The sequence below is a fragment of the Gammaproteobacteria bacterium genome, assembly GCA_033344735.1.
GTDB lineage: Bacteria > Pseudomonadota > Gammaproteobacteria > UBA4575 > UBA4575 > UBA1858.
The window spans coordinates 2,018,160-2,075,830 of sequence record JAWPMW010000001.1; the positions used below are offsets into that span (position 1 = coordinate 2,018,160).

Here is a 57,671-nt window from a genome sequence, read left to right on the forward strand (position 1 = left end):
CTGAAGCACGTACAAAAAGCCATTATTCGAGAACGTAGTCTAATGACAGCACCACAGATTGATCATCTAAACCAAATATTGCGCGATAATCTGCAGCTAAAAACGGTTTATGATTATCAACTGCGCCTGACAGAAGTGTGGACGCGTAAATACAAAAGTAATGAGGGAATGCTAAAAGCCCTAGCTGAATGGTGTCAGGAAGCAGAGGAAACAGGGATTCGGGTATTAGTAGAGTTTGCTCGGTCTTTGCGAAGTTATTCGCTACAACCTATTTACAACCACGCCTAGCTTTAATAGCTAGGTGTATTGATAGCCTTTTATTTAATTTTAGCTTCTTTGTAGATTACGTGCTTGCGAACCACGGGATCGTATTTTTTGATTTCCAGTTTATCAGGCATGGTGCGCTTGTTTTTAGTGGTGGTGTAGTAGTGACCAGTATCTGCTGTAGAAACTAATTTGATTTTTTCTCGCATGTCTATATCTCAGTGGTTTAAGCAGATTCACCGCGAGCGCGTATGTCTGCAAGTACAGCATCAATGCCTTTTTTGTCAATAATTCGCATACCCTTAGTAGATAAACGCAATTTGACCCAACGGCCTTCGCTTTCTACCCAGAATCGATGGGTGTGTAAATTTGGAAGGAATCTTCGGCGCGTTTTATTATGTGCGTGCGAAACGTTGTTTCCTGCAACAGGTCGCTTACCGGTAACTTGGCATACTCTAGACATTGTAAAATTTCTTGTGTTTGTATATTACGTATGGGCGGCGTACCTTAACAGAAAGGTATATGGTAGACAATATATATAGGCGACTGAATCGCCGCTCGCTGACGAGATAATTAAAAAGGAAACCCAGCTCGACTATGGACACAGTATTTATACGTGATTTAAGCATGGATGCCGTTATCGGCGTATTCGGGTGGGAGCGGCAAGTCCACCAGAAAATTACCATTAATTTAGAAATGGCAACCGATATTTCGAAAGCTGCAGAGACAGATGATCTAGAATATACCCTTGATTATAAAGCGATTTCTCAACGGATTCGGGTGCTAGTGGATGAGAATCAACCAAAGTTGGTTGAGACCCTGATTGAGCTTATAGCGACAACGATAATGACTGAGTTCAACATTCCATGGTTACGAATTACCATCGCTAAGCCTGGGGCAGTTAGGGGTTCAGCGGCAGTGGGAGTAACGATAGAACGAGGAGAACGAGCCTAGGGATGGTCAAGGTATACATTGGTATTGGCAGCAATATCGACAAGCAAATTCACATTCCCCAAGTACTCGAAGAACTTGCTGAAGAGTTTGGTGAACTTGAAGTTTCTCCTATCTATCAAACTGTTTCAGAAGGATTTGACGGAGATGATTTTCATAATCTAGTGGTTGGCCTGGAGACAGATATTTCCCCACAAGAGATGCGCCACTACTTACGAGAATTAGAGGCCAATCATGGGCGTGTGAGAGATAGTAAAAATCAATTTGTTTCGAGAACAATCGATTTGGATCAGTTGTTATATGGTAAATCACAAATTAATAAAGACGGCGTTCACGTACCTAGTTCAGATATCACTAAATATGCTTTTGTTCTCAAGCCATTAGTCGATATCGCTGGCGATATGCGTCATCCAATACTGAAAACATCATTTGCTAGATTATGGGAAGATTTTAATAAACAGGAAGTCGAGTTAAGACTAGTTAAATAGGCTTATATTGAATGCTTGAATCTTAATTAGATTCAGCAGCTAAATTTACTTGTCATTAAAGATATGTTTCAAATCCAGTAGTAAAGAAGTCATTAAGAATGATTCATTAGGGAATTCAAATTTGTCATTTTTAATCGGGTACTTTTTACTTAAAAGTGAGCGTATGCTGGGATCAATTTTATCTAACTCAAGAAAGTACATAGACCAATCAATAAATTCTGGCTGAACAATACTTTCATAGCTAAGTAATTCAACTTGATCATGCCTAGGGTCTTTTACGATTTTGCAAAACAATTCATTAACAAACTGCGATGGCCCTTCTAATAACTGTAGAAACCTGTTATAAGAAAGAACTAAGATCCCATGTATACCTAACCTTCTATTGTTGTTTGAGGCGGCATTAGAAAGTTTAGATAATGGCCCTGACGCAAGAGTTTGTTTTTTAGCGATACTCCTATAAATTAGACGGCATGGGGTCATTGTTAATATGTACTATAATTCATATTTACAAACATAGTACCACTATCTTAATAGTTGTGTGGTTAGGTTAGTTGCTTAGAGTTCTACCACCATCTACGGCAATTATCTGCCCTGTTATGTAGTCAGCCGAAGTTGCTAAAAACCAAACGGTGTCAGCAACATCTTTTGGACTACCCTCCCTTTTCAATGCGGTTCGCTCAATAATTTCTTTATGCATAGGCTCATAATCTTTTATTTCTGGCCACATAATTGCTCCAGGTGAAACTCCGTTAACCCTCACATCAGGGGCCAATTCACGCGCTAGTGATTTGGTCAACATTCCTAAACCGGCCTTGGCAATACAGTAGACGGTGTAACCTTTTAGTGGGCGGTCAGAATGAATATCAACAATATTGATGATGCAACCCTTTTGCTTGGTCAACGATGGTGCTAAAGCTTTACTTAGAAATAGCGGTGCTTGAAGGTTTACACCGATTAAATCGTTCCATGTGTCTAAGCTGATATCATTTATGGGTGTGGGATAAAATGTAGATGCATTATTTACTAGTATATCTAATCTCCCCCATATTTTTATTATCTTCTTAGAAAATGAGTCCAACTGCGAAACATCAAGTAGATTAAATTGAATCGTGGCTACGCTATCCTTGCGTACTGAATTGAGTTCATCAGCGATGGCCTTAGCAGCATTTTGTGAGCCATTGTAATGTAGTATCACACGCAGACCTTCAGCATGGAGTTTCCTTACTACTTCAACACCAATGCGCTTTGCAGAACCTGTGACTAAAGCAACGTGACTAGATGAGTATTCCATAAATAATCCCAACGATTTAAATTTTGTTTAATGTACCATATCGTCATGAGTAGTTTATTGCCGACATTCCCATGGGTTGTGCATTATGCAGGTTGAAATGCCAATTCCTTCTGATTCAGAAAAACAACGCAGTCGACGTTGCCAACAAATTATTGTGGATGAAATAAAACACAATCAACAGCCCATTAGCTTCCAGCGCTACATGCAGCTTTGTTTGTATACAGAGGAAGTGGGCTACTACGAGAGTAATAGCGATATATTTGGTTCAAAAGGTGATTTTACCACTAGTCCAGAGAACGGTAATTTCTTTGCTGTAGCATTTGCAGCACATATAAATAAAATCAAACAACAATTAAACACATTTTCTGTGATTGAGGTAGGTGCTGGAAGTGGTAAATTTGCGGCAGATTTAATCCAAGCAATGAAGCAGAATGATTGTTTGCCACAGTGTTATTACATTGTTGAAAAAAGTGCTGCATTGAGACGTCGACAGAAACAATATTTGGCAAGTGCACAATCTGATTGCAATATCGTTTGGATTGAGAATTTAGACGAGCCGATAGAGTGTGGTGTAGTGATTGCAAATGAGGTACTTGATGCGCTACCGGTAACTCTGGTTTCTGTGTTAAAAAATAGTGTCTCAGAGCGATGCGTGGCTCTGGATGAAAAAGGCGATTTACGGTTTGTTGATATTCCGGCAATAGAGTATTTATCAAATCTAATTGGCGAACGATTACCTTCATCAGTGTTAAATAAATCTGGCAGTCCATATCAATGCGATATAAATCTACTATTAGATGATTTCATTCAGCAAATTACCTCATTTGTGAAACAAGGGATATTTTTTTATATCGACTATGGCTATGCTCGACACGAGTATTATCATGAACAGCGCTCAATGGGCACACTGATTTGTCATTATCAGCATGTAGCAAATGAACAGCCGTTGCTATGGCCAGGCCTCCAAGATATTTCGTGTAATGTTGATTTTACTGCGTTAGCGGAGGCGGGGACACATTGTGATTTGCAAGTTAATAGTTATAGTACACAAGCACATTTTTTGTTAGCAAGTGATGCCCTGGAAAAATATTTGACTGAGGATAAATATGTGAACGTTATTGAGCGTAAGGCAGAAATTAAACGCTTAATGATGCCTGCTGAAATGGGGGAGCGATTTCAAGCGATGGTGCTCACTAAAAATATCGATTTTAAATCTAATCAATTCACAACTAAAAACATGCTTCACCGCTTATAAATTTTTATAAAATGGATTTAATACAAATAATTGCATTAGGATTTATCCAGGGGCTAACTGAGTTTTTGCCAGTCTCTAGCTCAGCGCATTTGGTGCTAATATCAATTGTGATGGGATGGAAAGATCAAGGCCTATTGATGGATGTTGCTGCACACGCAGGTAGCCTGGTTGCAGTAATGTTTTATTTTCGCAAAGAGTTGCAAGCAATGGTTCGCGCCATATTGAAACCCAGAGCTGCAGAGAACCAAGAAACATTGAGGCTAATTTCAGCAATAATAATTGCCACTATTCCTATTGTTGTTGCAGGTTTGTTGTTGGCTGATTTTATTGAGCAATATCTACGTAGTGCATACGTTATTGCTATTACTACAATACTCTTTGCACTCGCGTTGGCATATGCGGATAGAATCGGTAAAGAATTGCACGATGAATATAAGCTTTGCTGGAAGGGCATTATATTTATAGGCTGTGCTCAAGTATTTGCTTTGATACCGGGCACTTCTCGATCAGGGGTTACCATGACAGCGGGGTTAATTATGGGCCTGTCTAAGGTGGCTGCAGCACGATTTTCTTTTCTACTCTCGATTCCTACAATATTAGCTGCAATTTCATATAAATCTATGAAACTAATGTCTTCCACAGTAGAGGTTGATCTAACTGCAACATTTTGGGTGTTCTTGATATCGGGCATTGTTGCTTATATATGCATAGAAGCATTTGTTAGGCTGGTGAATATTATAGGCATGATGCCTTTTGTGATTTATCGAATTATACTGGGCATATTATTGTTCGCATTCATATAGCTAATGCATTAATTGCATCTTCGATAACTTGTTTGCGCGATTCCACCAAAGCATTCCCGAATGCTTTTCCATCTAATTGTTCTTGCTGCTTTGGTTGTAGCTTAACAGCATTTAATATTGGAACAATATTAGATAAAAAATCTAAATCTGGCGCAGATGGGTAATCAAATAAACCCAACATGGCTTGCATGCACTGAAGGATATGAATACAACGTTGTTGTCGACGAAAAGCATCCAAGCTTTGTAAAAGCCCGTAAATACTTCCACTATTTTTTGATAATGCATTGCGGCAATCGTTGAAGTAGTAAGTTGTTAAATTAGAAAATTCTTGTAATGAAATCGGACAGGCAAAATTGTTATGTATGTTATTAATTGTTTGCACACTAAACTCTTCGTCATGCTTGCTTGCCAACATGATTAATCCTACATACTTAAATTCATAATCACTAATATCACGTAATTTTGGTAAAGTTAGTAATGCATCGCGGGTTTGCAAAGCAACTGCGAGAGGAGCTGCAATTTTTTCTAATGCGCCTATCTGAAATAGAATGAGAAAATATATTTCCGGATGAATGGTTTCTAAAGCACGTTTAGTTTCCTGCCATATGCGTTCTTTAGAGAGCTGTTGTAATTCATTGCTATGACTAATCGCTGACATTAAATCTAATGTCTTGGCATCAATGGTAAACCCGAGCTGCCAGAATCGAGCAGCAAACCGGGCTACTCTAAGTACACGTAATGGATCTTCTATAAAAGCAGGAGAGACGTGACGCAAAATACGATTTTTAATATCTTCTTGTCCTCCATAAGGGTCAATTAGATTGCCATACTCGTCTTCTGCAATGGCATTTATGGTTAGATCGCGTCGTAGTAAATCTTTTTCTAATGGAATATCAGGGGAACTAAATACTTTAAAGCCTTTATGCCCTGTTCCAGATTTCCGTTCAGTGCGTGCTAATGCATATTCTTCTGAAGATTCAGGGTGCAAAAATACAGGGAAATCTTTGCCAACCTGGCGGAAACCCAGACCGATCATCTCTTCAGGTGTCGAACCTACCACTACCCAGTCTCGTTCATGTACTGGTAGACTCAACAAGCGGTCGCGTACTGCGCCTCCAACCAAATATTTTTGCATTATTTATCTGCCAACTACATTGTGTGCCATAAAAGTATTCTAACTCGAATTATAGTCTTAGGTAGCCTGTTGCAATTAACTGCTTGCTCAACACTCGGTTATCTTGCTCATACAAGCCATGGTCATATGAAGCTTATGAGCGATAGGCAACCAATAGCCCGTTTGTTAGAAGACGATTCTCTGGATCAAACACAGGCTGAACAATTTAAAACTATCTTAGCTGTACGCGAATTTGCTATTCGCCAATTACATCTCCCTGACAATGAAAGTTATACCACTTATGTCAATCTTAAACGTGATTATGTAACTTGGGTAGTATTTGCAGCACCACAACTTTCATTGCAAGCAGAGTCATGGTGTTTTTGGATTGTTGGTTGTGTGCCTTATCGGGGTTATTTTGATGAACGCAAAGCCAAACAATTTGCAGAACAACTTCGAAAAAAATCTCTAGATGTTTATATTGCACCTGTGCCTGCCTATTCAACATTGGGGTGGTTTAGCGATCCAGTATTAAGCAGCATGCTGAATAGAGGAGAAGTTGCAACTGCCGAGTATATTTTTCATGAGTTAGCACATCAGCAACTGTATATAAAAAATCATACTAGCTTTAACGAGGCCTTTGCCACTACTGTCGGTCGCTTGGGCGTAGAGACATGGTTACAGTCAGAAAATAAAACAGTGCAATTAAAACAATACCAACAAATTCAACAAAACAAACAAGAAATTTATGAGATCGTTGAACAGTTGAAGTTGCAGCTTAGTGACATCTATGAGTCGTCATTGACTGATGAGAAAGAAAAGGTACACCTTAAACAATCTGCTTTTGCTGAGTATAAGAAAATGATTGTTAGCAAAACTAAGAAATGGAAGCATCAGCAAAAATATCAGCAGTGGCTTATGGATAATATGAATAATGCAAAATTAAATTCATTTTCGACATATCAATCTTTGGTGCCTGCATTTATATCTCTTTTTGAACGTTGCAATAGAAACTTTGCTGATTTTTATGTAGCAGTTCAAAGCACTCAAGCCTTAAGTGATATGCAGCGAATTGAATTCTTACACAAAGCGAAGTGTCATTCGGAAATTTAGTTTTTGCTCAGATAAGTAGGAGCAATAGCCTGCAAAGGAGTGGTACATGAGGCGCATTGATTGCAAACGCTATCTAGCTTTAAAGAATTAAAGTTATCTTTTGAGAAAGGCTTGCCTGGTACATACTCAAATACGGTTGCTTGAAATTTCGATAAGAATTTTGGTAGACCAAGAACAGTACGTTTATATCCGCAAATATTGGCGGTATATTGCACTAGTTCTTTAAGGCTATAAATATTTGGCCCGCATAATTCGAAGGATTGATTGTAGGTTTTTTTGTCATTTATGGACTTAATCATTTGCTTAGCCACGTCACCTACGTAAACAGGGGCAAAACGAGCATTTGCACAGGCGAGTGGAAATATCCCTGGGACAATTTTAAGTAAATTGGCAAATCGGTTTAAAAAATTGTCACCTTCGCCAAAAATAACTGAGGGCTTAAAAATGGTATAGATCACCTCTTCACCTGCGAAGGTTTTAAGGTAGTTTTCAGCCTTGCCTTTACTGCGCAAATAATGGCTAGGAGCATCTGCATCTGCATTTAATGCACTCATTTGTAGCAATCGAGGTATATTGGCCTGTTCGCATGCATTCAATGCTAGACGCGTGATACCCACATGGACTTGATGGAACTCTTTGCCATCATTACCTTTTTCATTAAGAATCCCGACCAAATTAATGAGTGCTTCGCAACCTTTTAGGTGCGCTGCCAGTGTGTTAACTTGATAGTCATTAATTTGAATTATGGAAAGTGATGGTAATACCTTGAGATGCCGACACATATCTATATTGCGTGTAAGCACTTTTACTGAGTATCCTGAGGCGATTAATTGGGCGCAAATTTCGCTGCCCACAAACCCGCTTCCGCCGATGATGCCGATTAAACCTTTAATTGCCATAATGTGAGAGTATAACTTGGTATTTGATGTCTCGTCTGTGAATAACTGCTGACTGTACAGGTTAAGACTAGGCTTGTTTTCATTGTAAATATGCGTTAAATATACAATTAAATCTCATCAGAGTCCGTATAAATCCAACATCTTAAGTTAGGGAGCGTCCATAAGTGAGTGACAATATCACGCACATCACAGATTCATCATTTGAACAAGAAGTATTACAGAGCGATGTACCGGTGCTTGTCGATTATTGGGCAGAGTGGTGTGGACCGTGCAAAATGATAGCGCCAATACTTAATGAAATAGCGGCAGATTACGAAGGTAAACTCAAAATTACTAAGCTGAATATCGATGATAACCCAGCGACACCACCAAAATTTGGTATTCGTGGAATACCAACACTGATGATATTTAAGGGTGGTGATGTGCAGTCAACTAAGGTGGGTGCACTATCAAAATCACAGTTGACTGCGTTTATAGATCAGAGTATTTAAAACGCGGACTGAAGGGCGATATTTGTAGTAGTTTTACTAGACGCCCTTAAAAATTAGTGCTAACTTGGGGCTATTACGCTACCTGGTAGCGCCTTGCCAAGACCGATTCCTAATTTTTACATAACAAAATAATAGCATTTCTATTACTAAAGAACCGGCTACGTTCGGCAAGTAAACAAATATCTAAATCTCAAATGACGTAATCGTTAGTTTGAGTTCAATCAAAAAGTTCTTTTTTAATACCCCCAACTAATATTTCACTTAAACCAAAAATCTAATATATGAACCTCACCGAACTTAAAGTTAAATCCGCCGCAGAGCTCGTCGAGCTAGCAGGAACAATGGGCATCGACAATATTGCCCGCATGCGCAAGCAAGACATTATTTTCACAATCTTAAAAGCACATGCAAAAAGTGGTGAAGATATTTTTGGTGATGGAGTATTGGAAATTTTACAAGATGGATTTGGCTTTTTACGATCTGCAGATTGTTCATATCTAGCAGGGCCGGATGATATTTATGTCTCACCTAGCCAAATTAGGCGATTTGGTTTGCGTACCGGCGATACTGTTGCTGGAAAAATTCGGCCACCTAAGGACAGTGAGCGTTATTTCGCCATGCTTAAGGTCGACAAGATCAATTTTGATACACCTGAAAACGCTAAAACCAAAGTTTTATTTGAAAATCTAACACCATTACATCCAGATGAACTTCTTAACTTAGAAAGAGGTAACGGTAGTACTGAGGATATTACGGCGAGAATAATTGATGTTTGTTCGCCAATTGGTAAAGGCCAGCGTGGCTTAGTGGTTTCACCACCTAAGGCTGGTAAAACTATCATGCTGCAGAATATTGCTCAGAGTATTACGGCTAATCATCCCGAGTGTTACTTAATTGTATTGTTGATTGATGAGCGTCCTGAAGAAGTTACTGAAATGCAACGCATGGTTCAAGGTGAGGTAGTATCTAGTACCTTTGATGAACCGGCTAGCCGTCATGTACAAGTAGCTGAGATGGTCATCGAGAAAGCTAAACGCCTTGTAGAACATAAACGTGATGTAGTGATTTTATTGGATTCAATTACGAGACTTGCCCGCGCATACAACACTGTTGCACCATCTTCTGGAAAAGTTTTATCGGGCGGTGTTGAAGCAAATGCCTTGAATAGACCTAAACGATTCTTTGGTGCAGCACGAAATATTGAGGAAGGTGGTAGCTTAACCATCTTGGCAACAGCGTTAATTGATACTGGTTCTAAGATGGATGAGGTTATTTACGAAGAATTTAAGGGCACCGGCAATATGGAAATCCATTTAGATCGTCGTGTAGCAGAAAAACGTATTTACCCTTCACTGAATATCAATCGCTCGGGTACACGTCGTGAAGAATTATTGATTGAGCCTGAGGTACTTCAAAAGATGTGGATCTTGCGCAAGTTCTTACATTCAATGGATGAGATAGAAGCAATGGAATTCATGCTTGGGCGAATGCAGTCAAGTAAGAATAATATTGAGTTCTTTGATGCAATGAAACGCTAGTTTGAAAATCAATTAATAAAGATAAGTAGAAATTTAAATTTCAGCGCTAATTGTAAACCTATAATTAACGCTATTTAATCGCTTTAAAACCTATATCGTCTCGATAGTAGACATCTTTCCAGTTAATGGACTTTACGTCTTGATAAGCATTCTGTTGTGCAGATTTAATATCATCACCTAAAGAAGTAACGCATAATACACGTCCGCCCGAAGTTGTAATGCTGCTGCCTTTTAATGTGGTTCCAGCATGAAAAACTTTTGTGTGTTGTGTATTCACATTTTCAATGCCACTGATTGATTCACCTTTCTCGTAACTAAAGGGATAGCCGCCGGCGGCCATTACCACGCCAAGGGCTGTTTGAGGATTCCACCTTAAATTAGTTTCCTTTAATTGATTGCGTGCAGCATCCCAGCATAGTTCAAATAAATCGCTTTGTAAGCGCATCAAAATTGGTTGTGTCTCTGGGTCACCAAACCGGCAATTAAACTCAAGAACTTTGGGTTCGCCTTGCGCAGTTATCATTAAGCCGGCATATAAGAATCCTTGATACGGATGACCTTCATCAATAAAGCCTTGAACTGTTGGGCGAATAACGTCAGAAATAATTTTGCTATGGAGTTCCTCAGTTACTAATGGTGCTGGAGAGTATGCGCCCATTCCACCAGTATTTGGGCCTAGGTCACCATTGTCACGTGCTTTATGGTCTTGAGAGCTGGCAAGCGGAATCACAGTGTCATGGTCTACAAGGCAAATAAAGCTAACTTCCTCGCCTTCAATGAATTCTTCTATGACAATTTTTTTACCAGCTTCTCCATGTGCGTTACCTGTCAACATTGATTCTACTGTGGTAACTGCTTCATTATTATCTTGAGCTATGACAACACCTTTTCCTGCGGCCAGACCATCTGCTTTAATAACAATCGGAAAGGATTGATTTGATAAGTAAGTTATAGCTTGGGACACATCGGTAAATTCTTTATAGTTCGCTGTAGGGATATTGCAGTGATGCATAAACTGTTTAGCAAAGCTTTTTGAGCCCTCTAGTTGGGCGTTGAACTGTTTTGGTCCAAAGATAGTTAAGCCAGCTGATTTAAATTGATCGACAATTCCGGCAACCAGAGGTGCTTCTGGCCCAACCACAGTCAAATCAATATTGCTATCTTTAGCAAATGTAAGTAGTGAATTAATATCGTCACTAGAAATATTTATATTTTCAATTCCATCTTCTAAAGCAGTGCCAGCATTTCCAGGTGCGACATAGACTTTATGAGTATTTGGTGATTGAGCAAACTTCCAAGCAAGTGCATGTTCTCTTCCGCCACTGCCAACGACTAAAATATTCTTCATATAATTCTCTTGCCTAACTAAAACGTGGTAATACGAATAATAATGCTAAAGGCAAAGTGATAATTGCTAACACATTGCCCACTAATACTATAGCAGAAACTTTTGTTGGTTCTTGCTGATAGCGTTTTGCGAATAAAAAGTTCATTACTGCGGGTGGTAAGGCGCCAAATAAAATCAGCGCACCAAGTTGTGTTTTCTCTAAAGGTGCTAGCATTGATATTAATAACGCTAAGGCAACTCCAACTGCAGGGGTGAGTACACCTACAATTACACCAAGTTTCCAAAAATCCAAATTAGCTTTAGTCAGTTGTACGCCAAGAGAGAACAACATTAATGGGACTGCGATACTGCCTAACATGTGAATAGGTAGAATAATAAAACTTGCAACTTGTACATTTTGAGCTTGTAAAATTAGTGCAAGTGCTGCGGCAAGAATTGCAGGAGAACTGAGACTGCGAAGCCACTTTGCATTTTGGTCAAGCATGTAAGAACCAATGCCAAAATGTGTGATATTACCGATTAAAAATAAAATTAGACCGGCAGCTAAACCTTCGGGGCCTAATGCCAGGCTCATTAAGGGTAAACCTATATTGCCAGCATTATGAAACATCATTGGCGGGGCGAGTGTGCGGTATTGAATTTTAAATGTGTTGGCTAAAGGTAGTGCTATGGCTGCTGTGAGCAGTACTAAAACAAAACCGCTTAGACCAAGGATGGCAAATTCTTTGATTTGAAATTGCTGCTGAAGGAGCGATGAAAACACTAATGCAGGTATGAATACGTGAAGATTTATTTCATTAATGGAGTCTAGCTCAGGTTGCCTGCGAAATCCTACGTATACCCCAATGCTGACAATAGCAATCAGTGGAAACATAATCTGCCCAATTTGAATTGCGATGGACATGTGATTTGCTACAAAATTATTGGGGAAGCGTGCTTAGAAAAAGCCTTTTAATGCCGGAAGTGGCGAATGCCGGTAAATGCCATTGCCATACCATGTTCATCTGCTGCGGCAATAATTTCTGCATCATTACGCGAACCGCCAGGTTGAATAACAGCCGTGATACCGGCTTGGTTGGCGGCATCTAAACCATCTCTGAAAGGGAAGAAAGCATCTGAAGCCATGACAGAGCCCTCAACAACTAAATTTTCATCACTAGCTTTAATGCCTGCGATTTTAGCTGAATAGACACGACTCATTTGTCCTGCACCAATTCCAATGGATCTTTCATCACGCACATAAACAATCGCATTTGATTTTACATACTTAACAATTTTCCAGGCAAACAATAAGTCACAAATTTCTTGTTCGCTAGGTTGACGTTTAGTGACAACCTTCAAGTCGGCTGCCTGAACAATTGCATTGTCTTGGTCTTGTACCAACATCCCACCGCTGACTTTGCGTAAATCAAACCCGCTGTTGACTGAATTTGTATTTGAGCAATCAAGCACACGTGTATTTGGTTTAGTGCTGAGAATGTCAATGACATCTGATTCAATCCCAGGTGCGATGATGACTTCTACAAATTGCTGATCAAGGATCTGTTTAGCGGTGTTTGCATCTAATGCACGATTGAAAGCAATAATACCCCCAAAGGCTGATGTTGGATCTGTTTGATAGGCTTTCTGATAAGCATCAGTAATAGATTCTGCAACTGCAACACCGCAGGGGTTTGCATGCTTTACAATCACGCATGCAGGAGCAGTAAATTGCTTTACACATTGCAACGCGGCATCGGTATCAGCAATATTGTTAAATGATAATTCTTTTCCTTGAATAAATTTAGCAGCAGCGACAGAACCTTCTCTTGGATTTGGTTCTGCATAGAAACTTGCACTCTGATGAGGATTTTCACCGTAGCGCATAGCTTGTTTTTTATTAAACGTTAAGTGCAAAGTCTCAGGAAACAAGTTTTCATTTTGTTGACCAAGATAATTGGCAATCATGCCATCATATTCAGCGGTGTGGCTAAATGCTTTTCGAGCAAGATTGAAACGTGTTTCATGCGTAAGACATCCGTCATTAGCTCTAAGGTCAGTTAGTAACCGAGAGTAGTCTGAAGGATCTACGACGACTCCAACACGGGCATGATTTTTTGCAGCAGCGCGCAGCATTGCTGGACCACCTATATCAATATTTTCGATAGCGAGATCTAAGGTGCAATCTGGTTTGGCAATAGTTTGAGCAAAAGGATAGAGATTCACGACCACTAAGTCGATCGCATCAATGCCATGTTCTTGCATAACAGCATCATCGACATCTGCACGCCCAAGAATCCCGCCATGCACTTTTGGGTGAAGGGTCTTGACCCGCCCGCCCATGATTTCAGGAAACTGTGTGTGCTCGCTGACATCAGTCACAGGGATACCGGCTGCACTTAGTTGTGCAGCGGTACCACCAGTGGAAAGGATGTGTATGCCTGCTTGGTGCAACTCAGAGGCAAACTGTTCTAGACCAGACTTATCAGAAACGCTTATTAGAGCACGTTGAACACGCCGGCTAGTGTCTGACGGCATATGATTAGCGGACGTCGTAGTGCTTAAGCTTCTTGCGTAGTGTTCCGCGGTTAAGTCCAAGACATTTAGCTGCCTTAGTTTGATTGCCACCACAATAATTCATCACTGATTCTAATAAAGGCTTTTCTACTTCTTCTATCACCATGCGATATAAGTCATCAGGCGCATGCCCATCTAACTTACTGAAATAACTACGCAATGAATCTGCAACAGATTCTCTAAGTGTTTGTGTTGGAGTTACTGGGTGTAACTCTGAAACATTAAGGTTTGTAACTGGGTTATTCATGCAACGTTCTCCATTTTTAATTCTGCGTCTTGCAAATAACTGCGTACCATATTGAACTGAACATCCGCCTCGGCTACAGAGAACACTTTCTGTTTGAACTGTTTTGAGCCAAGCATTTTATCTAAGTACCAGCCAATATGTTTACGCGCAATTCGCACTCCTTGTTGTTTTCCATACAAGGAATACAATTCTTCTAAGTGATTCAATACAATAGTACGCATCTCCGCTTGGGGCGGATTTTCTAGTTTTTCATTGAATTTTAGGTAGTGGTCAATTTGGCGAAAAAGCCACGGCTGACCCTGTGCCGCGCGTCCGATCATAATCGCATCTGCGTTAGTAATTGCCAAGACCTTTTTTGCTTTTTCTGCAGAATTTATGTCTCCGTTAGCAATCACAGGGATATTAATCGATTTTTTTATGTTGCAAATTGTTTTGTATTCTGCTTGTCCTAAGAAGCGACAAGCACGAGTCCGACCGTGAATTGTCAACATTTGTATTCCGCAATCTTCAGCTATCCTAGCTATTTGGACACCATTACGGTTATTCACATCCGTCCCGGTGCGAATCTTCAGAGTAACAGGCACATCAACGGCGTTGACTACCTCGGTAAGAATTCTTTTCACTAAATTTTCGTCAGCAAGTAATGCTGAGCCAGCATGTACTTTACATACTTTCTTAGCAGGGCAGCCCATATTAATGTCAATAATGTCAGCGCCATGCTCCACGTTGAATACAGCTGCTTGGGCAAGCTGATATGGGTCTGAACCTACGATCTGTACAGCGCGTGGAGAGGGTTCTTTCATATGCACACGTCTTAACTTCGACTTAGAGGTATTCCAGAGCTTGCTATCGGCGCTAATCATTTCAGTCACTGAATAGGCTGCACCTTGTTGACGGCATAACTTGCGGAATACCACATCGGTTACGCCTGCCATTGGCGCTAACAATAAATTATTAGAAATTGTGTAGGGTCCGATTTGCATGATTGAAAATTATAAACTGTGTTAACTTACAAAAAATCAAAGTCATAACTCACAACTTCTTCTCCAACATCGTGGACTTCTAATTTTATTGAAAGAGGGATATTTTTTTCCATCAGTTGGCTTGGTGTCCATTTGTCTTTCAGGTAATGATTTGCAGCAAACTGTCTGGCGGCAATCACTTCACCTGCTATATTTAAAAATCTCAATTGAATCAATGGATAAGGCTGGGCAAATTCAGCTCTATTTATAATAGTGACGGTTACCATCAGTGCTTGTTGTTCAGAAGGGTGAGTATAAATGCTTCGATTTAGTACTTCTATCTTGTAGAGATTGCGAGGTATTTCAATAGTACAGGTAATCCATTGACATAGTTGTTGCTGATATTGCTGGGGTATTAGAGAAAGTTTGGACGTTGCAATAATTTGAATAGCCAGAGTCGCCAACAACAAAAAGATGCTGATTGATGTTAATAACTTTATTGTAGGGATGTTGGCTTCTTCATTTTCCAGATTAGTAATATCGTCAGCGATTATTTTTGGAACAGTTGTTTCTGGGTACACTTTTTCTGGCGTTGTTTGTTTGGTGGTATCAAATAGTGGTGGCAAAGGGACTTTTGCAGTCTCTGGTAAATGCGGGTGAGTCCCATGAAGTTCTCTATCTAGGAATTCTAGGTCAATTGCCGAGGCTTCATCTTCACCTAACTCAACATCAACTGTTTCATACATATTGTCGTTTGGTTGATCAAACAAATATAGGCGTGCGTCAAAAACATGTTCGCACATACCGCAGCGCACCATCCCCGCAGCAATTTCTAATTGCTGGTCAGAAATACTAAATGCGGCACGACAGCTGGGACAACGAGTAAACATAGAGGCAGTTTACCAGTTCATAGTGATAATCGTGTAAAGGAAATACAGGCCCATTCTTGTTGCTGATAAACCTGATTGCATCTAAAGAATTGGGAGTAATGCTGGCAAATTAAATCAGTTTGAGTATGCAAAATACCAGATATAACTAAAATACCATCCGCTTTTAGGTGTTGAAAAAAAACTTCACGCAGTTCTATTAATGGTGCAGCTAGGATGTTTGCAATTATAATGTCACAAGTAACACCAGCCAAACAATCTATAGTGCCGAGGGTAAATTCACCTTCATCGAGTTGATTACGTTTAATATTGTCTTGCGTGGCTTTGACAGCCTGTGGATCAATATCAACTGCATGCACATGTGATGCGCCTAAACGTGAAGCAGCTAAGGCAAGAATCCCACTGCCACAACCGAAATCAATCACAGCCATATCTGCTAACTCCACATTACTTAACCAACTTAAACATAAACTTGTTGTCGCATGACGCCCGGTGCCAAAGGCAAGTCCGGGGTCTAATTGTAAGCTAATACCATCAGGCGCAGGATTATCTTCCCAAGATGGATAAATCCATAATGGTCCAAATTGCATGGCACTAAATTGCTGCTGAAACTTAGCTTGCCAATCATGGTCTTCAATTTGGGCGAAAAATATTTGCTGGCGTACTGAGGGATCGTTTTCTAGCGCCTTAGTTGCAAGTTGTATCGCTTGCTCAGAAGTAAAGTGCGCTTGTAAGAAAAGGTGAGACCAAAGAGGATGGTCGCCAACACTAGGCTCTAGAATAGGTTCATCTGCAGCATCTTCATAAGAAACGCTAACAGCACCACAGGCAAATAGTAACGTTTCAATTTGCTCAGAGGCATGAGCATTAATTTGTACGCGTAATTGAAGCATGCGTAATTGGATCTAATTTCGGCTTTCGAGTAGTCGTTCCAAATAGTGTATGTCGACTTGCCCCTTGCCAAACTCAGGATCAGCCATGAGTCTAAGTTGTAGTGGAATATTAGTTTTTATTCCATCAATAATCATTTCTTGTAAAGCGCCCTGCATACGCTTAATGGCGGTAGCACGATCTTCACCATGGGTAATTAATTTCCCGATCATAGAATCGTAATTAGGTGGTACTGAGTAGCCGCTATAAATATGTGAATCAACGCGAACACCAAAACCTCCCGCGCTATGGTAGCGGGTGATTTCCCCAGGGCTAGGGATGAAAGTATCTGAGTCTTCTGCATTTAAGCGACATTCCATTGCGTGACCAGTAATCTTCACATCGTCTTGAGTTATTGCTAACGCTTCTCCAGAAGCGATTAGCAGCTGCTGTTTAACAATATCAATACCAGTAATGTATTCAGTTACTGGATGCTCAACTTGAACTCGCGTATTCATTTCAATGAAATAGAATTCGCCGTTTTCATATAAAAATTCAAATGTACCGGCACCTCGATAGCCAATTAACTTACATGCGTCAGTGCAACGTGTTCCAATAAAATTGCGTTCTTCATCAGTTAAGCCAGGTGCAGGGGCTTCTTCAATGACTTTTTGATGTCGGCGTTGCATTGAGCAGTCACGTTCGGCCAAATAAATAGCATTACCATGCGTGTCTGAAAGAACCTGTATTTCTATGTGGCGTGGCGTTTCTAAAAACTTTTCCATATACAAAGTGCCATTGTTAAATGCGGCCGTTGCTTCAGCTCTAGTTAATGAAACTGAATCTGCTAACTCGTCATCACCACGCACAACCCGCATGCCACGACCACCGCCTCCACCAGCAGCTTTGACAATAACGGGATAACCAATTTCATTTGCTAATCTAGAATTGCTAGTGAAATCATCTGTTAGAGGCTCTAGAGAGCCAGGCACACACGGCACACCAGCTTCTTGCATTGCATTCTTGGCAGAAATTTTATCACCCATGCGGCGAATGGTTTCAGCAGTTGGACCTATAAACACAAAACCACTGGATTCCACACGCTCTGCAAAATCATCATTTTCTGACAAAAAGCCGTAGCCTGGGTGAATGGCAGAAGCGTCAGTTAGTTCTGCCGCGCTAATAATGGCCGGAATATTTAAGTAACTTTCTGTTGAGGGTGCAGGGCCTATGCAGACAGATTCATCAGCAAGTTTTACGTGTTTTAAATCACGGTCCACAGTGGAATGCACGGCAACTGTTTTGATGCCAAGCTCACGGCATGCGCGCAATATGCGTAGAGCAATTTCGCCACGGTTAGCTATAACAACTTTTTCTAACATGATTCAATAATTCTTAATTAGGTGATGTTTTGCTTTTAACAAAACAACTAGTTATTCAATGAAAAACGGGTTGCGGACAAGAAAGGCAACTGATTTATTCAATCACAAAAAGTGGTTGCCCAAATTCAACTGGCTGACCGTTTTCGGCTAATACGGCTTTTACAGTACCAGACTTGTCACTCTCAATTTGGTTAAGCATTTTCATCGCTTCAATAATACAAAGCACGTCGCCTTCTTTAACTTGTTTGCCAACTTCGGTAAAAGGAGTCGCACCTGGTGAGGACGCTTCGTAAAAGGTGCCCACCATAGGCGATGTGACTTGATGACCGCTAACAATAGCAGGCTCTGCACTAGTGCTTTCTGCTGGAGCAGCTGGCATAGGTGCAGGAGCAGGCGTGGCTGCATATTGCATTGGCATAACTGGTCCGTTAGGGTTGTCACGACTGATGCGTACTGACTCTTCGCCTTCTTTGATTTCTATTTCTGCAATGCCAGATTCTTCTAGCAACTCAATTAGTTTTTTTACTTTTCGTATATCCATGCGCTTAATTCTTTTATTTGGTTAACTGGTTGTGTGCGGCACTGATGGCAAGCTGGTACCCGTAAATACCCATGCCAGAAATAATTCCAAGGGCAACATCAGATAAATAAGAAATTTGTCGAAACTCTTCACGAGCAAATACATTTGAAATATGTATCTCTATGAATGGAATTCCGACTCCCAAAAATGCGTCTCGTAGGGCAATGCTGGTATGAGTAAACGCACCTGGATTGATAACAATGAATTCAATATTTTCTAGTTTGGCGGCATGTAGCTTATTAATAATCTCGTGCTCCGCATTTGATTGCATATGCACTAATTCATGACCTAGCGATTTTGCATGTAGAGATGCATCATCCACTACTTGTTCTAAGGTGTCATAACCATAGACTTCGGGTTCTCTAGAACCGAGAAGGTTTAAATTAGGACCATTAAGAAGAAGGATTTTGCTCATCAGCAGAGTGAATTCGTTGTTGAGTTATATATTTGATCTTGAAGTATTGTGCCGCAAAAAGTGCGGACTGTCTAATGGTGGCAAGATAGACGAATTTAGCAGCAAAATTCAAGAGGTTTGCAGCAAGATTAGGTTTTGAGTGGCAGGGGTGTTGGCTATGAGCAGGGAAACAGCGTGTACCTAGCTATAAATAGATCGCTTAAAAGATAGTGTTCAAATGCTTGGCTAGCTGTTCCGCGGTGACGCTACCTGTTAATCGACTGCTTCTTAAGTCATTTCCTTGAGCATCCCAAAAATACAAGACAGGTGGTGCTGACATATCTAAATAGCGTGCCAGTTTTTTATCAGCTTCATCCTGAACAGTAATGTCAGCTTGCAAAAAAACGACATTTTCTAAGGCGGCGACTACAGCTGGGTCGGGAAATACTCTCTTTTCCATAACCTTGCAGTAGGCGCACCAGTCGGCATAAAAATCTAGCATTACAGGCTTCCCTGCTGCCTTAGCCGAAGCTAATTCTTGATTTAAATCTTCTATTGTTTTGATACGTTTATGTGCAATGTGTTGCTGGTTTGCAGCTTGTTGCCCTATTGAGATAATGCCTGTAAGTGGCTTCAAGGTGTCTTTGCCACCACCGGCAAGGCCTATTAAGAACATAGCTCCATAGATTAATAAGATTAATCCGAGGCCTTTCCATAATTTGCTCCAACCGTTGCAATCGTCAGATAGTGACTTTAAAGCACCTAAGTAAACGGCAACTATGATTAATAGAGCTCCCCACATCAGCATAATGATTGAAGGAGATATGTAGGTTGGGCTAAGTCGTTCTAAGAAGCTAATGGCCAATGCAATCATAATTACGCCACCGGTGGCTTTAACTTTATCCATCCAAGTGCCCGCTTTGGGTAACAATGCTCCACCGCCTGAACCCATGATGAGTAGGGGCAAACCCATGCCGGTACCAAATACCCATAAGTATAAGAATCCAGCCAAAGGATTTTGTGATTGCGCAGCAAACGCGAGTACCGCCAATAGTACAGGACCACCACAAGGGCCGACAATTAATGCAGATAGCACGCCCATTAAACCAACACCGAATAATGAGCCGCCTTTTTGCTGATTACTTTTTTCGTTTAACTTGCTTTGCAGTGCACTAGGTACTTGGATTTCATAAAAGCCAAACATAGATAATGCTAAGCCAATAAATAAAAGTGCTGATGGAATTAATATCCAAGGTGTTTGTAAACTGCCTTGAATACCTAACGCTTCACCAACCAGAGCCATAATTGCGCCAAGAATACCAAAGGTAATGGCAATGCCTTGAGTGTAGCTAAGAGATAAGCTAAATGCTCGGAAGGTAGTTATTTTTTCGCCTTGCCCCATGATCAATGAACTTAAGATTGGAATCATTGGGTACATGCAAGCGGTGAATGCCACCAAAATACCGAAACCTAAACTAAGTAAAATTGCTATCAAAGGGTTAGCATCTTTAAGATCAGCCAAGATGCTATCTTCTTCATTTGCAGGTGCTGTGTTTTGGTTGATGCTAGAATTTACCGCACTAACAGGTTTGGCGATACTTGTGTTGGAGCCATTAGAATTTCCAGGTAGTGAGACGGTAACAGTCTTTTTAACAGGCGGGTAACATAAGCCAGCATGAGCGCAGCCCTGGTATCCAACAATTAGCTCAACAGAATTAGTGCTAGCTGATATGGGCACAGCAACATCTAAACTGTTCTCGTATATTGCAACGTCACCAAAAAATTCGTCGTGGTAGTTTTTTCCAGTAGGTAAGTCTAATTCGCCAATTGCGAGTTTGGCATCATCACTGCTGACACTAATGCGCTTTCTATATAGGTAATAGCCTTCAGCAATATTCCAGAATAATTTTATTTCATTGGTTGAATTACTCGTTGCGGTCAGCTGGAATGCTTCATCGACGGTGAGGAATTCTTCATCTTCGCTACTACCGCCAAACGGGCTGCCCGCGGCAAATGACAGGCTTGTTGTGCAAACCAGTAACAATGCTACTAGAAAGCTTATCCAAATAGATTGGTGAATTAACTGGTTTGCTTGGTGACCCATGATAAATACTCTTGTGTGCTTTCTTTGATAGGTAAAGCGATTAATTCCGGGGTTTCGTAAGGATGCTGTTGAAGGATAAACTCACTTAACTGTATATACCGGGTTTTTATTGTTTTCATTACTAATAGACACTCTTGGTCTTCACACAGTTCATCTTTCCAGCGATAAATTGATGTCACACCAGATACTATGTTGCAACAAGCAGCTAGTTGTTCTTCGACTACCTGACGGGCGAGCAATTTTGCCTTATCGATGTCAGTGATTGTGGTCATAACTAACAGCATTTCTTGATTATTTATTGTAGGCATGTATTTTTTCAATAAATGTTTAAACTGGCATTGTAAAGTTGGCAAGACGTCACAATATAAAGGTAATGGTTATAAAAACTAGCACATTTTAATGCGAGGCTTTCCGGTCATTGCGGCATTTTTTATCGGTGTTCCACTGATTGAAATCTACCTATTTATACAGTTAGGCGGCATTATTGGCGCGCTACCAACGGTAATATTGGTAATCGTGACCGCATTGCTTGGAGTTTCTTTGCTACGTGCACAGGGTTTCAGCACCATGGCTAAATTCCAGCAAGAAGTGTCCACTGGTCAACTGCCTGCTACAACTATGTTAGAGGGAGTAGCATTAATTTTTGGTGGAGCATTGCTTCTAACCCCAGGATTTTTGACTGATGCTATTGGCTTTCTATGCCTTATCCCATTCACTCGTAGGACTATTATTTCTTGGTTAATCAAGAACATGACAGTCACTTCTAGTGCTGCTTTTTATGAAAGTCGCCAGTCATCAAAGCCACGTGACACTGATGTTATCGAAGGCGAAATTAGTAAAAGCGATGAAAATTCTTGGAAGCAGAAATAACTAGTCATTTGTGACTTGACAATGGCAAGCTGAACCGTATTATTAGCACTCATTCAAATAGAGTGCTAACAAAATAGTAACCCTATGAATTTAAAAAGAATTTTAAGTTAATTAATTGTCAGGAGAAAGTCGGCATGAATTTACGTCCTTTACACGACCGTGTAGTAGTTAAACGAATGGAAGAAGAACGCACCAGTCCTGGTGGCATTGTCATTCCTGATTCTGCAACAGAAAAGCCTATTAAAGGTGAAATAGTTGCTGTGGGAAATGGCAAAGCGAACGATAGCGGCAAAGTGCAAGCACTTGACGTTAAAAAGGGCGATACCGTTTTGTTCGGAAAATATTCTGGAACTGAAGTTAAGGTAGACGGCGAAGACTTACTAGTGATGCGTGAAGACGACATTATGGCTGTCATTGAAGGCTAGTAACATGGCTAGTCAACACTACAAGAATTAAATAAATTTTAAGCGAAGGTAAAAGTTATGAGTGCAAAAGAAGTCATTTTTGGAGATGAAGCCAGAACCCGTATGGTCAATGGTGTGAACATCTTAGCTAACGCAGTTAAAGCAACACTAGGACCAAAAGGCCGCAACGTTGTTTTAGATAAATCATTTGGCGCACCCACGGTGACTAAAGATGGTGTATCAGTTGCAAAAGAAATTGAGCTAGAAGACAAGCTTGAAAATATGGGTGCACAGATGGTGAAAGAGGTTGCCTCACAAACATCTGATGTGGCGGGTGACGGAACAACTACAGCAACAGTACTTGCGCAATCAATTGTGCGTGAAGGCATGAAAGCCGTTGCTGCCGGAATGAACCCTATGGATCTTAAGCGAGGTATTGATAAAGCAGTAACTACTGCAGTTGATGCATTAAAGACAGCATCGGTACCCTGTTCAGATAACAAGTCAATTGCACAGGTTGGTAGTATTTCAGCTAACTCTGATACTTCAATCGGTGACATCATTGCTGAGTCTATGGACAAAGTAGGAAAGGAAGGTGTAATAACAGTTGAAGAAGGTAATGCACTAGAAAACGAGTTAGACGTTGTTGAAGGTATGCAGTTTGACCGTGGGTATCTTTCGCCTTACTTTGTGAATAACCAAGACAACATGACATGTGATATGGATGACCCGTTTATCTTGTTACATGATAAGAAAGTATCAAACATCCGTGATCTTCTTCCTTTATTGGAGGGTGTTGCAAAAGCGGGCCGTCCTTTAATGATTATTGCAGAAGATGTTGAAGGTGAAGCACTAGCAACATTAGTAGTTAACACTATCCGCGGTATTGTTAAAGTTGCTGCTGTTAAAGCACCAGGTTTTGGTGATCGTCGTAAAGCAATGTTAGAAGACATAGCGATTCTTACTGGCGGTACAGTGATTGCTGAAGAAGTTGGTTTATCTCTAGAAAAAGCAACATTAGAAGACTTAGGTACAGCTAAGCGTATTCAGATCTCTAAAGAGAACACCACTATTGTTGATGGTGCTGGTCAAGCAGACGCAATTAAAGCGCGTGTTGATCATCTTCGAACACAAATTGAAGAATCTGCATCTGATTATGATAGAGAAAAACTTCAAGAGCGCATGGCTAAATTAGCTGGGGGTGTTGCAGTGATCAAAGTGGGCGCAGCTACAGAAGTTGAAATGAAAGAAAAGAAAGCACGTGTAGAAGATGCATTACACGCAACTCGTGCAGCAGTAGAAGAAGGTGTTGTGCCTGGTGGCGGTGTTGCACTTATTCGTGCACGCAAAGCATTAGCAGATTTGGCTGGTGATAATGATGATCAGACTGCAGGCATCAACATTGCGCGTCGTGCAATGGAAGAGCCACTACGTCAAATTACAACTAACGCAGGTGACGAAGCTTCAGTTGTTCTGGCCAAGGTTGACGAAGGCGATGGTAACTTCGGTTACAATGCAGCATCAGGAGAATACGGCGACATGATTGATATGGGTATTCTTGATCCAACTAAAGTAACCCGTTCTGCATTACAGAACGCTGGTTCAATCGCTGGATTAATGATTACTACTCAAGCGATGGTTGCTGAAATTCCTCAGGAAGAGGCTGGCGGCCATGCGCATGCACCTGATATGGGTGGCATGGGTGGAATGGGCGGCATGATGTAAATCATCAAGCTTCCTAGCTTTAAATTAAAAGCCTCGCAACGCGGGGCTTTTTTATGTCTTAAATATTTTCCTCCTATCCGTGTTTGTACATGTAACAAAAATGAACATAGAATTGACTAATGAGAATAGACACAGCTACACATTGTATCGTCGGGGTTGAATTCATCGAGTCACCCAATTTTGATGAGCGACCAGCAAATACAGAGATAGACTTGCTGGTGATACACAATATTAGCTTGCCGCCAAATGAGTTCGGGGGCGGCTATGTGAAAGACTTATTCCAAAATAGACTTGATTCAAGCATTCACTCTTATTTTGAAGAAATTAAAGGCATGGAAGTGTCGAGTCATTTACTTATTGAGCGTTCAGGGAAATTAATTCAATTCGTGCCTTTTAATAAGCGTGCGTGGCATGCAGGTCAGTCTTGTTTTAATGGTAAAGAAAGGTGTAATGATTTTTCAATTGGTATTGAGTTAGAAGGTGCTGATGATATTGAGTACACGGATGCGCAGTACGATGTGTTGCGCGTGGTTATTTTAAGTTTGCAAATGACTTATCCAACATTGAATGAGAGTAAAATTGTTGGGCATTGTGAAATTGCCCCTGGACGAAAAACTGATCCTGGGCCGGCGTTTGACTGGGAACGGATTAACTAAACTTTATTCAGCTTCAACAGACCATTGTTCGTTATACTCGATAATATCAATTAACAAGCGAATGTTGGGATGCGCATAAGGTTGTTGTTTTTCTTCTTCGGTGTAATCGCCGTATAAAGCTAATCCTGATTGAGCTTCTGCAGTACCGATAACATTGTTACTGGCGATGTTGTAAAGAATTTTCACGGAAGCTTGTTTGCCGGGAATGTTGTCTAGTGTGATAATTTCATCGCCGTTTTGTTTTGTTAGTTTTAAGTGTTTAAAGTGATCTGTTGGCTGTAAGTCATTAAAGCCTTCACCGAAATTTTTATTGCTCATTTTATTTCTCGTTGATTGTTATCCATTGATCATTTGTAAACCCTTCGCATGGGCGGAAGTGAGTTTTATAATTCATTTTATCGCAATCATTTATCCAGTAACCTAAATAAAGATAATCTAAGCCTCGTTTTTTTAATAATTCAATCTGCTTAAGTATCGAAAATGTACCAAGACTATGACTTGAATAGTTAGTATCAAAAAATGTGTATACCGCCGACCAGCCCTGTTCTAGAGGGTCGCATATTGAAACACAGATGATTTCTTGAGTAGGCAATCGAAATTCAACAGCGAAAGTGTCGGACCAGGGGCTAAATAAAAAATTTTCAAACGTATCTAATGCGTCATGCATACTAATTGTTTCAGGGTGTCGACTATTTATATAGTGTTCATAGAGCGATATATATTGAGCGTAATCAGGGTTAATGACCACATCTGTAATAAGGTTAGAGTTCTTTTTGGAGACGCGTCTCTGGCTACGGCTTTCTATAAAGCGTTCAATAGGGATGCGCAAAGAGACACACTGACTACAACTTAAACAATTCGGCCGATGCACTCTATCACCAGCACGTCGAAAGCCCATTTCAATTAACTGGCTATAGATGTCACTAGATAATGCTAAATTGGGCTCAGTTGTATAGTGGTGCGCAGTATTAGTAGGAATATATGGGCAACTATAAGGTACGCTTTGATATAATCTTAGCTTGAACATGCATCTAGTGTATCAAAGCAATAATAAAATAATCATTCTGTCATAGATAAAATTCAAATCTATTATGCATCCGTCGATTGAAGACAATTTAAATCTGATTAGTAAAAACAATCTTGAGTCAAAACTTGGTATTGGCAAGGTTGGAATAGAAAAGGAATCTTTGCGCACGGATAAAAGTGGTGTGATTTCAAATACTGATCATCCGATAGCGCTAGGCTCAGCGTTAACGCATCCTTACATCACGACAGATTATTCAGAGGCGTTATTGGAATTTGTTACACCCGCTCATGAAACTGCAGAGCAAGCGATGAAATTTCTAGGCCAGATTCATCACTTTGTTTATCCAAATTTAATTAACGAATGCTTATGGCCTGCAAGTATGCCGTGTAAGCTTAATGGTGAGCAAAGTATTCGTATTGCAGAATATGGTTGTAGCAATCTTGGCTTAATGAAAAATATCTACCGACGTGGTTTAGGATACCGCTATGGTAAAGTGATGCAGGTGATATCAGGCATTCATGTTAACTTATCAATGCCCGAAGAATTTTGGCCGCAATGGCAAGAGAATCTAGGAAGCAAAATTTCAAAACAAGAGTTTATTAATCACCAGTACTTCAAATTAATTCGTAACCTGCAGCGCATAGGTTGGCTGGTCCCTTATCTTTTTGGTGCATCACCAGCAGTGGATAAAAGTTTTAGTCACCAGGGTGTGAAGGATTTACAAAAATTGGATGAAAACACATTGTATGCAACAAATGCAACGTCGTTACGCTTGGGTGACATTGGTTATACTAACAGCCGTGAAAATGAAATTGGCATACAAGCTTGTTATGACAACTTGCCTGACTACGTAAGCTGTTTGAGTAAGGCGATTGAAACACCGTATAAACCATATGAAGACATTGGTATCAAAGTCAATGGGGAATACCGCCAGTTGAATGCAAATATTCTACAAATCGAAAACGAATACTATAGTACGGTTAGACCAAAGCAATTAGCACGTCGAAATGAAAAACCTACGCATGCGTTATTAGATCGAGGTGTACAATATGTTGAAATTCGATCGCTAGACTTAAATCCATTTTCACCTTATGGGCTAACTATAGAGCAGTTAAGATTTTTTGAAGTGATGTTTGTTTATTGCTTGTTAGCCGAAGATGATTTGATAGACAGGAAAGAACGAGAAGAGATAGATATTAATCAGTATGAGGTAACACATCATGGACGCAAAGCGGATTTGTATTTAAGAAACAATGATGAAAGTACTAAACTGCAAACACTTGCTAAAGGCATTTTTGCAAGCTTGATAGTTGTGGCAGAGACAATGGATAGAAACGATGGCAAATATGTTAAAGCGATAAAACAATTTTACCCTTCCGTTGACTCTGTAGAGAATACATTTTCAGCGCAATTGCTAAGCGCTATGCGTGACAACAAGCTATCTTATTATGAATATATAGAATCATTGGGAATCAAATATTGTGAGTATTTTTCCAAGCAGGAAAAATGTGAGACAACAGCATGTGTTATTTCTGATGAGGTGGAACGAAGTATCCTTAGGCAAAAAGAATTAGAAGATAGTGATGAAAAAAACTTTGATGTTTTCCTAAAGAATTATTTTGCTAAGAGTTATCCTGCTTGATGCTATGAAATATTATGTAATATTGTTAGTTATCCTTATTAATAGCATTTCGGCTAATGCAACAGATGTTTACCGTATTGTCGATGAAAATGGTCGGGTTCAGTTTAGCCAATTCCCCCCATATAAAGATGCGGAAAAAATAAAGCTAAGAAACAGTAGCACAGGTGCTGGTGATAATAGCCAGAATAGCAAAGCAAGTTTGCAAGAAAGACAAAGTAAATATTCTGATTACTTGCAATCCGAAAGGCTAGAACGTAAAGAAAAGCGTGAACAAGCTAAACAGAAAAAGGCTGCGATGGCTTCGAAGTGCCACTCTGTGAGTGCAGAGTTAAGTGATATGAATCAAGGTGGCATTTTATATTACGACCTTGATGAAAATGGCAAGCGGGTATACATCGATGAAAGTCGTGTTGAATCTAAGAAAACTAGACTAAGAAAATATCTAGAAAAAAATTGCTAAGCAAATAAAAACCAATTAATTTAAATACTAGGGAAATATAATGTTAGTTATAAGAAATTGCTTGTTGATTGCCTGTTTTTTGATATCGCAAGCTTTATTCGCAGAAGTGATTGAAGTGGATGTTGAAGGCCTTCATGAGCTAATTGGCTCAGGTGTGACTGTCATCGATGTAAGAACTCCAGGGGAATGGAAACAAACTGGTATTGTTGAGGGAAGTGTCCCAATTATGTTTTTTAATGAAAAGCGCAAACCCCTTACACAAAAATGGATGCATGAAGCAGCTAAATATGTTCAGCCAGATAGTCCGCTCGTTTTAATTTGTCGCTCTGGTAATCGAAGTAGAATAATAGGCAATTTTTTGGTAAAGCAGCATGGCTACAAAAATGTTTATAATGTATCGAAGGGCATTAACAATTGGATTGCTAAAGGCAATAAAACAGTTGAGGTAAGGTAAATGTTTAAAGCTGTAGATAATCCGTACTTAGTACCGTTTGATGGTTCGTTCAAGTATAAGCATGCTGTTACTAGCAATGAAGGTAAGCAACTCGACGATAAAGAGTATAAAAAAAAGCTAAATAAGCAAACCGACAAGATTCATGATCTTCAACGAATTATGTATGCGCATGATAGCCATTCAATGCTGTTGGTATTTCAAGCTATGGATGCTGCAGGTAAAGACAGTACAATTCGTCATGTGTTAACGGGTGTTAATCCTGCAGGTTGCCAAGTGTTTTCATTTAAGAAGCCATCAGATAATGAATTAGATCATGACTATTTGTGGCGCACTACGACACGCCTGCCTGAAAGAGGCCGCATCGGTGTATTTAATCGAAGTTACTACGAAGAAGTGTTAGTAGTGCGCGTACACCCTGAAATATTAAACTATCAAAAACTGCCAGATAAGCCAGACCAGAAAGAGATATGGAAGCAGCGTTATGAGTCTATACGTAATTTCGAACAGCACTTAGCACGAAATGGCACTGTAATATTAAAGTTCTGGTTGAATGTGTCTAAACAAGAACAATGTAATCGTTTCTTAAGCCGTATTGATGAACCTGAGAAGAATTGGAAATTTTCTGAAGCAGATATCGAAGAAAGAGGGCACTGGGATGATTACATGCAGGCCTACGAGAAGGCATTAATTGAAACATCACGATCATGGGCGCCATGGTATTCGATACCTGCTGATAATAAGCCCTATATGAGATACACAGTGGCAAAAATTATTGCTGAAACTATGGCCTCATTAAATATGCATTATCCAAAAGTAGACGAAGAAGCAAAACAGCGATTTGCTCATCTGCGAGAAATGTTAGTAAACGACAAATAGACATTAACTAAAAAATAGTAAAAAATAAAGTGAACTGATAACACAGTGCATAAGTCATATGTTGTGAGTAATTTATATGTCTTAATTTTACCTAAATAAATTTAATTAAATGAGGGGTCTACATGACAAAGTTAGCAGAGATTGAAGGTATTGGAGAAGTTTATTCGAAGAAACTAGAGGAAGGTGGAATATCTTCAATTGAAAATTTGCTTGAGGCCGGTGCAGAAAAGAAAGGTCGTCAAGATATTGCGACTAAATGTGATATCAGTGAAAAATTGGTATTGAACTGGGTCAATCGCGCCGACCTTGCTCGTATTAAAGGGGTAAGCACACAGTACGCAGATCTTCTTGAATGCGCAGGCGTGGATACTGTGCCAGAACTAGCACAACGTAACGCCGCAAACTTACATGAAAAAATGGCTAGCGTTAACGAAGAGAAAAATTTGGTGAGACAAGTACCATCTGCTTCTCAAGTAGAAGATTGGGTAACTCAAGCGAAAGCGCTGCCACGTGCGATTAACTACTAAATAATTCTTCAGTTTAATCAACCGGCCTGGAATTCAATTCCAGGCCGGTTTTTTTATGCTCGCTGTTTCTGGGTAGCTTAGAGAGCTGAATTGAAAACAGATGCTCTGTGATCAATTGCTTTAACAGGCTACTAGCTTTCCTCTGGATCAGAAGTCATTACCATTATATTGTCGATGCGGTACCAATAGTGATTGCCGGTTTCTTTCCATATTTGTACCCAGCAGTCCTCAATTTCTAATATTTTGTAGCGATACATCTTTGACTCATTTTTAAAATGAATCCAGTATATTTCATCGTCATCAATCCCCGGTGGCATTTCACAATTCTCGTCGGCATATGCGAATGAAGAAAAAATGCTTATAAAGAAAGCGACAAGTATTCCATAAATTATCTTTTTCATAGTTACCTTTGCAAAGTATGTTTAGAGATATTCTTGAGAAAAATTTATTATCTATTTTCTATTTTAAAATGACGATTAGGTTAACAAGCGCCAATGGGTTTTCTGATTAGGCGAAGTTATTTATTCAGATTAAACTGTAATAAACTAGGTATCAATACTAGTGTGAAAAAAGTACTAACAATCATTCCGCCTACAATAACTGCTGCTAACCCGCGGTACAGTTCTGTACCAGCACCAGCAAATATAATTAAAGGCAGCATGCCAAACACAGTGGTCGATGTGCTCATTAAAATTGGCCTTATTCGTGTACGCACTGCGTTTTTAATTGCATCAGAGCGAATTAGTCCTTCGCGTTCTGAACTGCGTGCTTGATAGACTAGTAAAATTGCATTATTTACTACTAGTCCGAGTAAAATTATAAACCCAATCAAAGTTAGAAGGTCAGCAGGGAGTACCAATAGTTTTAATGCAATTACACCACCGATCGTTGCTAATGGTAATGCAAGCATAACAAGAAGGCTGTCAAAGAATGATCTAAATAATGCTGCCATTAATAACAATAAGATAATAAGCGCGACAATAAAACTATTACTTAAATTATCAATAGCTATATTTAAGTTATCTGCAGAGCCACCGTAACGAATTACTCCATCATTAGGCAGCGATGGTTCCATGATAGGAGCAACTTCTGATTGAATAATTTTCAATGCTTGTTCTAATGGAATGTCATCGGGTGGTGTGACTTCTAGAGTAATAGTACGTCTTCTGTCTAGTCGGCGAATAGTATTTGGCCCTGCTGTCCGGATAACATCAACTAATTCGCCAAAAGGAACAACACCCGCATCTGGGGTATGTAATGGAATTGCTGTTAGCTGTTCTGGTGTTTCCCAAGTAGGTACACGTACTAAAATATCTAAACGTTCGTCTCCATCAAAGTACTCGCCCACCTGCATTCCGTCACCTAATATTCTCGATACCTGGGCAAGTGTTTCTCGATTCCAACCAGCTTCACGCAAACGATCATCACGTGGCGCAAACTGTAGTTCTGGTTCTGCTAATTCCAACCCTGGACGAGGACGTACCCGTGCGCCTGGAAGTTTTTGTGGAATAGTGATGAATCCAACTAAGGCAGACTCAATTAATGCGTCTATATTTCTGCCTTGAACATTAACTTCAATTTCTCTGTTAGCACCAAAGCCAGAAAACAATGAAGCTTTTCTGACAATTGCAAAAGTATCTGGGAATCCGCTCACTGCAGAATTAAGTATGCCAACAAGTTCATCGACTTTGCTGGGGTCTTCTGCACGGCCCCCAATGAAAATAGAACCAGCTCTGGCGACAAAAAAGTAATGTTTAATTTTAGGTTGTTTTTCTCCAGTAAGATAAGGTTGGATACGGTCTGCAATGACATCACCCATTTCATCTTTAATATGTTCAACATTAACTCCAGGTGGAGGTAAAATAAAACCGAATACCAAGTTACGATTGCCAGTAGGGAGATAATCACGATCTGGAAACAATAAGACTGAGCTTGCAATGGGGACAGTAATTAATAAAGCGACTATTAGCAGGCGTGATGAACTTGTAGTGGTTAGATTAGAAATCTTATTGGTAATGTAATCCCATGCCTTACTATGAGGGTCAACAAATGTTGTTTTTTTCAGCCATACCATAGCGGCTGCCGGGATAAGAACTGTGGCAACAAATAAGGATGCAATAATAGCCGCAGTAATGGCAATTGATAAGTCAGCAAACAGCTGCCCACTTTGATCTCTTAAAAATAGTACCGGTAAGAATATCGCTACTGTTGTTGCAGTAGATGCTAGCAATGCTGGCCATACTTGCGCAGTACCTTTTAGAGCCGCATTAAATCCTGACTCATCTTTTTCTTTAAGGCGAACAATATTTTCAAGTACAATAATGGCAGCATCCATCACCATACCTACAGCAAATGCCATTGCTGCTAATGAGATAACATTAATTGATTTATTCGACGCTAGAATAATTACAAATGCTACGCATAAACATAAGGGTATGGTTATTGTGACAACCATGGTTGCGCGAAAACGTCGCAAGAACCACCATAAGATTAGTACAGCAAGGATAATTCCTAGTCCGAGGTTGCTGCGAAGTAGTTCAATTGCACTGTGGATATAAACAGTTTCATCATATACTTGCTCAATGTTTAACTTGGAACGCTGTAATGGACCTTCGCTTAATTCTGACATGGCAGTTTGTAGGTCAGCCATTACATCTAAAACATTTACACCCGATTCACGATAAGCATTAACAGCAATGGCAGGCTCACCACGAGTAATCACAAAATTGTCACGATCGGCAGGTTGAACAGTGACAGTTGCAATATCTCTTAAGTAAATTGGCTGCCCGTCACGCCATTCTATTACTAGTGTTTGTAAATCTTGAGGGTCAAGTGCGCCGGTGTAGCGTAAAATATACCTGCGTTTACCCACGTCAGCTGTACCGCCTGATACATCTTCATTGCTTCCAACTGTTCTGGCGGCATTAACGACATCAACACCTATACCTGCAGCACGGTATGGATCTACAGTGATTCGTACTTCACGTTCGTTGCCGCCACGCACCTCAGATAAAGCCACTCCCGCAACGCGCTCGAAACGAGATTGAACAACCTCTTCTATATAGTCGCGATAGTCTTCAATGTTTGTTGAATTATCTTTATCGGGTTTAATAATGAACCAAGCAATAGGCCGGCTGCGTCCCCCTGCGGTACTAAGTATTGGTTCATCTGCATCTGTTGGGTATTCTGGAACACGATTAAGGCGATTAATGACTTCAATTAAGCCGCGCTCAAGACTAAAATCAACATCGAATGAAATAGTAATCTTGCCTGAGCCCTGTCTTGCTTCAGATAATAACTCTGTCATACCAGGCAAACCACGCAGTTGGTCTTCTTGTGGTTCAATGATCTCTGCCTCCACTTCTTCAGGGGCAGCGCCACGCCAGTCCGTGGTGATTGTAATTTCTGGACGTTCAACTTCAGGAGTAAGTTGGATAGGCAATGCGCGTAACGATAGGTATCCAAACAATACAATTAATAAAGCAGTGACTAAGCCTGCAGTAGGATTACTTAGTGCGAGTTTAGTTGGGCTCATTAGATATTATGACAGTCTCACCAGGTCGTAAACGCTCTCCACCTCTAGTGACAATACGATCGTCAGGCTTGATAGCGCCAATTAATTCAACATATTCACCATCACCAATACCGACTTCTATGCTGATTTGCTCTGAAATATTTTCTGCATTAATACGAAACACGCTAATGCTACCTTTCCTTAAAACTAAAGCATCCCTATTAATTGAAACCACTTCACGTGCTTTGGCGGTTGGTATTGAAACACGTACTAATGTTCCAGGAGGTAATGGTTGCTGAGGTTTTAAGCGTAATTCAAACAATCGTGATGTGGTTGTTCCTACTGGAACTATTGTTTGAACATTCGCTTTAATTTTTTGCTCAGCATTATGAACACTTAAAGCACTATTAAGAGTGATGAGTGAGTAAATATTTTGTGGAACACGCACTTGAATTTCTGGGTTATTGAAATCAATCAAACGTACTAATGGGTTTCCATTTTGAGTCCATTCTCCTGACTGAGCAAAGCGTTCGCTGATCACGCCTGCAAACGGTGCGCGTAAATTCGAACGAGAAATGCGTTCTTCAATTTGAGCTAGTCTTGCTCGCGCAGCAATAATATTGCTTCTAGCCACCGAGCGATTTGAGATAGATTGGTCTAATTCGTTTTGCGCTATATTGTTTTGCTTGATTAAACGTTGAAAACGTTTAACTTCTTTCTCAAATAAATCGAGTTGAGCTTTCTCACTTTGGATAATGGCTAATTCTTCTGAGCGCTGCTGTTGTAAGAAAATGTCATCTAAGCTCGCGACGATATCTCCTTTTTCAACAATAGTCCCCACGTCGGCAACCCATGTAAGCCGACCTTCAACTTCAGAAGATATGCGCGCATCATTTTTACTAATGACAGTACCAGAATACTCGGCTGTTGGAGCTAGTTCGCGTAATTGAGCGATATCCACCACAACTGGTTTGACACGACTTGGTGGGCCCGCAGCAAAAATTGTATTCGTATTGATCAATAAGATAAATACGATGGAAATATTTTTAATTATAATGTTCATGGGTATTGGGGATTGTACCTTATGCAGAAATAATGCATACACTACACAGGTAGTATATATCGAATATTAAATTGATATAGATATAGTAATCTATGTGCTAGAGAGTGCACCAGAACAACTACTGCCTTGCCCTGCAGTGCAGCCGTAGCAATGATTGCCGGTCTTAATGGCTAAATCAGTTACATTGGTGGAAAATAAATCACTTATATGCAGTGGGCGTTTAGCTTTTGAATGTAATGGCTCCTCGAGCATCTGATTAAAATCGCAATCATAGACATTACCCTGCCAATCAATACTGACAGTATCTTTGCACATTACAGTAGACAAATTTGCTGTTTGATGATTGTTGCGCAATGTATTCATATAGCTTTCGAAATGCCCCGTCGATAGAAGGCTGCTGCCAAAGCGCTGGATAGGCATATTAGTTATTACGAACAGCTCATTGAAATAAATGCCGTAATCTTGCGACAAACGTTTTTTGTACTCTTGTTCTAATTCTACTTGTGATGGAGGTAACACTGGACCGCTTGGGTTAAACACCAGATGTAAATTTAGCTTTTTATTTTCAGCGTAACCGAGCTTATTTAGTAGTTGCAATGCTTCTATGCTAAGAGAAAATACACCTTTGCCACGCTGTTTGTTGACATTCTCTTCTGTATAGCAAGGTAGTGACGCAACAATTTCTACTTGGTTATCGGCTAAAAATTTAGCTAAATCTTCTTGCTTAGGCTCAAACAAGATAGTCAGATTACATCGGTCACGAACAGTAACGTTAGCATTATTTGCAGCGACAACAAGTTGACGAAAACGTGGGTGTAATTCAGGTGCGCCACCCGTCACATCAAGTAGGGCAACATTATGTTCTGAGATGTATTCAATCACTAGGTCTAAGGTTTCATCATCCATCATCTCTGTGCGAGTTGGACCAGCATTGACATGGCAATGAGTACACGATTGATTACACTTGTAGCCAAGGTTGACTTGTAGTGTGGTTAATTGATTGCGCCTAATTGAGGGGAAATCACTAGGGAATAATAAATGTTTTGTTTCACGCATAAAGTTAGCCTAAAAGATTACCCTAGTCTCCACGCCTGGAATTTTTTTAATAATCCAATGGTGCGTGCTGTTAGTTTAGAACGACGCCACTTCCCAGCCACCATGCGATTAATTTCACTTCTAGTAGGGTAGATGTGTACGGTCTTCAATATTTTATTAAGGCCTAAGCCATTTGTTTTGGCAAGCACAAATTCAGCGATTAGTTCACTTGCGTGCTCACCGACAATACATACACCTAATATCTTGTCGCTATTGATCGGTGTTATTACTTTTATGAATCCGGTGGTTGCATTATCGGTAATTGCACGATCAATATCATCCATAGGAAAAGTAGTGACTTGATAATCAATGCCTTGTTTAATTGCTTGTTTTTCTGTGATGCCAACACTGGTTATTTCAGGGTCTGTAAATACTGCGCGAGGAATATTATTTAATGTGCACTTAAACTTTTTGATCGGATGGAAAAGCGCATTAAATGCAGCATACCAAGCTTGGTGTGATGCTGTATGGGTATACTGCATTGGGCTTGTTACATCACCACAAGCATAAATATTGGAATATTTAGTTTGTAATGTATCGTTAGTTACTAAACGGCCTTGCTTGTTAATCTCTAGGTCAAGTAAGTCTAACCCATCCAAATTAGCTTTCCTGCCGGTTGCAATTAACAAATGTGTAAAGCTAATAGTTCTAATTCCATTGTCTTGCGATCCTACTAGAGAATAATTATCGTAGTCGTTAATAAATTTATCAGAAATAAAATTTGTTAATAATGTGACATTGTCTTTCAGTAACGACGTCTCAACGAGTTTAGATGCTTGTTCTTCTTCATTGGGGAGAATAGTTGAGTGTTTGTGCACAATAGTCACGTCTGAACCAAGGCGAGCAAATGCCTGGCCTAGTTCGCAACCAATTGGGCCTGCTCCAATCACTAACAACTTTTTTGGTAATTCTGTAAGTGACCAAACAGTATCGGTAGTTAAATAAGGTATTCGGTCTAAATCTGTTATATGTGGCAGTGCCGGTGTGGCGCCAGTGGATATGATGATATTTTTTGTTGTAAGAATTTTGTCATTTACTTTTACTTGCCAAGGTGACAATACGGTAGCATTACCTTGTTCGCAATGAACACCTAATTCGGTGTATCGTGATACTGAATCTTTTGGTTCTATAACAGAAATTTTGTTATGAACCCTAGCCATTATATTTTTAAATTCGAACTCATAGTTTGCCATAGACAAACCATATGATGAGAAGTCTTTGATATCAGCAATAAACTTCGCACTGCGCAAAATTGACTTAGAAGGAACACATCCGGTATTTAAACAATCCCCACCCATTTGGTGTCTTTCAATAAGAGCAACTTTGCCTTGTAGGGTACTCGTCGTATATGCTGCGACTAAGCCTGCTGATCCACCTCCTAGTACTACAGTGTTGTATTCGAAAGAATGAGGTCTTTTGAATTTTTTATACACACGTCTACTTTTTAATATAGACATAATGCCTTTAGTAATGAATGGTAAAATAGCAAGCAATATCAAAGCGAAAATCAGTGATGGAGAAGCAATATCGCTTGGCGAAGAAATTTTAGCTATCTGTGTGCCCGCATTTACATATACTAAAGTAGCTGGGAACATGCCTAGTTGACTTACCCAATAGAAGGTAAATGCACGGATAGGTGTTAGCGCCATTGCCAAGTTAACCAAAAAGAATGGAAATGCAGGAACTAGGCGTAAGAACAAAAGATAAAAAGCACCATCTTTTTCAACTTTTCGATTTATAAGCTCTAGTCGGTCAGAAAATTTATTTTGTATAAAGTCATGTAAAAAATAGCGTGCAACTAGATACGCGAGCAGTGCGCCAATGGTTGATGCAAATGAAACTAATATGGTGCCTTGAGTTAAGCCAAACAGTGCACCACCAGCTAGGGTGAATATAAAAGCTCCAGGCACAGAAACACCTGTTGCAATAACATATATTGAAAAGAATATAGCCGCTGCAGTGAAAGGCTTGTTGTTTACTAGCAACTGCAATTCGGACTGGCGTTCTTTTAATTCATTGAACGTCAGGTAGTTGCCGGCATCAAAATAAGTAACGCTAAAAATAATCGAGGCAGCGATCACTAAAAATATTATAATTCTTTTCACGATAAGCTATAAGTTATATTTACCTGATAATAGACCTGTCTATAGTGGTTAAGCTTACAGCAAGTGTTTGTAATATGGGCAATTATTGATGTAACAACGTCAAATATAAAAGATACAGTATAAAGAAGGGAAGCTATGCTATGCGTTTAGTCAGTTGTGAGTATGAAAACAAGATCTGGTTAGGGGTTGAACAAGGAGAGCGAATATTTCTTCCGAATAAACACCCTAAATGGAACTCTGCTATTGATTCTATGCTTTTGCTATTAGATGCGGGTGGTTCTGCATGGGCTGAACTGGCAACGATCAGCCAAGATCCAGACGATGTTTACTACCTGTCATCTGATCAAGTAACGCTATGCTCGCCTATCCCAAGACCGAGACAAAATGTTATATGTCTTGGATTGAACTATGTAGATCATGTGTCAGAAACTGCGGGAGCAAAACAAGAAGAAGTGAAACTACCTAGGTCGCCAATTGTATTTACTAAGGCTGCTAATAGTATGAATGGACCATATAGTGATATTGAAATTAATACAAATGTATCTGCGAAAATGGATTGGGAAGCAGAGTTAGGTGTGATCATAGGTAAGTCAGGATTTGGTATAAAAGAACAAGATGCAATGAAACATGTATTTGGCTATACCGTCATTAATGATGTCACTGCTCGCGATAGACAAAAATGGCATAAGCAGTTTTATATTGGTAAAAGTTACCGTGGTTGCTGTCCAATGGGACCTGCTATTGTTACTTCCGATGAAATTCAAGACCCCCACGATTTACAGTTGCGTAGCTGGGTAAATGGAGAATTAAAGCAAGATTCGAATACCAAACATCAAATTTTCTCAATTGCCAATGTTATTTCGGTATTATCACAGGGAATGGAGTTAGAAGCTGGGGATATTATCGCAACAGGCACCCCGAGTGGAGTTGGTTACGCGCGTACTCCTCCAGAGTTTCTAATGCCTGGTGATGTCGTTGAGTGCGAAGTAGCAAAAATTGGTAAAATTTCCAATAGAATTACAGAGAGTAAATAACCGTTAAGTCATTCTGGTGGTTTATAACAGCAATAAAATTTGTGTATAAGCTAGATTTAACTGTTAAAAGTTAATTGATCAAACTGCAGCGTGTTGGGAGTTGCTATGATTAAAGATAAAATGCTGAAACCGGTTGAACTAGAGTTCAATGGTAAAGCTGGTGAGTATTTTCGTATATGGATTGTTAATGTCTTGCTCAGCATTGTCACTTTAGGTATTTATTCGGCCTGGGCAAAAGTGCGCAATAAACAGTACTTTTATGGCAACACTATTCTTGATGGTTCACCATTTGAATATGGTGCGAGTCCGATAGCAATCCTGAAGGGGCGTATTGTTGTTGTCGCTGTCTTGGCGGCTGTATCTATATTGTCTCAGATTTTCCCTCTAGCTAACGCTATATTTTTTATCGTATTTTTTATTGTGCTGCCATGGTTAGTGATGCGCAGCCTAATGTTTAATGCGCGCTATTCTTCTTATCGAAACTTAAATTTTTCGTTTGAAAAAAATCTATCTGGTGCTGTAAAAACGTTCATTGGTATAGGCCTCTTGGTAATAGTGACTCTAGGCTTGGCGTATCCGTTTTATACACATGCAATTCAAAAGTATCGGGTTGATAATCATGGCTATGGTCAATATGTATTTCACTTTAAAAAATCTGCAAAAGCATTTTATAAATATTATTTCATTGGTCTGGTGATTGTATTGGCAACGCTAATATTAGTTAGTCTATTATTTGGTGGAGCAATGTCTTCATTTGTGGGGTCGTTCAATTCAGACCCTGAGTCAATTCCAAGCATAAACCCATTGACAACAATAACATTGCTATTGATGTCAATGATTTACTTGATAGGATATTTCGCTGCATATGCCTACGTGCAGACCAGAGTGTTTAATACAGTTTGGTCTAATACATCACTTAATAAAGCTTCAGCACATTTGCTTACAGTGCCAACTGTGCCATTGATGGCGTTTAAAGGGACGCTTAAAACGAACAAAATGCTCTACATTTACTTGACCAACACACTAGGGATAATTATCAGTTTTGGATTACTAATTCCTTGGGCTAAAATAAGACTTGCTAGGTATAGAATTAATAATATAGAAGTATCATCTATTGCAGATCTAAAAATAATTATCGCTACTCAAAGAGAAAAGGTAGGGACAATAGGTAGTGAAATGGGTGATTTATTAGATATAGATATTGCTATGTAATGCAGATGAGAAAAAAGCCGCACAATGAAATTTGAGGCGACATATTATGATGGGGTACATCCTGTAGTAAATAAAGTTACTGTGCTAGTTAGTAGTAATGGTAAAGCTAATTTTATTGGCGCTGAGATATCATATAACTGTCACTGGCAAGATATTTTAGTGGGTAACCAATTGGGTAATACAGCAAGAAGTTTGCAGCTGCCAAATGGTGCAAAATGTGAGTCTTTTGCGCAGAAAGAAATTAACCAACTACAAAATCAGTTTTCTGCTTCAGTTATTAGTCGGTATATACATAAACTAGAATCGCATTGGTATTATGTGCTAACGGCATCATTGGTAGTTGCAGTATTCACATGGGGCATGATTGTCTATGGCATACCATCGCTGGCAAAAACTGTGGCGCATGCATTACCGGTAAGTATTGATGAACGTCTTGCAGAAGGCACGCTTACCATACTGGATGAACGACTATTAAAAGCATCAGAGCTTGACAAAAAAATTCAATCTCGATTACAAGATAAGTTTTTAGAGATGGTCAGAAATACACAAGATGATCACAATTTCCAATTATTATTTAGAAAAGGTTTGGGTGCAAATGCTTTTGCGTTACCTTCAGGACATGTGGTTGTGACTGATGAGTTGGTTGAAATCGCAGATAATGATGATGAAATACTAGCAGTGCTTGCGCATGAAATTGGTCACGTAGTACATGAGCATGGTTTACGTTCGGTGTTACAGAGCTCTGCAGTAGCACTTTTATTAACTGCAGTTACCGGGGATATAAGTTCTACAAGTGGATTTGCGGCTGCAATGCCCATTATCTTATTAGAAACTAGTTATTCTCGTAAATTTGAGTTAGAAGCAGATGAATATGCATTAGACTATATGCAAGCGTATAATATCGACACAAAACACTTTGCGACTATATTGGAAAAAATCACTGGAATTGAAGATAGTCTAATGCAAGATAATGCATTCTCATATTTATCAACACATCCTGCAACATATGAACGCATACAGCCTTTCATTGATAACAGTATAACTAAGTAGTAAAAAGAAAGTTCCATATAACCTCTGTTCTTTTAATAGAACAGCATGTAAAACATATCATGTTGACATCATTTAAAGCACGTTGGTCTGCGGACGGCGGATATAGAGAAGTATTAATTATTGCAGTGCCATTGATACTCAGTACCGGGGCCTGGAGTTTATTGTTATTCGTAGATCGTATGTTCTTGTCCTGGTATTCGTCTGATGCCATTGCAGCAGCGATGCCTGCTGGCATGGCAAGTTTTGCAATGATGTGTTTATTCATTGGAACAGCTGCATATGTGAATACATTTGTTGCCCAATATTTTGGAGCTAAAGAAGAAGAAAACATTGGTGCGGTGATGTGGCAGGGAATTTACTTAAGTGGTATGTCTATATTGATCGTTATACCAGCTTACCTCTTGGCAGAGGATTTTTTTGCGCTTATTGGCCATTCAATATCTCTTCAGTCATTAGAAGTAGATTATTTTAAGTTGTTAATGTATTCCGCTGTATTCGTTGTGTTGAATAATACCCTGTCTAGTTTTTTTTCAGGTTTAGGTAAAACGATGGTAGTGATGTGGGTAAGCGTGTTGATCACAATGATAAATATCTTATTAGATTACTTGCTTATATTTGGCAATCTTGGTTTTCCTGGAATGGGTATTCGGGGTGCTGCAACTGCGACTAATATTGCTGTCATTACAGGCTCATTGGTTTTGGTGTTGTTGATATTCCAAGCTAAATATAGAGAACGATTTCAATTGTTGTCTACATGGCGGTTTGATAAACAGTTATTTAATCGTCTAATTTATTTTGGCTTTCCAAATGGCTTGCGATTGTTTATAGATATGTCAGCATTCACAGCGTTTTTAATGTTTGTTGGCACATTGGGCACACGTGAACTTGCAGCAAGTAATATTGCATTCAATATTAATGCACTCTCATTTTTGCCAATGGTGGGTTTAATGATTGGGGTAGCTGTCGTTGTTGGACAAAGGCTGGGTGAGAATAAGCCACATCTTGCTGAGAAGGCGACGTGGTCAGCGATACATATAGCACTTCTATTCTTTGGGTTGCTAGCTATTATGTATTTGTCTATTCCTCAGGTATTCATTTATCCATTTACATTGAATGGTGGCTTGGGAGATATGTATGGAAGTGTCGATATGATAGTCATATTACTAAAGTTTATTGCTTTTTTTGGGATGTTTGATGCGTTGTTCCTTGTATTTCTTGGGGCTCTTGAAGGTGCGGGGGATACCCGATTTATTATGAAGATGAGTTTTATAATTTCAGTATTGTTGTTGGTTGTTCCTTGTTATTTATATATCAGTCATTATCAAGCCAACATTTATGTGCTTTGGTCGATTATTACTATAAATGTCATTATCTATTGTCTAGTGTTCTTTAAGCGTTTTTATAAAGGCTCATGGAAAAAAATGAGTGTGATTCATTAAGCAACTTAGAGTAATGCTATCTAATCAAGCGGTTGAAGCACAAGCTTAGTGCGATATGCGCTGAGTCAATTTTCTTAAGACGATAACTTATTGAAACTTTTAGTTTATAATGTAGGCATAAGAATTGCTGTTACTTAATATATGTCAGCAATAGCCTCCCTGTTCTGACTAAGCTCTTAGCCCCGCCCAGACCCTGCGGGGCTTTTTTGTGTCTGAGAAATTGAGCGCAGTTATAGATATATAAAATAGATTGTTTAGATTAATTTAATTCAATTTACTGATAATATATTTTCCTTCATTATTTACTACGCAAGTTAGCTGAAGCAGCTATTTGCATTTATCGCAAACGAACTATAAATAGCAAATGATTATGATGGTGTTAACTATTTATCTATAGAATAAAGATGGACTGGTAGGTGGAGTGCAAACTCAAAAGCCGCCGTTGTACATATCAGGTCACGCAGATCCATATGACTAATATGAAAACATTATGAAAAATTCAATCTTAAAAATCTTCGGAGGGGTATCTTTAGTGTTAGGTCTCCTGGGAGCAATAGTGCCATTATTACCTTCCACTTGTTTTATATTGTTAGCTACATGGGCATTCAGCAAATCATCACCAAAATTCCATAGCTGGTTAACTCAGCGCTCTCCTTTTTCATCCACCATTAAAAACTGGCAGAAACATCGCGTTGTGCCAAAACAGGCGAAAGTGGCCGCGGGTTTTTCACTAGTCACTTCTTTTATAATAACGTATATGTTTGTAAAAAATGAAAATGTGTTGATAGCCTTAGGTTTAGGTATGATTGTGTTGCTAGGTTATCTTCTAACACGAAAAAGTCTAGTGAATAACGAAATTAAGTACTCACACATTGACGAATCACATCAGCGAGCAAATAAAACTCTTTTTTTCGTACGCTAGATTTGCGCCAAGATAAACCTATTTCGCGAAAAGACTTATCTTTTAATTCAGAAGTAAGTACTTTAGTTTGTTTGAGTAAACCGCTATCTACTGCCATTTGTGGGACAAAAGTAATACCTAAATCGCTATCTACCATTTGCACAAGAGTATATAAGCTACTAGCGGAGAACCTACTAATCTTTTCTTTTTTGCTTAAGTTGCATGCACTCATTGCATGGTCGCGTAAGCAATGGCCATCTTCCAATAATAATATTGATTCTTTGTTTAATTTATTTGGTGAGAAATTATCTGGATCAATTAATTTGGTGCCTTTGCGGTAAGCTAGCTTAAATGGGTCGTTAAATATGCTAATTGATTCAGTGCTGATTAAATCAACTGGCAATGCTAATAATATAATATCAAGTTCACCATCGAGCAATAATTGATGAATTCGAGTGGTCTGTTCCTCTTTTAAATATAGCTCTAGTTTTGGATATTTCTTACGAATAGCGGGAAGAATGCGCGGCAACAAGAAAGGTGCAATTGTTGGAATAATCCCCATCTTTAGTTGTCCGCATAGCGGTTCTTGATTTGATTTTGCGATATCGATAATGCCCTCTATGTCAAATATAGCTAAACGCGCTTGCTGAGCAATTAAAGTGCCTGAGGAGGTAAATACTACGCTTCGGTTAGTGCGATCAACCAGTGATATATTTAGGGTACTTTCAAGTTCCTTTATTGCGACACTAAATGCGGACTGTGTAACAAAGCAAGCTTCAGCTGCTTTCCCAAAGTGCAGGTACTTTTCCAGTGCGATTAGATAGCGGAGTTGTTTTACAGTGGGTAAATTAACCATGAGTAAAATATATCGTAATAACTCAAATAATCAAAATTATTTACAATCGACACAGAGCTGAATTAAATAAATGTGGGCTAATCAAATAGCTATTTAGTTAGATAAGATTGCATCTCGCCAAAAACAGTTGAGGTATATTTAGAATTTTCACGTGTAATTAGTACACCTGATAAATTATGTTGTTTAGATAGTGAATAACTCTTTTCCGCTCCTACTACCATGAATGCAGTTGCCCACGCATCAGCGATAGCAGTTGATTTGTGTAATACAGTCGCTGAACCTAGGTTGTGACGAACAGGGTACCCGCTTCGTGGATCAATTGCGTGAGAGTAATGTTTGCCATTATGAATAATGAAATTTCTATAATCTCCAGAAGTAGCTACCCCTACATTATTAAGAGAAATTATCTGTTCAATATCTCCGCGTTGAAAATCTGGGGTTTCTATACCGATGCGCCATGGGTTACCGTGAGGCGCGATGCCTGAGCCTTTAACTTCACCGCCAATCTCAACCATGTAGTTAATGATATTATGTTGGTTAAGAATCTTAGCTATTTCGTCAACAGCATAGCCCTTAGCAATGGCAGACAAATCGACGTATAAGTCAATAATTTTTTTATTCAAAGCAGGTGGATCAATGCGAACATCTAGATGTTGATAACCAATACTTCGTTTAGCAATCTTTATTTCAGTATCTGTGGGAAATGTAAAGTTGGTATTGCTAGGACCAAATCCCCATAAATTAACCAACGGACCAACTGTAACATCAAATGCACCATCAGTAAGTCTGCTAATTGATAGTGATAGTTCTACTAACTGTGCTAGTTCTTCATCAACAGCATGCCATCCTGTTTCACGCGATTGATTAAAACCACTTAATTGTGAATTGGGAATATAGGTCGACATTAAAGAGTTAATACGATCAAGGCGTAGTTCAATAATATCTTTTAATTCTGAGGTAGAAATTGAAGTGGAAGTGTCAGCCCATTGAACGCTATAACTAGTTCCCATGGTTTGGCCTGTAATTTGTGTACCGACATGATTAGAGTCACATGAGGATAATAGAAAAATTACGCATGCAGATAGTATTAGTAAATAAAATTTTACAACAAACAACATAGGATATTTAAACGTTAACTGAGTTAGTATACGTAATAGTATGAGGCGTTTATTTCAGAACATTATAAAATTCTGAAATTGGTGCAATCATGCTAGCAGGGTACTTATTAAAAATACAATTATACAGTATCAGGGGGGGAATGATGGTTTACACCCGGAAATCACCGGCATTACTAGTTATAGGTATAGTGATGTTTGCTATTTGGTGGGCAACAACTAGCGGGTTGCTTGCACCAGTCATTAGTTTTTTACTCATCGACAAAAAATACTCAAACGAACTGGCAACATTGCCTCTGTACTTTGGGCTGATAGCGATTGTTATTGGTATCTTAGTGTGGGGAATTAAGCAAAAGGAGGGTAATGTAGATTACATCTTAGGGACAGCTGCTGGTGGCATGTTTATTTTATTAATAGCCATGTTAGTGCGTTGGTTTGTAGCGCCTGTTGTTGCATTACTTGGAACCATGTTAGGGAAAGTGGGAGAGACTGGTAAATATATTCACGAATTATTAGGTCTTAACTACGTGGTGATAGGAATTATTGCGGGAATATTAATAGTTAATGTATTTAAAATACCTGGGTGGGCTGAGCATGGTATTCGTTTGGCAAGATTGGCATTGAAAACAGGTGTGATACTGTTGGGTACGCTTTATAGCCTTGCGGAGCTGCAACAACTGGGAAAACTCTCCTTCATACTAATTGGAGTATTTGTACTAGGATCAGTAGGAATTGTATTGTGGTTGAGTAAACGACGAAAAGTTTCACACTCAATGGGTGGAGTATTGTCCGCTGGCATTGGCGTATGTGGTGTGTCTGCTACGGTTGCAGCCGCGCCAGTAGTAAAAGCAAAATCGGTCGAGATCGCTTATACCATTGGTACAATATTATTATGGGGTGTCGGTTGTATGTTCGTGTTCCCAATTATTGGAAATTTATTAGACATGGGGCATGTCCAATTTGGCGCATGGGCAGGAACAGGCATACTTAATTCCGCTCAAGTGGCTGGTGCAGCATTAGCGTTTCAGCCAGATGGGATAGAAACATTAAAGGTAGCCGAAATATTTAATATCACACGCGTACTATTTCTACCAGTGATCGTTCTATGGCTAGCATTATGGTATGTGAAGCAAGAACAAACGACTACAGATGTCAATGTTGGTCTAGTAGTGATAGAGAAATTCCCAGTGTTTGTTTTAGGATTCATATTAATGTTCGCATTATCATCAACTGGAATTTTCGCACCTGCAAATCATTACAAAGGGAAATACTTTGATAATAATGTTTCAGAAGACAAGCTATTAACAAATGAACAATTGTCAGTATTGTTTTCTGAGTCTAGCAAGGTGGAAAGAGAAGATAGGCAAAAGGCACTTGTAAGGCTGATTGAAAATAGAAAAGTAATGTCGATTGAAGATGATGATGCGATAAGAGGCTTAGTCAATGCGGCCATATTGTCAAAACAAGCGAATAGGATTTTAAAGAGCGCACATAAAAATGTACGCCATAGTGCCAAGAAAATTAAAAAATTCAGACAGTGGATTACTTGGCTGTTTGCTTTTGGATTGGTTGGGCTGGGTATGCAAATTACAGTCTCAGCAATGAAGCAGGCTGGCGGGCAACCGGCTGTTATTGGAGGGGTAGTTGGTATATTGAAAGCAGTGTTGTCATTGCTTGTTGTATTAATGTTTGTAGAAGAAACAATTTGAGGTGAGAAATGGATAATAAGTTTGAACATGGTTCATCGTTATCGATATTTAATAGCGATCGCATGGAGGATGTTGCCGCATTAGTATGTGCATTACTGATCGCATTAGTTGTGTATCTTACTGTTTAGTAGTATGAAAAATTTATTAGCAAGCCATGGCAGCCCTGGCAGTATTGCAGCTGAAGATGCTGCGATTGCCTTATGCGATGAAGGTGACGAGCTGGATCATCTTGTAGTTATCCCTTTATGGTGGGCAAATATGACAGGGGATGATTGGCTTAATAACGGTGTTAGTCGAAATCGATACTGCTCATATCTCGAAAGTGAGCTAAACGATGAATGTGATAAATCGGTAATGCGTGTTTATGAAAAATGCCAGCAAAAAAATATACATTATCACTCTATAGTCATGCTTGGTGAGACAGAAAAATTACTACAAAAGTTTGGAAGTGATGAAAAATATAAAAAAGTGATTGTTGGTAGTCATCGTCCTAAATATATGAGTGGACTTAAAGATATAATGCTGACGCATAGAGTAATAAGGAAACTGGGTCAGCGTATTGAGGTAATTGCTCATCCATATGCTTGCTAACTCACCTAAACCGGAGTTTGATAATGCTGCATGGGTAAGAATAAAGACAAATCTAGATGTAAAAACATTATTTGAGTTTTGTCAGCAAGTAGAAAGATTATTTCGATTAAATCCTTATCTTATTTTCAATCATTGGCAACAAAATGCTAAAACAAGTATAACTGCAGTCTGGGAAAATCATAGCAATAAGAAAGTGTATCAAATTGATACATGTATTGAGCTAGAGATTAAAGACAATGAAATATGCGCCAAGTATCAATCTGGTGTTAAGAGCGAAACATATTTTATTGTTGAGCCTAGTGGGCAATCTGCGGACCTAGTAATTATTGATCGCTATAGATCTAGTGGAAATGATAGCTTAGATGAAGTAGATAAGAGCATCCATGCTTGGGGGAAAGGCCTACACAAATTCTTTAAACAATATTCTCGATTAAGGCATATTCCTTATTCAGAATATATTATTGATAAATATTGGATACGCCTAACGCCGATGGCGAGAAGGATAATCTATATTTTGTTAGTTGTAACAGCGGTGGAAATTATTGCTTTGGTTCTTTTGGTTTTAATACTAGCTAATCACTGAGACAACATGAATGTTGTCTCAGTTATAATTACTGCGAAGATTAAATTTTTCCGTCTAAACCCATTTGGTAATATTTATGGGTGATTTCTTCTTGGTTTTCCAATAGCCAATCAATATCAGGTTCATTATTCATAGCTTTATGGATTGCTCCAGCCATCGCTTTACGATGAATATCAAATAAAATTTTATGATCTAAATCATCAGTGGTTGCTACCATTGGGTTTAACCAAACAGAAACAATGATACCTAAGTCATTGGCTTTTTCTTTAGGTATGTCACCGCTTCGTACGGCATCTAATACACCATTTGCGATTGCGGCTTGTACCGTACCCATTAAAATATTGGTGTAGCGTTCATTTTTAACTGTTACTTTACTTACCATTAAAGTAGACGGGCGTACTTGAATATCTGTATTCATGATAGCGAGCACACGTGAATGCCCTTTTACTTGGTCACCAAGTAATGTGGCAAACGCTGTTCCTACAGGACCGTCTAATTCTCCAATAATGACTTCGGGTTCTGCAGCAGTGCCGGCAGGCCCTCCTGCTACAAGTGATTCGCCAACGCGCATTACGATTCGATCTGACATAGTTATGATGCTCCTTAAGGTATATTAAATAAAAAGATAACGCGACAGCTCGATACTATCGCTAAGTGTATTTGTGGGTTGTATCGGTGAGCTTATTTATTTAGCACGAACCAATTCGACGACCCTTCCATTCCATTTGCATAGACATAGATTGGCCTTGTATATCCATGTTCATTTGCATGTTGCCTGAACCAGAGTCTCCATTGGAATTAAATGATCCTTGGCCTGTCATGGCGCCGCCAGGAGTATTGCACTGCATGGACCAATTTAGTGTATTCCCACTCACATTTGAGTCGATTATAGAACATTCGCCGTCATCACTTGGGGCTAGACTTTCAGGGCTTATTTGTGAATCTTCCATACACTCTTGTTGAGTATTAACGCGTGGTTGTGGAAACATAGGAGAAGTCATTGTGGTGGTGACTTCCCATAAGCCTGTTTCAATAGAAATACTATTGCCAGCAATAGCTAGGTTGGTTGCGGATAAAGTCAGTAAGCTTGCAATGGTTAATGTTGTAATGCGCATATGTTCAGGGCCTATAATAGATTATATTCAAGTGCGTATTTTACAGGTTCTACCTGTGTCTACAATAAACAAACTTTGAGAATTAACATAACAATTACTAGCACGGCTATATGGATAAACGGCTAAGTATTATTCGCCATGCGAAATCTGATTGGTCGGCGGGCTGCAGAGATTTTGATAGAGCGTTAAATAAACGTGGTATTAATGATGCGCAGTTAATTGGTAAATATTTGAGTACCAATAAACAACGATTTGACAAGATTTATTGCAGTACCGCGAATCGTGCACAGCTGACTTTGCAGCAGTTAAATTTATTTATGAAATTGACTGATAATAGTATTCGCTATGAAGAATCACTCTATTTAGCTTCATTAACTCATTTGCTAGCATTTATTGGAAATGTAAGTAATGACTACAATCATATTGCGTTGATTGCGCATAACCCGGGTCTAACAGATCTGTGTAACTATTTAACAGGGGATCAACTCATTAATTTACCTACATGTGCGGTTTATACTATTCATTTCTGGGCTGATGAATGGAACGCTATAGGTTTTGAGAGTGGGACAAAAAAGTCTCTAGTCACACCTAAAATGATAAAAGATAAATAAATTGTAAGAAATCTTTGATCAGCACGATCTTATTAAAAGGAGTAATAGGAGCTGATTGTGAATAATAATAAATCTGTTAAATGGTATTTAGTTATATTTTTGCTGGCAACGAGTCAATATACATATGCCGAGCGCGTAAAAATACCTTCTGGTGAATTTGCAATGGGATGCTCATTGGGGGATGACCAGTGCGAAAATGATGAAGGTGAGCCTGGTGGTACAAAGGTTAATGTACCCGTGTTCTATCTGGATACCCACGAAGTCACTGTACAAGAATATCAAGCATGTATAGATGCTGAAAAATGTACAAAACCGAAAGATTATAAGCGCAATAAGTATTGCAATTTGAATGCTGACAATAGAGGGGATCATCCTATCAACTGCGTCGATTGGCAAGAAGCTGCTGATTATTGTGCATGGAGAAGAGGAAGACTTCCTTTTGAGCCAGAATGGGAAAAGGCGGCACGTGCTGGATCTTCATCAAGATACCCTTGGGGTCAAGAAGTGACGTGCGAACAAGCTATTGTAGATGATGGTAAAACATTTGGATCTGTTCCAAATGAGCCAGATGGTTGTGGTGAAGATAGAACATGGCCAGTCGCTAGTCGTGCACCGAATGCATTTGGATTATTTGACATGCATGGAAATGCCGGAGAATGGACTGGGAGCTGGTATGGTAAAAATGCAGTTTCTGAGCACTATGCAAAAAATAATCTAGCTGGTCCAAGTTCAGGGAAGCAACGTGTTGTGCGCGGTGGTTCTTGGGATGAAAGTCGAAAAAACTTGCGTAGCTCTTTCAGAAATGTAAAACCACCAGTAAGCGGTCGTAGTATTTACGGATCTATTGGATTTCGTTGTGCTTATGACGAATAAAGCATAATACATATAAATCACTCGCATTTAATCTTAGTTATTGACTAAAATTATTACTGTGAATAAATATATCTAAGTAGGACTGTATCCGTTACTTATTTGAAAGCTCGACTGCATGACATTAAAGGCTATGGGTAGTGAACCGCAAGGCTAATAATTTATTATGCCCGTTGTATTTACAAATTTTTATTAATTGATAGGCTCTAGCCTTAATAACTTCCCATTTTTTTCATCAGTAAGAATATATAAATACCCATCAGGCCCGTTGCGTACATCGCGAATACGTGCTGTTCCTTCAAGTAATATTTCCTGCTTAATGATTTTATCGCCTTTCATTACAATACGACGCAAGTGTTTTGATACTAGTGCACCAATGAATAAGTTTCCTTTCCATTGGGGAAATTGATTGCCTGTATAAAATGCCATTCCGCTAGGTGCTATAGAGGGGTCCCAATATACAATAGGTTGTTCCATGCCGTGAGAATGTGTTTTGTCAGATATAATTTCTCCGCTGTAATCGATACCATACGTAATTGCTGGCCATCCATAGTTTGCACCAGGTTTTAGTTTATTTACTTCATCGCCCCCGCGTGGACCATGTTCATGTGACCAAATAGTTTGATCAGAAGGTCTAATAGTGATTCCTTGAGGATTGCGATGTCCATATGAATATACTTCAGCTTGAATAGTCTTATGGCCCAAGAATGGGTTGTCTTTAGGTATTGTTCCATCATCGTTGATGCGAATAATGCTTCCTAAATGGTTGCTAGGTTTTTGTGCATCATGTAAGCGATCATAGCGATCACCAGTAGTAATATATAAAGTGCCATCAGCAGCAAATACTAATCTTGAACCATAATGAAGGCTGCCTTCTGTTTTTGGTTCGGCAATAAAAATAGTTTCAGTATCTTCCAGATTATTGTTGACCAATCGACCTTTGGCTACTTCAGTACTCGCGTTATTCTCATCACCCCCAGCATATGAAATATAAACTAAGTTGTTGGTGGCAAACTCGGGATGAATAGCGACATCTAATAATCCACCTTGACCTTTAACAAATATATTTTTGGGTAAGCCAACGATAGGATTAGGGTCAAGTTGGCCATTTTTTACAATTCTAAGTCGGCCTACTCGTTCAGTAATAAGAAAATCGCCATTTGGAAGAAAAGCCAATCCCCAAGGGCGATTCAATTTGTCTGTAATAGTATTTAGCTTGAAGAGATATTGATCAGAGCGATAAATATCTTGGGCAATTACAAGTAGTGGGGCTAAGTAAAGCAATAATATAGAGAAAAAAAATGTTAATTTATATAAAAAAATATATTTTCTATATAATATAAATGTTCGCTCCATGCTGATTACCAAATTATTCAACAGAGAAAATGAAAAGCATGTTGGTGTTAACGTTGAATGTATTATGCATATAGTAGCCTTATATTTGAAATATAATAGTTTCTTCTACCAATAATTCTCTGTACTGATACTTCCTGGTGTTCTGCGTAGATTTTTAGTTAAACCGCGTTTTTCTAAAGTTTCACGTACATCTTTAACCATGTGAGGGTTGCCACATAACATGATTTGTGATTTTCCATTCTCAATCTTTAAATTAGCGCGCTCTTCAAGGCAGCCATTATCTATGGCTATGGGAATGCGGCCAGGTAATGCAAATTCAGTTTTCTCACGGCTTACAAATGGCACATATTCAAACTGGTCGGAGTGTTTTTGCTTAATGTCATTAATTAATTCTTGATATGTAAGTTCTTGAGAAGTGCGTACGGCATGCACTAGTACACACTTCTTGAATCGTTGCCATAGAATTTCTGTTTTCAAAATTGATAAAAAAGGACCGATGCCGGTACCAGTGGAAATCATCCATAAGTCATCGCTGTCAGGAATTTCATTGAGCACTAAAAATCCGTTGGCTTTTTTCCCTAAGTAAATATGGTCGCCAGCTTTAAGTTTTGCTAAGAGTGGAGAAAGGATGCCTTCTTCTATACTGATAGAATAAAACTCATAGTTGTCTTCATGTGGTGCGCTAACAAAAGAGTAAGGGCGTCCTACAATTTGATCGTCAATCATGAGTCCAAGGCGACCGAACTGACCTGCTTCGTAGTCGCCAATATCGCCCTTGACTCTTAATGAATAAAGCGTATCCGTCCAGTGAATGTTTTCGATAACTTCTGCATCGATCCAGTTTGACATGTTGATAACCTTTGACTGCCTAATAGTAAAAAGCTAGTTAGTGTACATAGCCATTAGACGTTTTAGAACAAGTAGTTGTGAGTAGTGCAAGCCACCCAATTGTAGATAAGAGAGTTGTGTAGTCACTCCTTGGTCAAGGTCGGAGGTTTAGGTTGGTCAATGGCGGATTCGAAACTGGGTTCCGGTTCTTTTTTGCCAGAAAAGAAATTAATAAAGAAGCGCATAACTTTTTTAATAGCACGAAATAGTTTTGGTAGTAACCAAATTATCAACAATAAAAATAGTACTAGTAATACTAGGAATAACACTGGGTGTTGAAGTGCTGCCCAAAGGCCCGCAAATACAGCAATATCTTCAGTAACAGAAGCAGTCCAGTTTGAAAATGGTTCGGGTGAGGTATTAATCAATACACGCGTACCTGCTTTAGTGAAATGTGTGCCGGCAGCAATAGAACCACCTACAATAGCTGCAGCTATTTCTGCTCCTGCGCCGACTTCACCAATGGCACCTGCTGCTAACAATGCGCCTGCCGGTATGCGAACAAGCGTGTGAAGGGTGTCCCAGCCAGTATCAACGCCTGGAATCTTGTCAGCAAAGAATTCAACAACATACATAAATCCAGCCGCTGCAATGACTAATGGGTCGCCGACGACTTGTAAATCAGGAGGAAGATCGACATAACCCATATTCATCATGACTCCCAATGCGACTAAGGTGCCATATAGATTGATTCCACTGGCCCATGCAACGCCCATGGTCAGTGCGATAGTTTGAATTAGACCCTCATATGCTTCCATTGGGTTAGTCTCCTGAAGATTTTTTAGTCACAGTACAGTATGACTTTAAAAAACGCGAATAGTGCAATAAATTTATGTAAATCAATAATTTGGGTAAGAGACCCAGATGTAAATTGACGCGTTTATAGACAATTTTCCCTTATGGTTTAAATGAAATGCCGGTATTAGCAAGATTAATTGGCATCGAGGAATCGAACGACGTTAGTGTATAAGAATATTAAATAACGCTTATTCTAAAAAATTATACGTACATAATTTAAGCTGTTGATGCAAATTACGCTCATAGATGAGTGGATTCACCTAAAAAGGAATATCGGTGCCCGCAAACTTACCTCAATTTGAAGATCATAGTAATCAGGAGCAAAAGTTCACTACTTGCTATATGTGTGCTTGTCGCTGCGGTATTAAGGTCACTGTTGAAGACAATCTAGTTCGTTTTATTCAAGGTAACAAGAATCACCCTATTAATAAGGGTGTGCTCTGTGCGAAGGGTAATGCGGGCATTATGAAACAGAATTCACCTGGAAAACTTAGTCAACCGCTAATGCGTAAAAAAGATAGCGAGCGTGGAGAAGGTGATTTCGAGCCGGTTAGCTGGGAGACAGCGCTAGATTATTTAACCCAACGCCTTGATAAAATTCGCAAGACCGATCCTAAGAAGTTGGCATTTTTTACGGGCCGTGATCAGATGCAGGCATTAACCGGGTTTTGGGCGCAACAGTTCGGAACAATTAATTGGGCAGCGCACGGTGGGTTCTGTTCTGTGAATATGGCTGCTGGTGGGTTATATACTATCGGCCATGCTTTCTGGGAATTTGGCGACCCAGATTGGGAACACACTAAATATTTTATGTTATGGGGTGTAGCAGAGGACCATTCATCTAATCCAATTAAAATAGGCCTAGAAAAATTAAAGCGTCGTGGCGCTAAGTTTGTTTCTATTAATCCAGTTCGTACTGGTTATCAAGCGATTGCAGATGAATGGATTCCGATTAAACCTGGTACCGATGCAATGCTTGCATTGTCTATGGTGCACGTTCTACTTAAGAATGACTTATTCGATTATGAATATGTGTTGCGTTACACCAATGCAACGCAGTTAGTTGTAAACACGCCACAAGAAATGGGCGACGGCCTTATTTATCGTAATGACGAAGGCAAACCACTTGCGTGGGATCAAGAAAAAGAAACATTTGTTGATGCAACAATTGCAGAAACAAAACCTGCTTTGTTTGGCGAATATAAAACACCTGAAGGTATAACTGTAAAAACATCATTTACAATTTTAGCCGAACGTTACTTGGCAGATGAATATGCGCCTGAGCACGCGAGTAAAGTCTGCGGTGTGCCTGCAGATATGATTGAACGTCTTGCCATGGAAATGGCGCACGTAGCATTTGAAGAAAGTATAGAGATTAAAACAGAGTGGACAGATTGGGCGGGGCGCAAACACGATAGCTTTATAGGTCGACCAGTTTCTATGCATGCGATGCGTGGAGTATCCGCACATTCAAATGGTTTTCAGGCGTGTCGTGCAATTCACTTGCTACAAGTATTGTTGGGCAGTGTTGACGTTCCAGGAGGGCACCTTGCTAAACCACCATACCCGAAACATGTATGCCCGCCAATTAAACCCGCAAAACCTAAAGCACCAGGTGAGCCTTTAGATAGTCCACCATTAGGGTTCCCAACATGTCCTGAAGACTTAGTGATTGATGATGACGGTAACCCATTACGGATTGATAAAGCCTATTCATGGGAAGCACCAATTGCTAATCATGGCTTAATGCATATGGTGATAACCAACGCTGTAAACGGTGATCCTTATCCAATTGATACATTAATTTTCTTCATGGCGAACATGAGCTGGAATTCATCAATGAATACTGGAAAGATCAGAGATCTTTTGCGTGAAAAAGATGAACATGGTGAATACAAACTTCCATTCTTGGTGGTCGCTGATGCATTTCATTCTGAAATGGTGACATTTGCAGACTTAGTGTTACCCGATACTACTTACTTAGAAAGATTCGATACAATTTCTATGTTGGATCGCCCTATTTCTGAACCCGATGGTGTTTGCGATGCGATTCGTGCGCCAGTGGTAGAAATAACAACGGATGTGCGCCCATGGCAAGAAGTAATGGTAGAGCTAGCATCGCGTTTGAAGTTTCCTGCATTTACTAATACAGATGGCTCGGCAAAATATCAAGGCTATAAAGATTTTATAGTTAATTATGAGAAAGCACCGGGAATTGGTTTCTTGGCTGGATGGCGTGGAAAGGATGGTGAAAAATCTTTGTGTGGAGAACCAAACCCAAATCAGTGGGAAAAGTACATTGAGAATGAATGTTTCTTTGAATACAAATTGGCGAAGCATGAGCGTTATTACCGTTTTGCTAATAAAGACTATTTAGAATTTGCCAAAAATGCTGGTTTTATTGGGAATTCTGAACCAATTGTTATGGAATTGTATTCTGAGACACTACAGAAATTCCGTTTAGCTGGATTGGGTTTATATGATGGTCCGCAACCGAAAGATGAGCGTGACCAATATCGTGCATCGCGTTTCTTTGATCCGTTGCCAGAGTTTTACATTCCATTAGAGCAACGCTGTACATCACCAGAGGAATATCCATTTCATGCCATTACTCAACGTCCAATGATGATGTATCACTCATGGGATTCGCAGAATGCATGGTTGCGACAAATTCTTGCGCAAAACTATATGTATATGAATCGGCAAAAAGCTAAAGAGATGAATATAGAAGATCTATCTTGGATTTGGGTGGAATCAAAGACAGGAAAAATTCGAGTGCAAGTGAAATTAATGGAAGGTGTCGAGACCGGGACAATTTGGACTTGGAATGCAATTGGTAAACAACGTGGTACTTGGGGCCTTGATCCAGAAGCAAATGAGTCCAACCAAGGTTTCTTGTTAAATCATTTAATAAATGAACATTTGCCTTGTGGTGATACAGGTAGGCCAATAACGAATTCAGATCCAATTACAGGCCAAGCTGCTTGGTATGACTTGCAAGTTAAAGTTTACCCAGCAAAAAAAGGTGAGATTGGTATCTGGCCCAACTTTGAAACAATTAAGCCATTGCCTGGTGCACAAGACTCCAAAGGAAAACTTCGTTATCAAACGCATGAGGCCGTTGGGTTGAATCGTTCGCTGAAAGATATTTTAACACGTGGCGATACCAAGAAAGGAAAATAAGAATGAAACTAGGATTGGTAATAGATTTAGATACATGCGTAGGTTGTAATGCATGTGCTGTCGCATGTAAGCAGTGGAACACATCGGGAACAACTGGTCCGCTAACTGATTTCGAGCCTTATGGAAAAGATCCAACTGGTGTTTGGTTCAATCGTATTCGAAATTACGAAGTAGGTGATTATCCGAACAGTAAAACTGTTCACTTCCCTATGTCATGTATGCACTGTGATGATGCCGCATGCGTTACTGTGTGTCCTACAGGTGCATCATATAAACGTGAAGAAGATGGCATTGTGTTGGTTGACCAGGATAAATGTATGGGTTGTAACTACTGCGCATGGGCTTGTCCTTATGGTGCGCGAGAGTTAGATCGCGAAGATGGTGTAATGAAGAAATGCACTTTAT

General features: G+C 39.5%; 61 protein-coding genes (2 of these 61 cut by a window edge). 29 read left to right on the plus strand and 32 right to left on the minus strand.

Annotated elements, in window-relative coordinates:
* Nucleotides 1–288, plus strand: the 3' end of a protein-coding gene (locus R8G33_10340; protein ID MDW3096059.1) for a fatty acid desaturase. 906 nt of this gene lie to the left of the window's left edge; only the last 288 of its 1,194 coding nucleotides appear in the window; the start codon falls outside the window, past its left edge; the stop codon is at nt 286–288.
* Nucleotides 289–317: 29 nt separating this feature from the next.
* Here the strand turns inward: R8G33_10340 and rpmG are convergent, their stop codons facing one another.
* Together rpmG and rpmB are read right to left on the minus strand one after the other, a co-directional pair.
* Nucleotides 318–473: a 50S ribosomal protein L33 gene (gene rpmG / locus R8G33_10345; protein MDW3096060.1), complete on the minus strand. Its 156-nt coding sequence runs from the start codon at nt 471–473 to the stop codon at nt 318–320.
* 17 nt (nt 474–490) lie between these two features.
* On the minus strand, nt 491–727 hold the full coding sequence (gene rpmB, locus R8G33_10350; protein ID MDW3096061.1) for a 50S ribosomal protein L28: 237 nt from the start codon (nt 725–727) through the stop codon (nt 491–493).
* Nucleotides 728–861: 134 nt separating this feature from the next.
* On the opposite strand from rpmB, the gene folB reads away from it, so the two are divergent.
* Nucleotides 862–1,218 (plus strand): dihydroneopterin aldolase, encoded by a 357-nt coding sequence (folB, locus tag R8G33_10355; protein ID MDW3096062.1) that lies wholly within the window; start codon nt 862–864, stop codon nt 1,216–1,218.
* 2 nt (nt 1,219–1,220) lie between these two features.
* The gene (gene folK / locus R8G33_10360; GenBank protein MDW3096063.1) at nt 1,221–1,703 is read left to right on the plus strand and encodes a 2-amino-4-hydroxy-6-hydroxymethyldihydropteridine diphosphokinase; all 483 of its coding nucleotides are present in this window, start codon (nt 1,221–1,223) and stop codon (nt 1,701–1,703) included.
* A gap of 45 nt (nt 1,704–1,748) precedes the next feature.
* Here the strand turns inward: folK and R8G33_10365 are convergent, their stop codons facing one another.
* Nucleotides 1,749–2,183, minus strand: a complete 435-nt coding sequence (locus tag R8G33_10365; GenBank protein MDW3096064.1) for a BLUF domain-containing protein — start codon at nt 2,181–2,183, stop codon at nt 1,749–1,751.
* A 67-nt stretch (nt 2,184–2,250) separates the two neighbouring features.
* Nucleotides 2,251–2,994: a pteridine reductase gene (locus R8G33_10370; protein MDW3096065.1), complete on the minus strand. Its 744-nt coding sequence runs from the start codon at nt 2,992–2,994 to the stop codon at nt 2,251–2,253.
* A gap of 97 nt (nt 2,995–3,091) precedes the next feature.
* Between R8G33_10370 and R8G33_10375 the strand changes: the two genes are divergently transcribed.
* A complete protein-coding gene (locus R8G33_10375; GenBank protein ID MDW3096066.1) occupies nt 3,092–4,249 on the plus strand; it encodes an SAM-dependent methyltransferase in 1,158 nt (385 codons plus the stop codon).
* Between the two features lie 11 nt (nt 4,250–4,260).
* The gene (locus R8G33_10380; protein MDW3096067.1) at nt 4,261–5,052 is read left to right on the plus strand and encodes an undecaprenyl-diphosphate phosphatase; all 792 of its coding nucleotides are present in this window, start codon (nt 4,261–4,263) and stop codon (nt 5,050–5,052) included.
* Here the strand turns inward: R8G33_10380 and R8G33_10385 are convergent.
* Nucleotides 5,045–6,187 carry a multifunctional CCA tRNA nucleotidyl transferase/2'3'-cyclic phosphodiesterase/2'nucleotidase/phosphatase gene (locus R8G33_10385; protein MDW3096068.1) on the minus strand — a complete coding sequence of 381 codons (1,143 nt, stop codon included), beginning with the start codon at nt 6,185–6,187 and terminating at the stop codon, nt 5,045–5,047. The two genes, R8G33_10380 and R8G33_10385, sit on opposite strands and share 8 nt — an antisense overlap.
* 21 nt (nt 6,188–6,208) lie before the next feature.
* Here R8G33_10385 and R8G33_10390 point away from each other — a divergent pair, with 21 nt between their 5' ends.
* Nucleotides 6,209–7,279 (plus strand): aminopeptidase, encoded by a 1,071-nt coding sequence (locus tag R8G33_10390; GenBank protein ID MDW3096069.1) that lies wholly within the window; start codon nt 6,209–6,211, stop codon nt 7,277–7,279.
* Here the strand turns inward: R8G33_10390 and R8G33_10395 are convergent.
* Nucleotides 7,276–8,178, minus strand: coding sequence for a complex I NDUFA9 subunit family protein (locus tag R8G33_10395; GenBank protein MDW3096070.1), 903 nt, complete (start codon nt 8,176–8,178; stop codon nt 7,276–7,278). The two genes, R8G33_10390 and R8G33_10395, sit on opposite strands and share 4 nt — an antisense overlap.
* Nucleotides 8,179–8,342: 164 nt before the next feature.
* Here R8G33_10395 and trxA point away from each other — a divergent pair, with 164 nt between their 5' ends.
* Nucleotides 8,343–8,669 carry a thioredoxin TrxA gene (trxA, locus tag R8G33_10400; protein MDW3096071.1) on the plus strand — a complete coding sequence of 109 codons (327 nt, stop codon included), beginning with the start codon at nt 8,343–8,345 and terminating at the stop codon, nt 8,667–8,669.
* Between the two features lie 281 nt (nt 8,670–8,950).
* Nucleotides 8,951–10,207, plus strand: coding sequence for a transcription termination factor Rho (rho, locus tag R8G33_10405; protein MDW3096072.1), 1,257 nt, complete (start codon nt 8,951–8,953; stop codon nt 10,205–10,207).
* A gap of 70 nt (nt 10,208–10,277) precedes the next feature.
* Here the strand turns inward: rho and purD are convergent, their stop codons facing one another.
* The 12 genes from purD to cutA all read right to left on the minus strand — a co-directional run bounded on the left by purD (nt 10,278) and on the right by cutA (nt 21,845).
* Nucleotides 10,278–11,555, minus strand: coding sequence for a phosphoribosylamine--glycine ligase (gene purD, locus R8G33_10410; GenBank protein ID MDW3096073.1), 1,278 nt, complete (start codon nt 11,553–11,555; stop codon nt 10,278–10,280).
* Between the two features lie 13 nt (nt 11,556–11,568).
* Nucleotides 11,569–12,459 carry an AEC family transporter gene (locus R8G33_10415; GenBank protein MDW3096074.1) on the minus strand — a complete coding sequence of 297 codons (891 nt, stop codon included), beginning with the start codon at nt 12,457–12,459 and terminating at the stop codon, nt 11,569–11,571.
* Between the two features lie 47 nt (nt 12,460–12,506).
* Nucleotides 12,507–14,072 (minus strand): bifunctional phosphoribosylaminoimidazolecarboxamide formyltransferase/IMP cyclohydrolase, encoded by a 1,566-nt coding sequence (purH, locus tag R8G33_10420; protein MDW3096075.1) that lies wholly within the window; start codon nt 14,070–14,072, stop codon nt 12,507–12,509.
* A gap of 4 nt (nt 14,073–14,076) precedes the next feature.
* Nucleotides 14,077–14,358 (minus strand): DNA-binding transcriptional regulator Fis, encoded by a 282-nt coding sequence (gene fis / locus R8G33_10425; protein MDW3096076.1) that lies wholly within the window; start codon nt 14,356–14,358, stop codon nt 14,077–14,079.
* Nucleotides 14,355–15,341 (minus strand): tRNA dihydrouridine synthase DusB, encoded by a 987-nt coding sequence (gene dusB, locus R8G33_10430; GenBank protein ID MDW3096077.1) that lies wholly within the window; start codon nt 15,339–15,341, stop codon nt 14,355–14,357. The genes fis and dusB overlap by 4 nt, the downstream gene beginning before the upstream one ends.
* Before the next feature lie 26 nt (nt 15,342–15,367).
* Nucleotides 15,368–16,210, minus strand: a complete 843-nt coding sequence (locus R8G33_10435; protein ID MDW3096078.1) for a DUF3426 domain-containing protein — start codon at nt 16,208–16,210, stop codon at nt 15,368–15,370.
* 17 nt (nt 16,211–16,227) lie between these two features.
* Entirely contained in the window at nt 16,228–17,100 is an 873-nt protein-coding gene (prmA, locus tag R8G33_10440) for a 50S ribosomal protein L11 methyltransferase (GenBank protein MDW3096079.1), read from the minus strand.
* A 12-nt stretch (nt 17,101–17,112) separates the two neighbouring features.
* On the minus strand, nt 17,113–18,459 hold the full coding sequence (gene accC / locus R8G33_10445) for an acetyl-CoA carboxylase biotin carboxylase subunit (GenBank protein MDW3096080.1): 1,347 nt from the start codon (nt 18,457–18,459) through the stop codon (nt 17,113–17,115).
* Between the two features lie 94 nt (nt 18,460–18,553).
* A complete protein-coding gene (gene accB, locus R8G33_10450) occupies nt 18,554–19,000 on the minus strand; it encodes an acetyl-CoA carboxylase biotin carboxyl carrier protein (GenBank protein ID MDW3096081.1) in 447 nt (148 codons plus the stop codon).
* A gap of 13 nt (nt 19,001–19,013) precedes the next feature.
* Nucleotides 19,014–19,454 carry a type II 3-dehydroquinate dehydratase gene (gene aroQ / locus R8G33_10455; GenBank protein MDW3096082.1) on the minus strand — a complete coding sequence of 147 codons (441 nt, stop codon included), beginning with the start codon at nt 19,452–19,454 and terminating at the stop codon, nt 19,014–19,016.
* A 199-nt stretch (nt 19,455–19,653) separates the two neighbouring features.
* Nucleotides 19,654–21,537 carry a protein-disulfide reductase DsbD gene (gene dsbD, locus R8G33_10460; GenBank protein ID MDW3096083.1) on the minus strand — a complete coding sequence of 628 codons (1,884 nt, stop codon included), beginning with the start codon at nt 21,535–21,537 and terminating at the stop codon, nt 19,654–19,656.
* The gene (gene cutA / locus R8G33_10465) at nt 21,513–21,845 is read right to left on the minus strand and encodes a divalent-cation tolerance protein CutA (protein MDW3096084.1); all 333 of its coding nucleotides are present in this window, start codon (nt 21,843–21,845) and stop codon (nt 21,513–21,515) included. The genes dsbD and cutA overlap by 25 nt, the downstream gene beginning before the upstream one ends.
* Nucleotides 21,846–21,936: 91 nt before the next feature.
* On the opposite strand from cutA, the gene R8G33_10470 reads away from it, so the two are divergent.
* From R8G33_10470 to ampD, 4 genes are all read left to right on the plus strand, one after another.
* Complete coding sequence (locus R8G33_10470; protein ID MDW3096085.1) at nt 21,937–22,407, plus strand: FxsA family protein; 471 nt, start codon at nt 21,937–21,939, stop codon at nt 22,405–22,407.
* 134 nt (nt 22,408–22,541) lie between these two features.
* Nucleotides 22,542–22,832, plus strand: coding sequence for a co-chaperone GroES (gene groES, locus R8G33_10475; GenBank protein ID MDW3096086.1), 291 nt, complete (start codon nt 22,542–22,544; stop codon nt 22,830–22,832).
* Nucleotides 22,833–22,889: 57 nt separating this feature from the next.
* Nucleotides 22,890–24,536: a chaperonin GroEL gene (gene groL / locus R8G33_10480; protein MDW3096087.1), complete on the plus strand. Its 1,647-nt coding sequence runs from the start codon at nt 22,890–22,892 to the stop codon at nt 24,534–24,536.
* Nucleotides 24,537–24,655: 119 nt separating this feature from the next.
* Nucleotides 24,656–25,192 carry a 1,6-anhydro-N-acetylmuramyl-L-alanine amidase AmpD gene (gene ampD / locus R8G33_10485; protein ID MDW3096088.1) on the plus strand — a complete coding sequence of 179 codons (537 nt, stop codon included), beginning with the start codon at nt 24,656–24,658 and terminating at the stop codon, nt 25,190–25,192.
* A gap of 3 nt (nt 25,193–25,195) precedes the next feature.
* Here the strand turns inward: ampD and R8G33_10490 are convergent, their stop codons facing one another.
* Both R8G33_10490 and R8G33_10495 read right to left on the minus strand, forming a co-directional pair.
* The gene (locus tag R8G33_10490; GenBank protein MDW3096089.1) at nt 25,196–25,510 is read right to left on the minus strand and encodes a DUF2322 family protein; all 315 of its coding nucleotides are present in this window, start codon (nt 25,508–25,510) and stop codon (nt 25,196–25,198) included.
* 1 nt (nt 25,511) lies between these two features.
* Nucleotides 25,512–26,219 (minus strand): arginyltransferase, encoded by a 708-nt coding sequence (locus tag R8G33_10495; GenBank protein ID MDW3096090.1) that lies wholly within the window; start codon nt 26,217–26,219, stop codon nt 25,512–25,514.
* Nucleotides 26,220–26,283: 64 nt separating this feature from the next.
* On the opposite strand from R8G33_10495, the gene gshA reads away from it, so the two are divergent.
* The 5 genes from gshA (at nt 26,284) to R8G33_10520 (ending at nt 30,178) form a co-directional block, all read left to right on the plus strand.
* Nucleotides 26,284–27,861 (plus strand): glutamate--cysteine ligase, encoded by a 1,578-nt coding sequence (gshA, locus tag R8G33_10500; GenBank protein MDW3096091.1) that lies wholly within the window; start codon nt 26,284–26,286, stop codon nt 27,859–27,861.
* A gap of 4 nt (nt 27,862–27,865) precedes the next feature.
* The gene (locus R8G33_10505; GenBank protein ID MDW3096092.1) at nt 27,866–28,321 is read left to right on the plus strand and encodes a DUF4124 domain-containing protein; all 456 of its coding nucleotides are present in this window, start codon (nt 27,866–27,868) and stop codon (nt 28,319–28,321) included.
* A gap of 40 nt (nt 28,322–28,361) precedes the next feature.
* Nucleotides 28,362–28,775: a rhodanese-like domain-containing protein gene (locus R8G33_10510; protein MDW3096093.1), complete on the plus strand. Its 414-nt coding sequence runs from the start codon at nt 28,362–28,364 to the stop codon at nt 28,773–28,775.
* Nucleotides 28,776–29,651, plus strand: coding sequence for a polyphosphate kinase 2 family protein (locus tag R8G33_10515; GenBank protein MDW3096094.1), 876 nt, complete (start codon nt 28,776–28,778; stop codon nt 29,649–29,651).
* A 122-nt stretch (nt 29,652–29,773) separates the two neighbouring features.
* A complete protein-coding gene (locus R8G33_10520; GenBank protein ID MDW3096095.1) occupies nt 29,774–30,178 on the plus strand; it encodes a DUF4332 domain-containing protein in 405 nt (134 codons plus the stop codon).
* A gap of 131 nt (nt 30,179–30,309) precedes the next feature.
* Here the strand turns inward: R8G33_10520 and R8G33_10525 are convergent, their stop codons facing one another.
* The 5 genes from R8G33_10525 to R8G33_10545 all read right to left on the minus strand — a co-directional run bounded on the left by R8G33_10525 (nt 30,310) and on the right by R8G33_10545 (nt 37,955).
* Nucleotides 30,310–30,579, minus strand: coding sequence for a hypothetical protein (locus R8G33_10525; protein ID MDW3096096.1), 270 nt, complete (start codon nt 30,577–30,579; stop codon nt 30,310–30,312).
* Nucleotides 30,580–30,695: 116 nt separating this feature from the next.
* Nucleotides 30,696–33,713: an efflux RND transporter permease subunit gene (locus tag R8G33_10530; protein ID MDW3096097.1), complete on the minus strand. Its 3,018-nt coding sequence runs from the start codon at nt 33,711–33,713 to the stop codon at nt 30,696–30,698.
* Nucleotides 33,700–34,755: an efflux RND transporter periplasmic adaptor subunit gene (locus tag R8G33_10535; GenBank protein ID MDW3096098.1), complete on the minus strand. Its 1,056-nt coding sequence runs from the start codon at nt 34,753–34,755 to the stop codon at nt 33,700–33,702. Before R8G33_10535 ends, R8G33_10530 begins: the two co-directional genes overlap by 14 nt.
* Before the next feature lie 90 nt (nt 34,756–34,845).
* The gene (gene arsS / locus R8G33_10540; protein MDW3096099.1) at nt 34,846–35,811 is read right to left on the minus strand and encodes an arsenosugar biosynthesis radical SAM protein ArsS; all 966 of its coding nucleotides are present in this window, start codon (nt 35,809–35,811) and stop codon (nt 34,846–34,848) included.
* A gap of 17 nt (nt 35,812–35,828) precedes the next feature.
* Nucleotides 35,829–37,955, minus strand: a complete 2,127-nt coding sequence (locus tag R8G33_10545) for an FAD-dependent oxidoreductase (GenBank protein ID MDW3096100.1) — start codon at nt 37,953–37,955, stop codon at nt 35,829–35,831.
* A gap of 140 nt (nt 37,956–38,095) precedes the next feature.
* Here R8G33_10545 and R8G33_10550 point away from each other — a divergent pair, with 140 nt between their 5' ends.
* From R8G33_10550 to R8G33_10570, 5 genes are all read left to right on the plus strand, one after another.
* Nucleotides 38,096–38,989 (plus strand): fumarylacetoacetate hydrolase family protein, encoded by an 894-nt coding sequence (locus R8G33_10550; protein ID MDW3096101.1) that lies wholly within the window; start codon nt 38,096–38,098, stop codon nt 38,987–38,989.
* A gap of 105 nt (nt 38,990–39,094) precedes the next feature.
* A complete protein-coding gene (locus R8G33_10555) occupies nt 39,095–40,201 on the plus strand; it encodes a YjgN family protein (protein ID MDW3096102.1) in 1,107 nt (368 codons plus the stop codon).
* Between the two features lie 24 nt (nt 40,202–40,225).
* Nucleotides 40,226–41,251, plus strand: a complete 1,026-nt coding sequence (locus tag R8G33_10560) for a M48 family metallopeptidase (GenBank protein ID MDW3096103.1) — start codon at nt 40,226–40,228, stop codon at nt 41,249–41,251.
* Nucleotides 41,252–41,310: 59 nt separating this feature from the next.
* Nucleotides 41,311–42,690 carry an MATE family efflux transporter gene (locus tag R8G33_10565; GenBank protein MDW3096104.1) on the plus strand — a complete coding sequence of 460 codons (1,380 nt, stop codon included), beginning with the start codon at nt 41,311–41,313 and terminating at the stop codon, nt 42,688–42,690.
* A gap of 490 nt (nt 42,691–43,180) precedes the next feature.
* Complete coding sequence (locus tag R8G33_10570; GenBank protein MDW3096105.1) at nt 43,181–43,612, plus strand: YbaN family protein; 432 nt, start codon at nt 43,181–43,183, stop codon at nt 43,610–43,612.
* Here the strand turns inward: R8G33_10570 and R8G33_10575 are convergent.
* Entirely contained in the window at nt 43,548–44,447 is a 900-nt protein-coding gene (locus R8G33_10575; GenBank protein MDW3096106.1) for a LysR substrate-binding domain-containing protein, read from the minus strand. The genes R8G33_10570 and R8G33_10575 overlap by 65 nt on opposite strands.
* Before the next feature lie 89 nt (nt 44,448–44,536).
* A complete protein-coding gene (locus tag R8G33_10580; GenBank protein ID MDW3096107.1) occupies nt 44,537–45,457 on the minus strand; it encodes an FAD:protein FMN transferase in 921 nt (306 codons plus the stop codon).
* A gap of 248 nt (nt 45,458–45,705) precedes the next feature.
* On the opposite strand from R8G33_10580, the gene R8G33_10585 reads away from it, so the two are divergent.
* The 3 genes from R8G33_10585 (at nt 45,706) to R8G33_10595 (ending at nt 48,445) form a co-directional block, all read left to right on the plus strand.
* Complete coding sequence (locus R8G33_10585) at nt 45,706–47,271, plus strand: putative sulfate exporter family transporter (GenBank protein MDW3096108.1); 1,566 nt, start codon at nt 45,706–45,708, stop codon at nt 47,269–47,271.
* Nucleotides 47,272–47,403: 132 nt separating this feature from the next.
* A complete protein-coding gene (locus R8G33_10590; protein ID MDW3096109.1) occupies nt 47,404–47,862 on the plus strand; it encodes a hypothetical protein in 459 nt (152 codons plus the stop codon).
* Nucleotides 47,852–48,445 carry a hypothetical protein gene (locus tag R8G33_10595; GenBank protein ID MDW3096110.1) on the plus strand — a complete coding sequence of 198 codons (594 nt, stop codon included), beginning with the start codon at nt 47,852–47,854 and terminating at the stop codon, nt 48,443–48,445. The genes R8G33_10590 and R8G33_10595 overlap by 11 nt, the downstream gene beginning before the upstream one ends.
* Nucleotides 48,446–48,485: 40 nt before the next feature.
* Here R8G33_10595 and fae read toward each other — a convergent pair whose 3' ends face one another.
* Both fae and R8G33_10605 read right to left on the minus strand, forming a co-directional pair.
* Nucleotides 48,486–49,034, minus strand: coding sequence for a formaldehyde-activating enzyme (fae, locus tag R8G33_10600; GenBank protein MDW3096111.1), 549 nt, complete (start codon nt 49,032–49,034; stop codon nt 48,486–48,488).
* Between the two features lie 100 nt (nt 49,035–49,134).
* The gene (locus R8G33_10605) at nt 49,135–49,560 is read right to left on the minus strand and encodes a DUF3617 family protein (protein MDW3096112.1); all 426 of its coding nucleotides are present in this window, start codon (nt 49,558–49,560) and stop codon (nt 49,135–49,137) included.
* Nucleotides 49,561–49,670: 110 nt separating this feature from the next.
* On the opposite strand from R8G33_10605, the gene R8G33_10610 reads away from it, so the two are divergent.
* Both R8G33_10610 and R8G33_10615 read left to right on the plus strand, forming a co-directional pair.
* Entirely contained in the window at nt 49,671–50,171 is a 501-nt protein-coding gene (locus tag R8G33_10610; protein ID MDW3096113.1) for a histidine phosphatase family protein, read from the plus strand.
* Between the two features lie 57 nt (nt 50,172–50,228).
* A complete protein-coding gene (locus R8G33_10615) occupies nt 50,229–51,044 on the plus strand; it encodes an SUMF1/EgtB/PvdO family nonheme iron enzyme (GenBank protein MDW3096114.1) in 816 nt (271 codons plus the stop codon).
* 189 nt (nt 51,045–51,233) lie between these two features.
* On the opposite strand, the gene R8G33_10620 is transcribed toward R8G33_10615, so the two are convergent.
* From R8G33_10620 to R8G33_10630, 3 genes are all read right to left on the minus strand, one after another.
* Nucleotides 51,234–52,397, minus strand: coding sequence for a PQQ-dependent sugar dehydrogenase (locus R8G33_10620; protein MDW3096115.1), 1,164 nt, complete (start codon nt 52,395–52,397; stop codon nt 51,234–51,236).
* 105 nt (nt 52,398–52,502) lie between these two features.
* Entirely contained in the window at nt 52,503–53,246 is a 744-nt protein-coding gene (locus tag R8G33_10625; protein MDW3096116.1) for a ferredoxin--NADP reductase, read from the minus strand.
* 122 nt (nt 53,247–53,368) lie between these two features.
* Nucleotides 53,369–54,043, minus strand: coding sequence for a DUF4126 domain-containing protein (locus R8G33_10630; GenBank protein MDW3096117.1), 675 nt, complete (start codon nt 54,041–54,043; stop codon nt 53,369–53,371).
* Between the two features lie 382 nt (nt 54,044–54,425).
* On the opposite strand from R8G33_10630, the gene R8G33_10635 reads away from it, so the two are divergent.
* Together R8G33_10635 and R8G33_10640 are read left to right on the plus strand one after the other, a co-directional pair.
* Nucleotides 54,426–57,266: a molybdopterin oxidoreductase family protein gene (locus tag R8G33_10635; protein MDW3096118.1), complete on the plus strand. Its 2,841-nt coding sequence runs from the start codon at nt 54,426–54,428 to the stop codon at nt 57,264–57,266.
* Nucleotides 57,267–57,268: 2 nt separating this feature from the next.
* Nucleotides 57,269–57,671, plus strand: partial view of a 4Fe-4S dicluster domain-containing protein gene (locus tag R8G33_10640; GenBank protein ID MDW3096119.1) — the 5' portion only. Its footprint extends 290 nt past the window's final position; the window shows 403 of its 693 coding nt (coding positions 1–403); it begins with the start codon at nt 57,269–57,271; its stop codon lies off the right edge, out of view.

Bases quoted from the DNA above. Each gene is read 5' to 3' on its own strand.
- rpmG (MDW3096060.1), bottom strand. From the start codon at position 473: ATGCGAGAAAAAATCAAATTAGTTTCTACAGCAGATACTGGTCACTAC.
- rpmB (MDW3096061.1), bottom strand. From the start codon at position 727: ATGTCTAGAGTATGCCAAGTTACCGGTAAGCGACCTGTTGCAGGAAAC.
- folB (MDW3096062.1), top strand. From the start codon at position 862: ATGGACACAGTATTTATACGTGATTTAAGCATGGATGCCGTTATCGGC.
- folK (MDW3096063.1), top strand. From the start codon at position 1,221: ATGGTCAAGGTATACATTGGTATTGGCAGCAATATCGACAAGCAAATT.
- R8G33_10365 (MDW3096064.1), bottom strand. From the start codon at position 2,183: ATGACCCCATGCCGTCTAATTTATAGGAGTATCGCTAAAAAACAAACT.
- R8G33_10370 (MDW3096065.1), bottom strand. From the start codon at position 2,994: ATGGAATACTCATCTAGTCACGTTGCTTTAGTCACAGGTTCTGCAAAG.
- R8G33_10375 (MDW3096066.1), top strand. From the start codon at position 3,092: ATGCCAATTCCTTCTGATTCAGAAAAACAACGCAGTCGACGTTGCCAA.
- R8G33_10380 (MDW3096067.1), top strand. From the start codon at position 4,261: ATGGATTTAATACAAATAATTGCATTAGGATTTATCCAGGGGCTAACT.
- R8G33_10385 (MDW3096068.1), bottom strand. From the start codon at position 6,187: ATGCAAAAATATTTGGTTGGAGGCGCAGTACGCGACCGCTTGTTGAGT.
- R8G33_10395 (MDW3096070.1), bottom strand. From the start codon at position 8,178: ATGGCAATTAAAGGTTTAATCGGCATCATCGGCGGAAGCGGGTTTGTG.
- rho (MDW3096072.1), top strand. From the start codon at position 8,951: ATGAACCTCACCGAACTTAAAGTTAAATCCGCCGCAGAGCTCGTCGAG.
- purD (MDW3096073.1), bottom strand. From the start codon at position 11,555: ATGAAGAATATTTTAGTCGTTGGCAGTGGCGGAAGAGAACATGCACTT.
- R8G33_10415 (MDW3096074.1), bottom strand. From the start codon at position 12,459: ATGTCCATCGCAATTCAAATTGGGCAGATTATGTTTCCACTGATTGCT.
- purH (MDW3096075.1), bottom strand. From the start codon at position 14,072: ATGCCGTCAGACACTAGCCGGCGTGTTCAACGTGCTCTAATAAGCGTT.
- fis (MDW3096076.1), bottom strand. From the start codon at position 14,358: ATGAATAACCCAGTTACAAACCTTAATGTTTCAGAGTTACACCCAGTA.
- dusB (MDW3096077.1), bottom strand. From the start codon at position 15,341: ATGCAAATCGGACCCTACACAATTTCTAATAATTTATTGTTAGCGCCA.
- R8G33_10435 (MDW3096078.1), bottom strand. From the start codon at position 16,210: ATGTTTACTCGTTGTCCCAGCTGTCGTGCCGCATTTAGTATTTCTGAC.
- prmA (MDW3096079.1), bottom strand. From the start codon at position 17,100: ATGCTTCAATTACGCGTACAAATTAATGCTCATGCCTCTGAGCAAATT.
- accC (MDW3096080.1), bottom strand. From the start codon at position 18,459: ATGTTAGAAAAAGTTGTTATAGCTAACCGTGGCGAAATTGCTCTACGC.
- accB (MDW3096081.1), bottom strand. From the start codon at position 19,000: ATGGATATACGAAAAGTAAAAAAACTAATTGAGTTGCTAGAAGAATCT.
- aroQ (MDW3096082.1), bottom strand. From the start codon at position 19,454: ATGAGCAAAATCCTTCTTCTTAATGGTCCTAATTTAAACCTTCTCGGT.
- dsbD (MDW3096083.1), bottom strand. From the start codon at position 21,537: ATGGGTCACCAAGCAAACCAGTTAATTCACCAATCTATTTGGATAAGC.
- cutA (MDW3096084.1), bottom strand. From the start codon at position 21,845: ATGCCTACAATAAATAATCAAGAAATGCTGTTAGTTATGACCACAATC.
- R8G33_10470 (MDW3096085.1), top strand. From the start codon at position 21,937: ATGCGAGGCTTTCCGGTCATTGCGGCATTTTTTATCGGTGTTCCACTG.
- groES (MDW3096086.1), top strand. From the start codon at position 22,542: ATGAATTTACGTCCTTTACACGACCGTGTAGTAGTTAAACGAATGGAA.
- groL (MDW3096087.1), top strand. From the start codon at position 22,890: ATGAGTGCAAAAGAAGTCATTTTTGGAGATGAAGCCAGAACCCGTATG.
- ampD (MDW3096088.1), top strand. From the start codon at position 24,656: ATGAGAATAGACACAGCTACACATTGTATCGTCGGGGTTGAATTCATC.
- R8G33_10490 (MDW3096089.1), bottom strand. From the start codon at position 25,510: ATGAGCAATAAAAATTTCGGTGAAGGCTTTAATGACTTACAGCCAACA.
- R8G33_10495 (MDW3096090.1), bottom strand. From the start codon at position 26,219: ATGTTCAAGCTAAGATTATATCAAAGCGTACCTTATAGTTGCCCATAT.
- gshA (MDW3096091.1), top strand. From the start codon at position 26,284: ATGCATCCGTCGATTGAAGACAATTTAAATCTGATTAGTAAAAACAAT.
- R8G33_10505 (MDW3096092.1), top strand. From the start codon at position 27,866: ATGAAATATTATGTAATATTGTTAGTTATCCTTATTAATAGCATTTCG.
- R8G33_10510 (MDW3096093.1), top strand. From the start codon at position 28,362: ATGTTAGTTATAAGAAATTGCTTGTTGATTGCCTGTTTTTTGATATCG.
- R8G33_10515 (MDW3096094.1), top strand. From the start codon at position 28,776: ATGTTTAAAGCTGTAGATAATCCGTACTTAGTACCGTTTGATGGTTCG.
- R8G33_10520 (MDW3096095.1), top strand. From the start codon at position 29,774: ATGACAAAGTTAGCAGAGATTGAAGGTATTGGAGAAGTTTATTCGAAG.
- R8G33_10525 (MDW3096096.1), bottom strand. From the start codon at position 30,579: ATGAAAAAGATAATTTATGGAATACTTGTCGCTTTCTTTATAAGCATT.
- R8G33_10530 (MDW3096097.1), bottom strand. From the start codon at position 33,713: ATGAGCCCAACTAAACTCGCACTAAGTAATCCTACTGCAGGCTTAGTC.
- R8G33_10535 (MDW3096098.1), bottom strand. From the start codon at position 34,755: ATGAACATTATAATTAAAAATATTTCCATCGTATTTATCTTATTGATC.
- arsS (MDW3096099.1), bottom strand. From the start codon at position 35,811: ATGCGTGAAACAAAACATTTATTATTCCCTAGTGATTTCCCCTCAATT.
- R8G33_10550 (MDW3096101.1), top strand. From the start codon at position 38,096: ATGCGTTTAGTCAGTTGTGAGTATGAAAACAAGATCTGGTTAGGGGTT.
- R8G33_10555 (MDW3096102.1), top strand. From the start codon at position 39,095: ATGATTAAAGATAAAATGCTGAAACCGGTTGAACTAGAGTTCAATGGT.
- R8G33_10560 (MDW3096103.1), top strand. From the start codon at position 40,226: ATGAAATTTGAGGCGACATATTATGATGGGGTACATCCTGTAGTAAAT.
- R8G33_10565 (MDW3096104.1), top strand. From the start codon at position 41,311: ATGTTGACATCATTTAAAGCACGTTGGTCTGCGGACGGCGGATATAGA.
- R8G33_10570 (MDW3096105.1), top strand. From the start codon at position 43,181: ATGAAAAATTCAATCTTAAAAATCTTCGGAGGGGTATCTTTAGTGTTA.
- R8G33_10575 (MDW3096106.1), bottom strand. From the start codon at position 44,447: ATGGTTAATTTACCCACTGTAAAACAACTCCGCTATCTAATCGCACTG.
- R8G33_10580 (MDW3096107.1), bottom strand. From the start codon at position 45,457: ATGGGAACTAGTTATAGCGTTCAATGGGCTGACACTTCCACTTCAATT.
- R8G33_10585 (MDW3096108.1), top strand. From the start codon at position 45,706: ATGATGGTTTACACCCGGAAATCACCGGCATTACTAGTTATAGGTATA.
- R8G33_10590 (MDW3096109.1), top strand. From the start codon at position 47,404: ATGAAAAATTTATTAGCAAGCCATGGCAGCCCTGGCAGTATTGCAGCT.
- R8G33_10595 (MDW3096110.1), top strand. From the start codon at position 47,852: ATGCTTGCTAACTCACCTAAACCGGAGTTTGATAATGCTGCATGGGTA.
- fae (MDW3096111.1), bottom strand. From the start codon at position 49,034: ATGTCAGATCGAATCGTAATGCGCGTTGGCGAATCACTTGTAGCAGGA.
- R8G33_10605 (MDW3096112.1), bottom strand. From the start codon at position 49,560: ATGCGCATTACAACATTAACCATTGCAAGCTTACTGACTTTATCCGCA.
- R8G33_10610 (MDW3096113.1), top strand. From the start codon at position 49,671: ATGGATAAACGGCTAAGTATTATTCGCCATGCGAAATCTGATTGGTCG.
- R8G33_10620 (MDW3096115.1), bottom strand. From the start codon at position 52,397: ATGGAGCGAACATTTATATTATATAGAAAATATATTTTTTTATATAAA.
- R8G33_10625 (MDW3096116.1), bottom strand. From the start codon at position 53,246: ATGTCAAACTGGATCGATGCAGAAGTTATCGAAAACATTCACTGGACG.
- R8G33_10630 (MDW3096117.1), bottom strand. From the start codon at position 54,043: ATGGAAGCATATGAGGGTCTAATTCAAACTATCGCACTGACCATGGGC.
- R8G33_10635 (MDW3096118.1), top strand. From the start codon at position 54,426: ATGTGTGCTTGTCGCTGCGGTATTAAGGTCACTGTTGAAGACAATCTA.